Raw genomic sequence first — 53,672 nt, 5'->3', positions numbered from 1 at the left:
GTCCCGCCCGCTATGTCGACATTGCCGAAACCGGCGGCCGCTTGGGCTTCATCACGCCTCTGACCGGAAACTTCTGCGCCGGGTGCAACCGGGTTCGGGTTACCGCCACCGGCCAGCTCTACATGTGCCTCGGCGGCGAAGGGCGCGTGGACCTGCGCGCCGCGCTGCGCTCCGATGACCCCGACGGTGCACTGTCCGAATGCTTCGCCCGCGCCATGGGTGAAAAGCAGGAACGTCATTCCTTCGTGATCGACAAGCCGGGCAGCGCGCCTGCAGTGTCGCGTCACATGTCCACGACCGGCGGCTGAGCCATGGCAAAGCTGGTGTTCATGGGGCGGCTCGAAGACGTGGCCGGTGCGGCGGAGCTGCCGGTTGAGCCAGGTCCTGTCGAACAGGTCCTTGCCAGGCTTGACCCTGCACTCGCCGTCCAGTTGCTGGGCGAGAAAATCCGCATGGCGCTCAATGGTCGTCTCCTCACCGATGTCGGCGGCGTTGTCCTTGGCCAAGGTGACGAACTCGCCTTCCTCCCGCCGGTGAGCGGTGGCTGACGTTCGCCTCTCGCTGGAGGCGTTCGATCCGGCCGCCGAGATCGCGGCGTTCAATGCGCAGCACCCAAACGCGGGCGGCATTGTCACCTTTCTCGGCCAGGTCCGCGATTCGGGTGGCGTCGAGGCGCTCGAACTCCAGCACTACGAGCCGATGACTCTCCCCGGAATGGAAGAGCTGGCCCGCGTAACCGAAAGACGTTGGCCCGTCGAAGGCCTGCTGATCCTTCACCGCAGCGGCGTGATGCATCCCGGCGATGCCATCGTCCTCGTCTGTGCCGCCGCCCGTCATCGCCGCGACGCTTTCGCGGCGGCCGACTTTGCCATGGACCACCTCAAGAGCGAATCGTGGTTCTGGAAACGCGAAAAGACAGCTTCGGGCTGGCGCTGGATCGAACCCCGCCCGGAGGACCACGAAGACATTTCCCGTTGGCGCATTTGACCAGCGCCATTTGATTCCCGTCAAGGAATAGCGGTCGCGACGGGCGCATGAAGGCTCCAGCAAAAGGAGCCCAGTCCATGAGCATGCACATCGCCGCAGACCGGATCGAGCATGTCGCCGACATCGTCGCGCAGCCGCACCATACCACCGTCGATCGCAACTTCGGCCTGCCCGGCGGGATCTATGCCGTCTCGGCCGCCGGCTATCTCGCATTCATTACGATGATGGCCTCGATCTTCGGCAACGGTGAACTCGCCATCCCGATGACGATATTCGTGCTGTTCATCGGCTGTGCTTTCGGCATCCCCGCAGCTTGGACCAAACTCGGCGCGGACCGGCACCCGGACGCGCTTGGCTGGTACGATTTCCGCCGCAAAGGCATCCAGACCCTTTCGGGCAAGCTCGATGCCGGCTCGGCCATGGCGCAGGTGCTCATCCTGCCAGTGTTGATCGCGGTGTGGGGTCTGGTCATCGCCGTGATTGTCGCGACCGTCCGCTGAAACAGTGAATCCCCCCGAAGGGCGCTGCGCCTCTGCGCGGCGCCCTTTTTCTATCCGGCGAGTTGCGAAAGCAGCGAATCGATCACTGCAGTTTCGCTCGCCACCAGCGCCTCCACCTCGCCGCGCGCCTCGCGCACGGCCTTGAGGTCCGCGTCGGACCCGTCCACCGCCCGGTTGCCTGCCTCTGTCTCCAGCCGGTCAAGATCGGCAAGCGGCAGTCCCGCCCGTGCCCGCGCCGATTCCAGCTGCGCCACTGCCAGCGATGCCACCGACCAGTTCTCTGTGCCCTTCGCTGCGCCGCGTGCCGCGCTGACAGCGCGAGTGGCCGACGCCCGGCCACCCTCGAATGCGGAATGTGCGTTGCGCGCTTGCGCTGTCAGGTCCGCCAGCCGCTTGGCCATGCCTTCGGACATGATAGCCGGAGCGGGCGGAGCAGGCGGCGTAGCCTGCGCAGTGCGATAGGCGTCCTCCGCGGGTCTGCGGGCGAGCGAGGGAAACTTGTCGCGATCGGCGCATCCGCCCAGGAGCGTTGCAGCGCCAAGCGCGGCAATAACGGCAGTACGCGGGGCTGTAGTGCGGGGGGCGATCAAGGTCTTGTGGCGGGCCATGAATGTCGCCATAGCATGGACACGTGCGCTCGCCAGCCTTGCTTGGCGACCGCGCGCCAAGCGGCCGGATTTTGGGCGCGAAGCTGTCAGGCTCCATTGATTGCGGGCATTGACAGCGGGCACGTGTTTGACTATCCGCGCCACTCTTTCCGGGACCCTGCAGCAGCGGGGTATCGGTATGTTGCCCTCAGTCAGCGATTCGCAGGCGTTGGGCGCCTCATTTGGAATCGCCACGGGCAACCGGGCTTTTGGAACGGATACACAGAACGATGTTCGCAATCGTGCGCACGGGCGGCAAGCAGTATCGGGTCGCCGCCGGAGACAAGATCGCGGTCGAGAAGCTGGCAGGCGAAGCCGGCGACAAGATCACGCTGGGTGAAGTGCTTCTCGCCGGTGAAGGCGATTCGCTGGCTGACGCCGCGAAGGTCACTGTTTCGGCAGAGATCATCGCCCAGGCGAAGTCGGAGAAGGTGATCGTGTTCAAGAAGCGCCGTCGCCACAACTATCGCCGCCGCAACGGTCACCGCCAGCAGATGACCCTGCTGCGCATCGTCTCGGTCGCCTGAGCGTAAACGGAATTCGGAGTAATCTGAGATGGCACACAAGAAAGCAGGCGGCTCTTCGCGCAATGGTCGCGACTCAGCCGGTCGTCGCCTCGGCGTGAAGAAGTTCGGCGGCCAGGAAGTGGTCGGCGGCAACATCATCATCCGCCAGCGCGGTACCCGCGTGTACCCGGGCGCCAACGTCGGCATGGGCAAGGATCACACCCTGTTCGCGCTCGGCGAAGGCCGCGTACGCTTCCACGCTGGCAAGCTTGGTCGCAAGTACGTGTCGGTCGACATTATGGCCGAAGCGGCTGAATAACCGGATGGTCATTCAAAGGGCCATCCCGATGGGGTGGCCCCGCCAGCACTTCGCAGCTGGCCGATAGAGGGAGAGGGCCCCGCCCATCTCCCTCTTTTCATGTCTCCCTCGGACGCAAACCGTTCCCTCGCAATCGGACGCATTGGAGCTCCGATCCGGCGCAGGGCGCAATACCTTTGTCACGTCAGCGTTTTAGCTGCGCGTCGGCAGAGGGGCCGATGAAGGAGACTTGAAATGTTCATTCGCAGCGAACGGCTGTTCCTGCGGCCTGCCTGGCCGGAGGACTGGGCCGAACTCCATGCCCTGATCGATGACGAGGCCGTCGTCCGCAACCTCTCGCGCGCGCCATGGCCCTATGGCCCCGACGACGCCAAGCGTTTCGTTGCGGCTCCGCAGGGCGGCAATCACCCGCACTTCCTTGCAACGCTGCCCGGCGCACACGGTTCGCGCCTGATCGGTTGCGTCGGCCTGATCGAGGAATCGGGCGAGACCGAGCTCGGATACTGGGTTGCGCAGGCACACTGGGGTCGGGGCTTTGCCACCGAAGCGGTGCGCAGCGTCCTCTCCCTCGCGCGCACGCTCGGCCATCACCGCGTCAACGCCCGCCACTTTGCCGACAACCCGGCGTCGGCAAGAGTGCTGGAGAAGGCAGGCTTCCGGCCGACTGGCGAGATTCGCCTGGGGCATAGCCCGGCGCGGACCCAGCCTGCGCCCACGGTTCACCACGTCATCGATCTGGTCGCCCCGGTCGATTGCGATGGCCCGGAGGACGGTGGCTTCGAGCCGATGCGACGCGCCGCCTGACCCGGAACGAAAAAGGGCTCCCCACGGGGAGCCCTTCGATCTTCAGCGCGGCATCACCGCATCCGGAAACTCGCTGTCCGCCTTGCCGATCAGCGCGCGGTCGTCGTGCTGCCACGGGTGGAAGCCCGGCAGGAAGTAGCTCAGCCAAGCCGGGAAAATGCGGCGAATCACGCCGGGCTTCCACAACAGGTAGGCAGCCAGCTTCCACTTCCACTTCGCGCCGGTCAGACCGTCCTGCGCCAGCAGATCCAGCGTGTCCTCGACGCGGTGGGTGATGAAGTTCTTGGTCACCACCACCATCATCAGGCTCTTGACCTTCCAGCGCTTCCAACGGCTCCAGCTTCGCGTCGCATGAAGCCAGGTGTCATAGGCGACGCCCTTGTGCTCTATCTCCTCGATCGCGTGCCAGCGCCACATGTCCGCCGCTTCCTTATCCGCGCCGGCAAAGTGTGCCGGGTTGGCCAGGAACTCGTGCGCCATCATGGCGGTGTAATGCTCCAGCGCCATAGTCGCCGCCAGATTGAGGATGACCGGGCGGTCCTTGGTCAGCGCCAGCAGCTCCTCCACGCGCTTGTCGATCCGCGCCATGTCGTAACCGGCGTTCTCGGCTTGGCGGTTGAACGCGATATGCTCGCGCGTGTGATTGATTTCCTGCTTTACGAAAGCCCGGATCTCGGCCTCGAGCTTCGGCGGAACGCCATCACGATGCGCCTTTACCGCCTCGATGAAGAAGGCCTCGCCACGGGGGAACGTGCCCGACAGCGCATTGTGCCAAGCTGTCGCCACGGGATCGCCAGCCAGCCACCACCGGCCCGCAGGCTCATTGCGGCCAAAGCGACGGTCGCGTATCGTGATCGTCAGGTCCGGAGGGGTGGGCGCAGCCTTGCCGTTCGCAGTAGTGCGCTCTAGGGCGATCGTGGGGGTCATGGCAGTCATGAGCCGTAATCTAGGCGTGCTTACACCAATGTCAATAAGGAAGCGTCTTCCGCCCGAAGAAAGCCGCATGGCCGCGCTTGAAGCTGCGCGTGCGTTGCTGGTGGAGGCGGGGCCACAGGCTGTCACGCTCAAGGCTGTCGCCGGGCGAATCGGTCGCACGCACGCCAACCTGCTGCATCACTTCGGCTCCGCATCCGGCCTTCAGAAGGCCTTGGCCAAGCACCTTGCCGAGACGATCTGCGCGACTATCCGCGAAGCGGTGATCGCCAGCCGATCGGGCATCGGCAAGCCGCGCGACGTCGTGGACCTCACCTTCGATGCCTTTGACCGTGAAGGCGCCGGAGCGCTGGCCTCGTGGATGCTGCTCTCCGGCAACGAAGACGCGCTCGACCCCATCGTGGAAACCATTCACGATCTCGTCGTCGATCTTGAGGAATACAGCTCGGACGCGCAGCGCAGCACCACACTGGCGCTGACGCTCATGGCTCTGGGCGATGCCCTGATGGGCGGCCCGCTGGCCAAGGGTCTGGAACTGCCGCGCACCGCCGCCCGCGATCGCGCCGAACAGATGTTGATCGAGGGAATCGCGGCGCAGCAGGCTACTCAGGCGGATTAAGGTCCATCCAGCCGGGCGTCAGATCGGCTGGAATGTCCTCCACCCGCCGATGATCCACGGCAAGGCCCAGTTCCGGATAGGCCGCGCGCTGCCGCCCAAGGTCTGACTGCTTCAGCGGCACAACCACCAGACGGCGGTTGACCTTCTGTCGCCAGTTCATCCGCGCGGTGTTCTCCTGGCCCACGTAACAACCCTTGGTGAAGCTCACGCCGTTGAGGTCCACCGCGTTGCACTCCAGCCAAAGCACTTCGCCGCTGCCCAGCTCGGCCTGCCCCTCGGCCACGCCCAGCTTGAGCCGGTGCGCGCGCCACGCGTCGTCTGCCGCTTCGTCAGCCTCGGACACCGGCCCGATCCACCGCTGACCCAGCGCGCGCAGACGGGGGTCATCCGCGCCACCATCGCCGGGATGATCTTCCCAGAACACGCCGAGCGAATCGGCCCGCTCGATCCCGATCTTGCGCCGCAGCCGGTACAGCGTCAGCCGCTTGGCCAGCGCATCGGCACTGGCCGCCTCGCAATCGATCAGCAGGCCGTCCACGCCATCGGCCCAGACGATAAAGTCGAACAGCACCTTGCCTTGCGGGCTCAGCAGCGCGGTCCACACCGGCAGCGCGCCCTTCACGTCATTGGTGACAAGCCCCTGCAGGAATCCCGCAACATCCTCGCCGGGCTCAAGCGGAGAAAGGCGGATGAGAGCACGATCAAACAAGCGGGTCATGACTGGTAGATAGGATGCGCCCCGGCTAAGGGGAACCCCATGGCTACGACAACACCGATGACGACTCTGACAATCCGCCGCCCCGACGATTGGCACACCCACCTGCGTGACAGGGACGTGCTCGTCGGCGTCGCACCCTATACCGCGCGTCAGTTCGCCCGCGCCATCGTCATGCCGAACCTTTCCCCGCCGATGACCGATGTGGCCGGCGTCGCCGCCTATCGCGACCGTATCCTCGCCGCGCTCCCGGCGGGCAGCGATTTCACCCCGCTGATGACGCTGTACCTCACCGATTCGACCGACACCGCTGAAGTCGAACGCGGCTTTGCCGAGGGCGTGTTCGTCGCCGCCAAGCTTTACCCCGCGCACGCCACCACCGGATCGGCCCATGGCGTAACCGACATTCGCAATATCTACCCGGTGCTGGAAGTCATGCAGCGTATCGGCATGCCGCTGCTGATTCACGGCGAAGTCACCGACAGCCACGTCGACATATTCGATCGCGAAGCCGTGTTCATCGAACGCACGCTGACGCGCCTTGTCGCCGACATGCCCAATCTGCGGATCGTGTTCGAACACATCACCACCGAAGAGGCTGCGCAGTTCGTCGAAGGGGCAGGGCCGAATGTCGCCGCCACGATCACGCCGCAGCACCTTCATATCAACCGCAACGCCATGCTCGTTGGCGGCATCCGCCCCCACGCGTTCTGCCTGCCGGTTGCCAAGCGCGAGAAGCACCGTCTCGCCCTGCGCAAATTGGCCACGTCCAGTTGTGACCGCGTGTTCCTTGGCACTGACACTGCGCCCCACGCCAAGCACCTCAAGGAAACCGCCTGCGGCTGTGCCGGCATCTTCAATGCGCCTTACGCGCTCGAAAGCTACGTCACTGTTTTCGACGAGGAAGGCGCGCTCGACCGTTTCGAGGCCTTCGCCTCGCTCAACGGTCCGGCGTTCTATCGCATGCCCGCCAACGAAAGCACGATCACGCTTGAAAAGGCGCGGGTTGAAGTCCCCGAAGTGCTCGATTGCAACGGTACGCTGATCGTGCCGTTCCATGCGGGCGAAACCCTGGGATGGCGGCTGGCCTGACTTCAGGGCTGACGGGCCCGCTTCAGCATGTCCCAACTGTAGAGCCCGATCGCCGACCAGATCAGCGCGAAGCAGGCGAGCCTTGTGGTGTCGAGCGATTCGCCGAATACCGTCAGCCCGAGGATGAAGCTGAGCGTCGGTGACAGGAACTGGACGAAGCCCAGCGTCGAGAGCGGCAGGCTGCGCGCTGCCACGGCGAAGAGCAGCAACGGAATCGCCGTTGCCACGCCCGAGGCGATCAAGAGCGGCGTCTCCTGCCCGCCCATCAGCAGCGCTGAACCGGCTGGCGAGATGGCGCCCAACCAGACGATGACCAAAGCCGGCAGCACCAGCAGCATCGTTTCGATGGTGAGCCCCGGCACGGCGCCGACCGGCGCCTTCTTTCGCACGAAGCCGTAGAACGCAAACGTGAATGCCAGCGACAGCGCAACCGCCAGCGTATCCAGCGCACCGCCGAGCAGCAGGGCAATTCCCGCACCCGCCAGCGCCACTGCCGCCCACTGCACCCGCGACAGTCGCTCGCCGAGGAAGACCGTGCCAAGCACCACGTTGATCAGCGGATTTATGTAATAGCCAAGGCTCGTCGCCAGAACGTGTCCGTTGTTGATGGCGATCACGAAGATCAGCCAGTTCGACCCGATCAGCAGCGCGCTCAGCACCAGCAGGCCCAGAACATGGCCGCTGGTCAGCGCCGCCCTGACAGCAGGCCACTGCTTGCGAAAGCTGATGATCACGAAGCACACCGGCACCGTGAACAACACGCGCCACCCCACCAGTTCCAACGGCGGCACCGCGTGAAGCGCTCGAAAATAGAGCGGGAGCAAGCCCCACATCACATAAGCGGCCAGCGCGGCTGTGAGTCCCCGGCGCAAGGTGCTGGATTCGTTCATGCAGCGTCCCTGCCAGCAATGTTGGACTGGGCCAACCCCGGCTTGGCCGTCGTTTCATCGGCAACCGCAATCGCTTCACCGCAAAATTCAAATCTGACGCTCTGGTTGCTTTCCGTTCAGGTTGGCGGGCGTAAACCTTAACCAACGAAGCAACAGGACCAGACTCCAAACGGTGCGGGTCCTCAACGAAGTGAGGAGAACGATCATGTTCAACCTGAAGAATACCGCCCTGGCTCTGGTTGCCGCTTCAACCGTCGCTGCTGCCGTTCCGGCAAGCGCCGCAGTTCTTCCGCAGGCTCAGGCGAACACCGCTGTTGCCGCCCAGTGGAATGAAGGCTGGAATGGCGAGAGCTGGGAACATGGCCGTCGCGACCGTGACTGGCGCGGCGATCGCTACTATGGTCGTGGTTACGACCGCGACTACTACCGCGGCAACGACCGTCGCTATTACGGTGACCCTGTCTATCGCAACACTCGCGTCTGGCGCGGCAACGACGGCCGCTACTACTGCCGCCGTTCGAACGGCACGACCGGTCTCCTGATCGGTGGTGCAGCCGGCGCCCTGCTCGGCCGTGAAGTTGCCGGTGACTATGGTGACCGCACTCTCGGCGCGATCCTCGGTGCCGCCGGCGGCGCCCTGCTCGGCCGCGAGGTTGACCGTGGTGGCTCGCGCTGCCGTTAAGTCAGGCCTTCTGAGGAATTGACCGTCCTTCGGGTCGCACTGAAAGGTCGGCAAGGGAGCGCTCCGCAGATGTCGGGCGCTCCCTTTTTCTTAACCAGGCCGCGCTAATTCAACGCCATGCGCAGCCTTGGCCTCGTTCTGACACTCATTCTCGCGGCCTGCAGTTCTGCGCCGGTCGAGCAGGACAAGACGCCGCTCGACCCTGTGATGACCGAGGCGCTCGAAGGGCAACTGATGGTCGATCCCGACCTCAGCCAGCAGAACATGCGCAATCTCGCAATCGTGCCCGGTGGCCCGATCGACCCGGCCCTGCCGCTCCCCGATCCGCAAAGCTGAAATCTACTCGCTGCGCAGACCCACGCCGATGCTCGCGCGTGGCTGGTCCATCTCGCTCGAGGCGACCGGATAGGCGCAATAGTCCGCCGCGTAATAGGCGCTCGGCCGGTGATTGCCCGAAAGTCCGACGCCGCCGAACGGCGCGGCAGACGACGCCCCGTTGGTCGGCCGGTTCCAGTTGACCACGCCCGCCCGGATATTGGCCCAGAAGCGGTTGTAATCCTGCGGACTGCCGCCGATCAGCGAGGCCGAGAGACCAAACCGTGTGTTGTTCGCCTCGGCAATCGCCTCGTCGAAATCGTCGACCTTCACCACCTGCAGCAGCGGGCCGAACAGTTCCACGTCAGGCCGCTCCGCCATACCTGTCACGTCGATGATCGCCGGGCTCAGAAAAGGCAGACCCTCTTGCAGCCGGACCAAGTGCTTGATCGGCCGACCGCCGGACGACAGCAGGTAGACGAAGCTCTCGGTCAGCCCGTCCGCCGTGCGGTTGTCGATCACCGGGCCCATGAATGGCGCCGGCTCGTCAAACGGCGCGCCGACGATGATCCGGTCGGCCAGATGCTTCACCTGGCTCACCACCTCGTCGTACATCGAGGACTTGACGATCAGGCGCCGCCCGGCCGTGCAGCGCTGCCCGGCGCTGGTGAATGCCGATTGCACGATCAGCGTCGCGGTATCTTCGATCTTGGGCGTATCCCACACCACGATCGGGTTGTTGCCGCCCATCTCCAGCGCCACGATCTTGCCGGGGTTGGAGGCCAGCTTGCGGTTGATCGCGATGCCGGCGTGGGCAGAGCCGGTGAACAGCACGCCGTCGATCCCGTCATGGGCGACCAGCGCCTGCCCCTCGGCCGGACCGCCGATCAGCACCTGCACCACTGCCGCCGATATACCGGCCCGGTGGAAGCACTGCGCCAGCAGTTCACCCGTCGCCGGGGTCTTCTCCGAAGGCTTGAACACCACGGCATTGCCCGCAATCAGCGCCGGCACGATGTGGCCGTTGGGCAGGTGTGCTGGGAAGTTGTAGGGGCCCAGCACCGCCAACACGCCATGCGGCTTATGCCGCAGCGCCGCGGTGCCCTGCAGCGCGCTGTCCAGCTTGCGCTGCGACGTGCGGTCGGCATAGGCACGGATCGAGATCTCGACCTTGTTGACGACGCTCTCGACCTCGGTGCGCGCTTCCCACAAGGGCTTGCCCGTCTCGCGCGAGATCATCGTCGCCAGCTTGTCGGCGTCCTTGCGCACTTCGTTGGCGAAGCGGCGCACCAGCTCGATGCGCGTGGCCAGCGGCTGCGCTGCCCATGCCGGCCACGCCCTGCGTGCGCGCGCGACGACTTCTTCGACATCGCCGATCTTGCCGCGCCACACTTCGGCGCCGGTTGCTGGTTCAAATGAGACGATTTCGGCAGCTGCCACGGATTTGCCTGCTCTTCTTTTCGGTTCTTGCGCGAACGATGGGTCCTGATCCCGGACGTACCGTAACGCGGCGTTGGTTACCGATTAAACAAAATTCAGGGGCGGGACCACCCCCGCGTTTCGGAATTCACCCGGTCGAATGGCCCGCAGGTTCCGGCCTTGCGCCCATTGCCTCGCCCATGCGCCGCACGGCATCCACTTTGGCGAACAGGCTGGTCCAGTCGTCCTGCCCGGCAATCGGAGCCCAGATCGCCTCGACTTCATCGATCAGCATGGACTGCGGCGCTGCATCGGACCAGTACGGATGGCTACTGGCGGTTGCGACATAAGGCGCCAGAGCCGCCTTCAGCGCCTGCTCCTCGTCGCTCGCTCCGAATGGTCCGCGCCCGCCGCGATGGGCGAAGAAGAAGGCGTCCGGCCCAAGTCCCTGAACTGCCATCACCTTCTCGCAGGCCCCGATCAGCGCCGTATCTTCCTCCAGCCCGCGCTGTTCCACGCCGAGCCGCCACAGCCACCGCCGGGTCATGGCCTGCTGGTAAAGCTCGGGATAGCGGTTGAGCGCTTCGATCAGCGGCGGCGCTTCCACCAATGTCCGCAAAGCTATCGCCAACTGCCCGCAATTCCAGTGAATTGCCTCGGGCTGGCGGCCATAGGCATAGAGCCCCTGATGATCGAAGTAGGCCGCGGTAAAGCCCGGCTCCCATTTCGGCAACCAGCGCCACGGCCCATAGTCAAAGCTCTCGCCGGTCACGTTCATGTTGTCGGAATTGAGCACGCCATGGACGAAGCCCGCCACCATGTAGCTTGCCGCCATGTCCGCCATGCGCTCAATGACCTGGTTGAAGAAGCGTACCGCCGGATGGGGCGCATCCCCGTGCCAGCCTGGAAAGTTCGCCAGACAATAGGTCACAAGTTGCGCCATCTCGTCTTCGAGCTCCAGCGCCGCCAGCCGCTGGAACGTGCCGATGCGGATGTGCCCATGGCTCAGCCGCACCAGCACTGCCGACCGCGTGGGCGAGGGCTCGTCTCCGCGATAAAGCGATTCGCCGGTCTCGATCACCGAAAGCGTGCGGCTGGTGTTCACGCCCAGCGCCTCGAGCATTTCGGTCGCCAGAATCTCGCGCACTGCGCCCTTCAGCGTCAGCCGTCCATCGCCCGCACGGCTCCACGGCGTCTGCCCTGACCCCTTGGTGCCAAGGTCCATCTGCCGCCCATCGCCATCGAGCATCTGCGCAAAGGTAAAGCCGCGCCCGTCGCCAAGGTCGGGGTTGTAAACGCGGAACTGGTGCCCGTGATAGCGCAGCGCCAGCGGTCCCGGCATGTTGCCATCCAGCGGCGTGAACCGCCCGAAATGCTCCACCCATTCCTCGTCGCTCAGCCCGGCCAGCCCGATCTCGGCCGCCGCCCTGTCATTGCGCCAGCGCAGGCGGGTTTCGGGAAAGTCCGCCGCCTTCACCGGATCGCCGATCCAGTCGGCCAAAGCCATGATGCGGGGTGAGGGGCGATAGATCGCGTCTTGCGGGAGCGCCTGCATCCGGCAATAGTGGGCATGACCAGGCCTGCCCGCAAGCAGGCACCCCCGATTTCACGCGGAATACCAGACGAAATGGCCGAATACGAAGATCGCTTCTGGACCAGCAGCGACGGATTGCGCCTGCATTTTCGCTACTTTGACGGCGATTCCGCCAAGCCCCCGGTGATCTGCCTGCCGGGCCTGACCCGCAACGCCCGCGATTTCGAAGACCTTGCCGCTCGCCTTGCCGGCACCTGGCGCGTCCTCTGCCCGGAAATGCGCGGCCGGGGTGACAGCGATTATGCCAAGGACCCGATGACCTACACGCCCATGCACTATCTGCAGGACGTCGAGGCGCTGCTGGCGCAGGAAGGGATTGAGCGTTTCGTTTCCATCGGCACCTCGCTTGGTGGCTTGCTCACCATGCTGCTGGCCGTGTCCAACCCGCAGCGCATCGCCGCCGCCGTGCTCAACGACGTCGGCCCCGAGGTTTCCGAGAAAGGTCTCGAACGCATTCGCGGCTATGTCGGGCAGGGGCGCAATTTCGAAACCTGGATGCACGCCGCCCGCGCGCTTCAGGAAAGCAGCGGCGATGTCTACCCCGATTGGGACATCACCCAATGGCTGCGCTACGCCAAGCGCATCATGGTCCTTGGCACCGGCGGGCGCATCGCCTTTGATTATGACATGAAGATTGCCGAGCCGTTCGAGGCCCCGGCAGGCGCAACCCCGCAAGTTGATATGTGGCCGCTGTTCGACGCACTCGCCACCCGCCCGCTCCTGATCTTGCGCGGTGAAAATTCCGACATTCTCGAACCCGCGACTGCGCAAAAGATGGCGAGCCGCCCCGGCGTCGAACTCATCACGCTGCCGCGCATCGGCCACGCTCCCACGCTGGACGAACCGGAAAGCGTCGCCGCAATCGGGCGCCTTCTGGCCCGGGCATGAGCCGCCCACCGGTCAAAGGCCCCCTGAAACTGCTCCACCTGCATTCGACGTTCGATGCCGGCGGCAAGGAACGGCGTGCCGTCGCGCTTATGAACCGCTGGGGGAAGGGGCGGAAGGACCGGGCGATCGAGCATCACATCGTCTCGGCCCAGCCCGGCGCCATGGGTGCCAGGGCCCTGATCGACGCGAAGGTGTCGGCATTCTTCCCGTTCGGCTTTCCGCCGCTCGCCGGCAAGCTCGGCGTTGGCCGCTTGCGCCAGCTTGCCCGGGCGATGCAGGGCTTTGACCTGATCCTGACCTACAACTGGGGCGCGATGGACGCCTGCATGGCCCACGCCGTGTTCGCCCCCACCATGGACCTTCCTCCCCTGATCCATCACGAGGATGGCTTCAATGCCGATGAGGCCGATGGCCTAAAGACCAGCCGCAACTGGTATCGTCGCGTCGCGCTTGCCCGTGCCAGCGCGCTGATGGTCCCTTCGCGCCAGCTTGAGGACATTGCGCTCACCGTCTGGCACCAGCCGCGCAGCCGCGTTCGGCGCATCGCCAATGGCATCGACACCGGTCTCTACGCGCGCAAGCCCAAGCCCGACCTGCTGCCCCGCGTGGTCAAGCGCCCCGGCGAGAAGTGGCTTGGCACGCTCGCTGGCCTGCGCGCGGTCAAGAACCTGCCGCGCATGGTCCGCGCGATGAAGGACCTGCCGCCCGAATGGCACCTCGTCATCCTCGGCGAAGGCCCGGAACGCGAAGCGATCACTGCCGAGGCGATCCGCCTTGAGCTTGGTCATCGCGTCCATCTGCCCGGCCACGTCGCTGACCCTTCGCTCGCCGTCGGCCTGTTCGATCTCTTTGCGCTTTCGTCCGACAGCGAGCAGGCGCCGCTGTCGGTGATCGAGGCGATGGCCGCCGGGCTTGCCGTTGCCAGCCCGGCCGTGGGCGATGTTGCCGAGATGGTGTCGGAACCCAACCGGCCCTACATCGCCTCTGCGGGCGACGAGGAAGCCTTCGCCCAGGCCATCATCGCACTCGCCGCCGATGAATCCCTCCGCCGCGCCATCGGCAAGGCCAATCGCGATCGCGCTCGGGCCGAATTCGACGAGGCGGTCATGGCCGGCCACCATGCGCAAGTCTACGCGCAGACCCTCGGCCTTGATGTCTTCCCGTGAACCGCACCTTGGCACTCGCCTTCATGCAGGGTTCACGCGCGTCGCGGCAGGTGGGCGGGAACAATCAATTCCGTTGAAAAGGCGGACCCATCCGCTAAACACCGCGCCAGACACACGCTAGCAAACGTCAACCAATTCCCGAAAGCGCTGCCTTGGCTCTCCGTCCTGATAGTCCGCAATCCCATTCCAACCAGCTCGCCGAACGCTCGGCCGGGCAGGGCGATGCCTTCCTGCGCGAAGTGGACGATGCCCTGCGCGAAGATCAGGTCTACACCGCGATCCAGAAGTACGGAAAGCCGGTCGGCGCGCTGATCGTGGCCGGCCTGCTCGGTCTGGGCGGTTATCTCTGGTATGAAAACCACAGCAACGCCAAGGCTGCCGAACAGGGCGAAGTGCTGACCAAGGCGCTCGACAGTCTGGAAGTGCGCAACCTCAAGGCCGCGACCGATGCGGTAGCCCCCCTCGCTGCCGAAGGGACCGATGGTTATCGCGCCACGGCAAAGATGCTGGCGGCTGGCGTCCTGTCCGAACAGGGCAAGAATGCCGAGGCGGCCAAGGCTTTCGCTGCCATCGCCGCTGATGCCGAGATTCCGCAAGCCTATCGTGATCTCGCCACGATCCGCGAAATCTCGCTGACCTTCGACCAGCTCGGCCCGGACAAGGTGGTTGAGCGTCTGAAGCCCCTTGCCGTTCCCGGCAACGCCTGGTTCGGCAGCGCGGGCGAACTCGTCGGCATGGCCTACGTCAAGCAGGGCAAGAATGACCTTGCCGGCGCCATGTTCGCGCAGATCGCCAAGGACAAGACCGTGCCTGATACTTTGCGCCGCCGCACGCGCCAGATGGCCGGGTTGCTCGGGGTGGATGCCGTGGAAGATCCCGGCACCGCCACGATCGTGCAGAGCGCGCAATAAGTTTTGAGGATGCATCCGATGACGCCGAAACCCACTTTCCGCCGCGCTTCGCTGACCAGCGTGGTGGTTCTTGCGCTCGCTCTTGGCGGCTGCGGCGTCTTCAAGAAGGGCGTGAAGACCACGCCGACGGTCGGCTCGCGCCAGCCGATCCTCTCGAAGATCGATGCCGGCACCAAGGTCGATGATTCGATCTCGCTGATGACGGTCGTCCTTCCCGCTGCGGAAGTGAACACCGAATTCGCGCAAGGTGGCGGCAACGCCTCGAAGTCCTATGGCCACGCTGCCCTCGCGGAATCGCCCTCGCGCGCCTTCAGCGTCTCGATCAAGGGCTCGAACGCCCGCCAGCGCCTTGCTGCGTCTCCGGTCGTCGGCGGCGGCAAGCTCTTCGCGATGGACACGGACGGCACCGTCCACGCCTTTGACGCAAGCACCGGCGCCCGCGTTTGGGACACCTCGGTCCGCGCCGAAAAGCAGAATGCCGGGTCGACCTTCGGCGGCGGCGCATCCTACGACGATGGCAAGGTCTATGTCACCAACGGCGTTGGTGAAGTCGCCTCGCTCGATGCAGGCTCCGGCGAGATCAAGTGGCGCGTGAAGCCCGCTGGACCGCTGCGCGGCTCGCCCACCGTCGCCTTCGGGCAGGTCATGGTGATGAGCCAGGACAACCAGCTCTTTGCCCTCAATGAAGCCGATGGCGCGGTGCTGTGGAGCGAAAGCGCCTCGGTCGGCCAGACCAACGTCTTCGGCGTTGCTTCGCCGGCTGCAGGGCAGGGCACCATCGTCGCCGGTTTCTCCTCCGGCGAACTCGTCGCCTATCGCTATGAGAACGGTCGCCAGCTCTGGGCCGACGCTTTGGCGCGGACTTCGATCGCCACGTCCGTCTCGACCCTGACCGACATCGACGCCGATCCGATCATCGAACGCGGCCGCGTCTATGCGCTCGGGCAGGGCGGACGCATGGCCGCCTATGAACTCGTCACCGGCCAGCGCATCTGGGAACTCAACCTCGCCGGCATCTCTACCCCCGCCATCGCCGGGGACTGGATCTTCGCGCTGACCGACGAGGCCAAGCTGCTGTGCATCGCCAAGTCGAGCGGCAAGGTGCGCTGGATGACGCAGCTTCAGCGCTACAAGAACGAGAAGAAGAAGAAGAACCAGATCCTCTGGACCGGCCCGATCCTCGCCGGCAACAACCTGTGGATCGCCAACTCGCGCGGCGAAGTCCTGCGCGCTTCGGTAACCGACGGCACGGTGAGCGAATTCACCAAGGTCGGCTCCAGCGTCACGCTCGCCCCGATCGTGGCGAACCAGACGCTCTACATCCTCGACGATGGCGGCAAGATCACCGCTTTCCGCTGATCCTGCTCCCCTCCCACAGGCGGGAGGGGTTGGGGGTGGGCCTGTTCAAGGCATCAGGCGCGCCATCACAACCATATCCTAACCCTTTGATGCGAATGACGGGTGCATGAGCGCTCGTCCGGCCCCGCCTCCGTCAGACGTCTCCGCAGGCACCGGCCTTGCCGGGGTCATCGGCCTTGCGCTGTGGGTGCTCACCTGCCGCTTCTGGCCGCAAATCGTCACCACCCTCGGCCTTTCCGCCCCCGCCGAAGTCATGGACGGCCCTTCCGCAGCGCTCGCCGCCCTGCTGTTCTCGGGCAGCGCCATGGTCGGCTACGCGCTGCTGGTGGAGAAGGTCCACCTGCGCCCGTCGACCGGCATAGACTGGTCCTCGCCCCGTCCCTTGCGCGAAGTGATCGACATCTCGATCACCAAGATCGCAGGACTCTGGATCACATGGGCCGTCATCGCCTTCGCCTACTGCAACGCCCGCTGGTACTGGCGCGGACAATACGTCTTCGCGATGGAAGTGCTGGAAACAGCCGCGCCCTTCCTGTTCCTCGGCGCCATCCCTTATGTCCTCTGGCTCGACCGGGTTCTCGTCAACCCGCGCGATGCATCGTGGCACTTCGGCGCCATGCTCATCGGACGTGAGCCGTGGGAGCCTGCCGAGGTGAAGCGCCACGCTCTCGCATGGCTGGTCAAGGGCTTCTTCTGCGCCTTCATGATCTCGATCGTCCCCGGCGGTTTTGCCGCGGTCATCCATTTCGACTGGGCTTCCGTCCTCCACGATCCCGTCGCGCTCGGCACGCTGCTGATCGAGACGATGTTCATGATCGACGTGCAGATCGCGATGGTCGGCTACCTCGTCACGATGAAACCGCTCGACGCGCAGATCCGCACCGCCAACCCGCACCTTTCGGCCTGGGTCGCGGCGCTGATCTGCTACCCGCCGTTCATCCTCATGGGCGATGGCGACGTGCTGGATTATCGCCACAACGGCGCGGAGTGGGCCTACTGGCTCCAAGGCCAGACCGGCCTGCTCTGGCTTTGGGCGGGAGCGCTGGTGTTCCTCACCGCCGTCTATGCCTGGGCTACCGTCGCCTTCGGCCTGCGCTTCTCGAACCTCACCTATCGCGGCGTGCTGACCAACGGCCCCTACCGCTATACCCGCCACCCGGCCTACCTGTCCAAGAACGCCTACTGGTGGCTCGCCTCGCTGCCGTTCCTCACCACCAGCGGCTCGATGGTCGATGCGATCCGCAACACCGTTATCCTCGCGCTGGTCAGCGCGGTCTACTATTGGCGCGCCCGTACCGAGGAAAAGCATCTTCTCGCCGAAGACGCCAAGTATCGCGAATACCACGCATGGATGGCCGAATACGGCCTGATCACCGCGGCCATGCGCAGGCTCACCCGCGCCGTCACCCCGCGCCGACCGGTCGCCCAGCCGGCCGAATAGCCCTCAGACTTCCGCGCCTTCGTCGGTCTCGAACACGCGGATCTTGCGGTCGAACAACCCCAGCGTCGCACGCTCCTGCGCCCAAACCTTCATGTGCTCGGCTTGAAAGTGCGCCTTCAGCGCCGCCATGTCGCGCCACTTCTCGGCAATGTGGATCAGCTCGGGATCGAGCACGTCCTGCCCATAGGCATACTGGATGCAGCCATCTTCCTTGAGCGTCGCCGCGATGACCTTGGCCATCATCGGCTTGATCGGCTCGATGTTCTCCACCGGAACGCGGACAGTGCCCATAACGATGATCATCAGAAGCTCTTCTCGCCATAGATGCGCGAAAGGTCGCCGCCCCATTCGCCGTGGTACAGGTCCAGCAGGCGCTCAGCCGGAGTCTTGCCCGAAGACACGATCTCGTCGAGCGGCTGGAGATAGCCGGTCTCGTTGTCGCCCGCCTCGTTCAGCTGCGCCCGTGCAGCCAGGCCCGAGCGCGAGATCGCCAGCACTTCGGCCGCCACATCGCGCAATTTGCCTCCACCCGGCAGCGTCGCATCCAGCCCGAGCTTCGGCACTTCGGCACGCAGGCGCTCGCGCTCGTCCATGTCCCAGCCCTTGACCAGGTCCCACGCCGCATCCAGCGCACCCTGATCGTAGAGCAGGCCGACCCATAGCGCCGGCAGCGCACAGATCCGGCTCCACGGCCCGCCATCGGCCCCGCGCATCTCAAGGAACGACTTGAGCCGTACTTCGGGGAAGGCGGTGGAAAGGTGGTCGTTCCAGTCCGACAGCGTCGGCTTCTCGCCGGGCAGCACCGAAAGCTTGCCTTCCAGGAAATCGCGGAACGACAAGCCTGCTGCGTCGATATACTTGCCATCGCGGAACACGAAATACATCGGCACGTCGAGCATGTACTCGACATAGCGCTCGTACCCGAAGCCCTCCTCGAACACGAACGAAAGCATCCCGGTGCGCGCAGGGTCCGTATCGGTCCAGATATGGCTGCGATAGGACAGGAACCCGTTGGGCTTGCCCTCAAGGAACGGCGAATTGGCGAACAGCGCTGTCGCCAGAGGCTGCAGCGCAAGGCTGACGCGGAACTTCTGCACCATGTCCGCCTCGCTTGAATAATCGAGGTTGGTCTGGATGGTGCACGTCCGCAGCATCATGTCGAGGCCCATCGTCCCCACGCGCGGCATATGCCGCAGCATGATGTCGTAGCGGCCCTTGGGCATGATCGGCAGCTCTTCGCGAGTCTTGTCCGGCCACAGCCCCATGCCAAGGTAGGCCAGGCCCAGCTTGTCACCGATCGTCTTGACCTGCGCAAGATGCCGCCCGGTTTCCGCACAGGTCTGGTGCAGGTTCACCAGCGGCGCGCCCGAAAGCTCCAGCTGTCCGGCAGGCTCCAGGCTCACCGCTCCGTCCGGCCCGGACATGGCGATGACGTTGCCGCCCTCGATGATCGGCTCCCAACCGTACTCGGTCAGCGCGTTCAGCAGGTCGCGAATGCCGCCTTGCTCATCGTACGATGGCGCCGCGCGGTCGGCTGTGCGGTAGACGAACTTCTCGTGCTCAGTGCCGATCCGCCAGTTTTCCTTGGGCTTTTCGCCCTTCTGCATCGGCACCACGAGCATGTCGCGGCTTTCGATGACGGGATCGTTGCTATTTGAAACTTGCCGCGTGCTCATGCCCGCATCCGTTAATGGCCGGGACAGGTTTTAGCCAGCCAAATTGTAGCACGTCACCTGCAAGGCAATGTTGCTGTTAGCGAAGGAATGGGCCTAGCCGAACCAATCGCCCTGCATCCCCATCCACAGCGCTGTCCCGGCAATCGCCGCCGTCTCCGCCCGCAGGATGCGCGGTCCCAGCGAAAGCGCCACCGCCGCCGGATGCGCCCGCACCAGCGCCCGCTCAGTCTCGTCGAACCCGCCCTCCGGTCCGATCAGCAGCGCTGCCGGCCCACTGTGGATCGAAAACGCCACCGCTGCCGGCATCCCGCCGTTCTCGTCAGCAAAGAACAGCGTGCGTTCCTCCGGCCACTCGCGCAGCAGATGCTCGAGCTTCATCGTCTCGCCAAGGTCGGGCAAGGCCGTGCGGGCGCACTGCTCGGCCGCCTCGGTCATGATCGTCAGCGCGCGGTCCGGATTCAGCTTGTCTGCCACGCAGCGCCTGGTCACCACCGGCACGATCTTCGCCGCGCCGAGTTCGGTTGCCTTTTCCAGCACCAGATCGAAGTTCGGCTTCTTCAGCAAGGCGGCGCAGAGCCAGAAATCGGGCACCTCCTCGCGCTCGCGCAGGCGCTTCTCGATCTCGACAACAACCTCGCGTTTGCCCGCATCGGTCACGCGCGCCACCCACTCACCGGTGCGATTGTCGCAAACGATCACGGCATCGCCAGCGCCCACGCGCATCACCTTGCCCAGATAATGCGCCTGTTGCCCCTCGATCGGCAGTCGCAATCCCTCGCTCAACGTCGTATCGACGAACAGCCGCGGCGCGGATTTTGGTGGCCAGGCAGGAGTCGCGATCATCCCAACCGCCTAGCGCGGATATTGCCTTTCGTTAAGAGTCTGTAATGTGACTTCCACCGCTTCCGAAACAATCGTCCCCGATAGCGAGCACAAGGGCTTGGTCGCCAGCTTGCCGCAGCCGTGGCGCAACCTTGCCTTGCTGGCGAGGTTCGACCGGCCGATCGGCTGGTGGCTGCTGTTCTGGCCCTGCGCCTGGGGCCTGTTCCTTGGCGGCGGCACAGCGCGCTGGGGCATCCTCGCGTGGATGCTGCTTGGCGCCATCGCCATGCGTGGGGCAGGGTGCGTCTACAACGATATCGTCGATGCCGATCTCGATGCCCGCGTTGCGCGCACCGCCGCCCGGCCCATCGCCAGCGGCGCAACCAGCAAACGCACGGCATGGATATGGCTGCTTACGCTTTGCGCTGTCGGCCTCCTCGTCCTGTTGCAACTGCGCTGGGAAGCGCAAGTCGTGGCACTTGGCAGCCTGGCGCTCGTCGCGGCCTATCCCTTCATGAAGCGCATCACCGGCTGGCCACAGGCGTGGCTCGGCCTCGTCTTTACGTGGGGCGCACCAGTCGGCTGGGTCGAGGCCACCGGCTTTGAACGCCTTGCCCCTCTGGCTGCGCTCTACGCCGGGTGCTGGGCGTGGTGCATGGCCTATGACACGATTTACGCCCTGCAGGATCGCGAGGACGATGCCATGGTCGGCATCGGGTCCTCCGCGCTGTCGTTCGGGCGCCACGTTCGTGCAGGCGTCGGGGCGCTCTATGCGCTGGCCTTGCTGTGCTGGGCTGCTGCCATCTGGCAGGTTCGCGCCGATCCGCTGGCACTGCTTGCGCTGGCGCCGGTTGCCCTTCACCTCCTGTGGCAGGTCGCCACCCTCAAGGAAGACGGTGCGGACCCGCTGGTCAAGTTCCGTTCGAATCGCTTTGCCGGCTTGCTGATGGCTGCGGCGGCCTACGTCGTCGGTGCGGCCTGAGGGCCGAACAACCGCTCGTGTCGCGCCTCGATCGCGGGCCACAGGTCAGCCGCTTCGGGCACGTCGATCAGGAAAAGCTCGCGCAAAGTGCTGACCAGTTCCCCGGCGGAACCCAGTTCACGCCGCTCTTCGCCATGCGCCCCCACAACCGTCAGCACCTTGCCCCTGAGCATCAGGTAATTGCCTGCAAGCCGCCTCTGCACGGTCAGGTTCTGCACGAACACGGATGCAGGATCAGTGGCCTGCCAATGGCATAGGGCCGAAAGCTGATCCTCATCCGCAGGTTGGGCGACGAAATCATACGACATCGCCGCCGTGCCAAGGCTGACGGAGACCCGCCACATCGCGTCATCGGTGCGGCCGAGCGACACTGGCAGCGGATCATGCAGCCACTGTCCCTGTTCAAGCGGCACGGGCGCGCCAAGCCAGCTTCCGAACCCGGCATCGACCAGCTTCGGTCCATCGCACTGCACCAGCAGGCACAGGTGCGAACCAATTGATTCGTCCCCCCGCAGCTGCCGCATTACACCCGCGCTCATCCGCATCACGTCGAAGCCGATCGCCGCCAATGCCGCGCCCAGCACGCCGTTGTGCTCGTAGCACCAGCCCCCGCGCCGCCCTTCGACCAGCTTGGCAAAGGCCGCATCCGGATCGGTCGTCAGCCTGCGGCCAAGCTGCACGTCGATGTTCTCGAACGGAATCGCCTGAACGTGCGCCCGAACGAGCGCGTCGAGTGTCGCCAGGTCGGCCGCCACCGGCGCCGACAAGCCGATCCGCGCCAGGTAGGCCGCAAGCTGCGCAGGAGAGAGCGGTTCAACCGCCATAGCTGACCACTTCGAACTCGATCCCGTCCCAGTCGTAGAAATAGAACCGCCGGCCCGGCTCATAGTCCGCATGATTGAACGGTTCGAGCCCTGCTGCAATCACGATCTGCTCGGCTGCGGCAAGGTCATCCACTTCAATGCCCACGTGCTGCAGCGGCATGCCTTTGGAGAATCGCGTCGAGACTCCACCGGGCGGGGTGTAGAACACGATGTACTGGTCCTCGGTGCCCAAATGGATCGAGAAGCCATCGTCGATTGCCGGGCCGCGCCAGCGTTCGTGCCACCCGCAAAGCTTGGTGAAGAAGGCGGCCGAGCGCTCGGCATCGCTGACGGAGATGTTGACGTGTTCAAGGCGGGCAAAGGGCATCGTCGGGGTCCTTTCGGGAGCTTTCGTCGAATCGATGCTTGTGAATCTGCAACCTCAAGCTAACTTGAGGTCAAGCGGAAAGCGTGGAGTCGCAGAACCTTGGCCATTACCCGCAACGATCTGATCCCGATCGGCACGCTCGCGCGCCGCACGGGCCTCGCGGTCAGCGCGATCCGCTACTACGAGGATCGCGGGCTGGTCACCTCGATCCGCACGGGCGGAAACCAGCGCCGTTTCCTGCGCTCCGATATCCGCCGGTTGAGCTTCGTGCAGATTGCCCAGAAGCTGGGCTTGGGGCTCGCCGAAATCGAGCGCGAGCTTGCCGCTCTGCCGCAGGGACGCACCCCCAACGTGCTTGATTGGCAACGCATAAGCCGTTCGCTGCGCAAGGAAATCGACAGCCGTATCCAGCTGCTCACCCGCACCCGCAACAAGCTCGACGAATGCATCGGCTGCGGCTGCCTCAGCCTCGAACGCTGCCAACTCTACAACAAGGACGATCGCGCTGCGGCTGGCGGTTCCGGCCCGCGGTACGTGCTGGATTAGCTTGCGTTTTCAAGCAGTTCCACGGCCCCGCCCAGGTCCACGCTGACAAGGCGCGAGACGCCGCGTTCCACCATCGTCACGCCGAACAGGCGATGCATGCGGCTCATCGTCACGGCATTGTGGGTGACGATCAGGTAGCGGGTCCGCGTTTCCTGCACCATTGCATCAAGCAGGTCGCAGAACCGCTCGATGTTGGCATCGTCCAATGGCGCGTCCACTTCGTCGAGCACGCAGATCGGGGCGGGGTTCGTGAGAAACAGCGCGAAGATGAGGGCGACCGCCGTCAGCGCTTGTTCGCCGCCGGACAGAAGAGTCAACGATTGCAGGCGTTTGCCGGGTGGCTGGGCGAAGATTTCGAGGCCGGCTTCAAGCGGATCGTCGCTGTCCACCAGTGCCAGATGCGCCTCGCCACCGCCGAACAAGCGGCTGAAAAGGCGGCGGAAATGGCCGTCGACCGCCTCGAAAGCCGCCCGCAGGCGCTCGCGCCCTTCGCGGTTGAGGCTGCCGATAGAGCCTCTAAGTCTATGAACTGCCTCGGTTAACTCCGCCTGCTCAGCCACCGAGGTGCCATGCTTGTCCTCGGCGTCCTTCAACTCGTCCGCCGCCACCAGATTCACCGGCCCGATCCGCTCCCGCTCCGCCGCCAGACGGTCCATCGCCGCCGACTCCTCGGTCGCAGCGGCAACCTCTGCTGATGCGAATGCGAACCGCTCGGGCAGAAGGGGGGGAGGGCACTGGAAGCGCTCGCCAGAAATGGCCGCCATCTCCTGTCGACGGGCATCTTCGTTCTCGGCGCGAGCGGACGCTCCGGCACGAGCCTCGCGGGCAGTGGCGAGTGTCTCGTTTGCGGCCGCGAGTGTGGCCTCTGTCTGCGAGAGTTGGCCTTCTGCCTCGGAGAGTTGCCGCTCTGCCTCGGAGAGTTGGAGAGTCAGCCGCGTGCGGATTCCCTCGCCCTGTTCGATCTCGGAAATCAGCCCCGCCGGCTTGGCGGCTGAGATCGCGCGCTCGGTCTCCAGCTCCTCGCGCCGCCCGGTCATCTCGGCCAAGCGCTTGGCAGCATCGCCCGCGCGGGCCTGCCAGGCGCGGATATCGCCCTTGAGACCCGCCAGCCGCTCCTTGCCCGCCGCGATCTGCTGTTCAAGCGCAGCCGATGCGGCGGTGGCGGATTGCAGGGTGACGCGCGCCGCATCGTTGCGCGCCCGCGCCGCCTCCAGCGCCGCCCGGCCTGCCGCCGGATCGGGCAGGGTGCTGCGCTTGTCCTCGGCCGCCGTGACTTCCGCTTGAGCTGCAAAGCGTTGATCCGAAAGCTCTTCCTGCGCCCGCGCCAGTTCCGCCTTGCGCTGTTCGAGCCGCGCCCGCGCCGCTTCTGCGGCATCCAAGGCCCGCAGCGCCATGCGCTCGGCATCGGCGGCGGCAGAGAGCGCGCGCTCCACTTGCGAAAGTTCGCCCTGCACTTCGGAAAGCGCGGCGCGAACCTCCTCCTGCGCGGCTTCGGCAGTCGAGACTGCTTGACGTCGCTCGGGCAGAAGCGCCTGCAGTTCAGCAAGCCGGTTCTCGGCCTCAAGCGCAGCGGCTTCGGCGGCACCTTCGCCCCGCGCGATGAAACCGTCCCAGCGGCGCAAGTGCCCGGCCTTTGTCACCAGCCATTGGCCGGGGGCAAGCGCCTGTCCCTCGTCGGCGTCGACCACGCGAACCAGGGCGAGGCGCGCTGACAGTTCAGGCGGGCACTGCGGGACATGATGGGCCAGCGAATCCACAAGCAGTTCAGGCACTTGCGCGCCGGTCCAGAAACGACCCTCCGCGGTTGGCGGGGCGGCGCCTACCGGAGCCGAGGCATCCCGCCCGAGCACTGCGGCCAAAGCGCGCTCATAGCCCGGCGCCGCGCGGGTTCCGGCGATGGCGGACTGTCCCAAGCCCTTGGCAGAGCGTGCTTTTTCCCGTGCGGCCTTGTCGCGTGTGAGTGCGTCTGCCTCCCGCTCGATTCCAGCAAGATCGGCGCGGGTTTGCGCCAGGGCATTGCTGGCAGCGTCACGACGGGCGGACAAGTCCTCGCGCTGGGCGGTAAGGTCTGCGCGGCGTTCTTCCGCAGTGGCGATGGCCTCGGCGGCAGCGGCGCGCTTTGCTTCCGCCTCGGCGATTTGCGCGGCGGGATCGGCCTCGCGGGCAAGGGCATCGGCCTGCTGGGTCAGCCGCGCAGCATCGGCATCAAGGCGTCCAAGTCTTTGTCGTGCCGCAGAAACTGCCGCTTCGGCCACGCGCCATTCGGCATCAATACCGGCTTGTTCAGCCACACGCTGGGCGAGGGCGACTTCGGCGGCGCGGGCAGCGCGATCGGCATCGTCGACCGCTGCGGCAAGCGTCGGGCGGCGTTCGCTATCTGCCGCAAGCGAACCCTCGGCTGCGGCAAGATCCTGCTCCAGCTTCGCCATCGCGGTGGCGGCATCCTCGGTCAGCCGATCGGCGCTGGCGCGGTCCTCCTCGATGCGGGTCAGCTGGCGTTCGATGTCCTTGACCCGCTGCTCGGCGGCTTCGAGCTGGGCGGTGAGCGAAGCCATGCGCTGGCCGTGGGCCGCGGCGTCCTGTCGCCGGTCGAACAGTTCGTCGCGCGCCTCGGCCAAGGCGGCGGCGGCCTTGTGCTGGGCTTTCTGCGCAGCTTGCGCGAGATCGGTAGCCTGCTTCACCGCGTCCTCGGCAGCGATGGCTTGCTTGCGCGCGGCATCGGCGGCAGCGGCGGCATCGCGCCAGCGGGCGAAGACGAGCCGGGCCTCGGCAAGGCGGATCTTCTCGCTGACGGCGCGATAACGCTCGGCCGCGCGGGCCTGCCGTCGGAGCGTACCGATCTGGCTTTCGAGGCCCGCCAGCATGTCTTCAAGCCGCGCCAGATTAGCCTCGGTCGCGCGCAATTTCTGCTCTGCATCGCGGCGACGGACGTGAAGCCCGGCGATGCCCGCCGCTTCTTCAAGCATCATGCGGCGTTCGGCGGGTTTGGCCGCGATCACCGCAGCGATGCGGCCCTGGCTGACCAGCGCCGGGCTGTGGGCTCCTGTGGCGGCGTCAGCAAAGACCAGCGCGACGTCCTTGGCGCGGACGTCCTTGCCGTTGACGCGATAGGCACTGCCGGCGCCGCGCTCGATCCGGCGGATGACTTCGAGTTCTGCGCCGAACGGGCCATCAGGATCGGTCTCGGCGGTAAGCAGGACTTCGGCAAAGGCGCGGGCCGGGCGCGTGGCTGTCCCGGCAAAGATCACGTCTTCCATGCCGCCGCCGCGCATGGACTTGGGCGAGCTTTCGCCCATCACCCAGCGGATGGCTTCGAGAAGGTTCGATTTGCCGCAGCCGTTGGGGCCGACAACGCCAGTTAGGCCGGGTTCGATGCGCAGTTCGGCAGGTTCGACGAAGCTCTTGAAACCGGAGAGTTTCAAGCGCTTGAATTGCACCGATCAGGCCCCCCGACCCGTCCTGGCCCCTTAGCGGGCGCCAGCCTTCTGCAGCAGGGGTTCGAGTTCCTGCCAGCTGGCAACGCCGGTCTTGCTGCCGTTGAGGAAGAAGGTCGGCGTGCCGGTGATGTCGAACTCCTTGCTCCACTGTTCATTGGTGGTGGCAAGCTTGGTGGCCCTGGCGCTGTCAGCCAGGCATGAAGAGCCCTGCGCAGCGGCAATGCCGCGCGAGGCGAAGAATTCGCTCATGCCGCCGAGTTGGGCAATGCCTGCAAAGCGCTTGTCGGCGGGAAGGTTCTGGATCTGCTGGAAGGCGGCTTCGTCCTTCTGCAGGTTGGTGAACATGTTCGGCTGCCAGGCCCAGAACTGTTCGGAAAGCGGAATGACCGCTTCGGGCGCGCCGCAGGTTGCCAGCAGCACGGCCGGCATGTCGAGCGCGTTCAGCAGGAACAGGCGCAGTTCATAGGAGACGCGGCCCGACGCGATGTAGTCGTCACGCAGCTTGGGGAAGCCCTTTTCCGAGAACTCCGCGCAGTGCGAGCACGACAGCGCGCCGAATTCGACGAGCTTGATCGGCGCGTCGGGATTGCCCATCAGGTAACCACCCTCAGGCGTGACGGAGAAGGTTTCGGTCCACGACTGGCCTGCAGGAGCCGGCACCTTGGCAATCGGCTCTGCGCTGGCAACTTCGCCCCCGGCAGCGGCGTCCTTCTTGTCACAGGCGGCAAGGCCGAGCGTCAGGGGAAGGGTGGCAAGCAGAAGCGCGCGGGCGAGTTTCATCGTGTGGATATTCCCGTTTTCTGGCGGTTTGGAAGGACGCTAGCGGATTGTTGCCGGGGTTTGAAGGGGCGTGGTTCCGGGATTGTGGATCAGTTCAGCCGCGCGAGGATCTGAGGGCGAAGTGAGTCCCAGTCGTGCGTGCCGGCAAGCAGGATGCCGTCGATCATGAAGCTGGGCGTGCCGGTGACGCCGAGCTTCTCGGCAGCATCGTTGGTGCGCTGGGCAAGCTTGTTGGCCAGTGCCTCGTTCGATAGGCAGCGGTCCATGGCCTGCCGGTCCATGCCACGGGCCGCCATGAAGTCATACAACTTGAAGTCGCTGGCGATGGCGCGGGTGCGGCTGGCGAAAGTGCCGGTGGTCCAGCGCTGGCGCTGGGCCTCAGTCGAGTTGGCAAGCGGGCCGATCCACTGCGGTTGCAGGCGCATGAACGCGGTGTGCAGCTGGAAGAAGCGGTTGGCGGGCACGCAATTGGTGATCAGCGCCACGGTCATGTCCACTGGATCGCGCACGAAATTGCGCACTTCGACTGCGCCCTTGCCCGGAGCGATCATGCCGATCTTGAGCTGGCCTTCGGACTCGGTCTCGAAATGCGAGCAGTGCGGGCAGGTGTAGCTGACGAACTCGATCAGGCGCAGCTTGGCGGCTGGGTTGCCGAGGACGTGATGGCCCTCGGGCGTGACGGAGCCGGTGACGGCCCAGTTGAGGCCGCCTGCGGGCCGCGGTGCAGGCTTCCTGGCTGCCTGGCCCGATGCCCCCGTTGCGACGAGTGCGGTGGCGGCGAGTGCCGTTGCGATGAACTTCTTGATCATCCGATCTTCTTCCCCCCGGTTGCACTATCCAGACTGCGCGCCAGCGACTCCAGCACCGTACGCAGTTCGGGATCGCCGATATCGCGCAGCGAATCCCCCAGTTCCATCGGTATCGGCTTCAGCGAGGGAGGCGCTGCGCGCGGCGCTTCCTTGGGCTTTGGCGCCTGAACGGCGCCTTGCCGTATCTTCACCTTCGCCACGGCATTGTAGCCAAAAAAGCGGTTCACGCGGTCAATGATCTCGGGCGTGACGTGCTGGATCAGCGGAGCGTGCGCCGGGCTGACGACCAGTTGCAGGATGCCTTCGGACTTCTCGCCCGGGGGAAAGCGGATCGATTCGGGCATGCAGTGGCGGGCGTGACGCTCGCCCACGATCTCGGGCCAGCGGGTGACCACGCTCGATTGCACGAAGCCGAAGCGGCGGAAGGCGGTGCGGCCGATGGCGGGCATGAGATCGGCGATCTGGCGCGCTTCGCCGCCGCGCGGACGCTCATAGAGCTTGCCCGCCTCGGTCTTCGTCGACCGGGTGCTCTTGCGTTTCGGCGCGTCCGAAGGGGTGCTTTCCATATCGCTTCGCGCCATGCCATAGGTGTGCGATGCAAGCCAGAGAGGAAGCCGCAAAGTCATTCGATCCGGAGGCAATCGCCCCGTTGCTGCTTGCGTGGTACGATGCCAACGCGCGCCGCCTGCCGTGGCGACGTTTGCCGGGTGAGGAGCGGCAGGACCCCTACAAGGTGTGGCTGTCCGAGGTCATGCTGCAGCAGACTACGGTGGCGGCGGTGGGGCCGTACTTTTCGAAGTTCACCCAAATGTGGCCGACGGTGGCCGATCTTGCGGCAGCAGTTGACGGCGACGTGATGGCGGCTTGGGCAGGGCTGGGCTACTATGCCCGCGCGCGCAATCTCCTGGCCTGTGCACGGGCCGTGGCGGCTCGGGGCGGGCGTTTTCCCGATACGGAAGTTGGTTTGCGCGAATTGCCTGGGCTGGGCGAATACACAGCGGCTGCCGTGGCCGCGATTGCGTTCGGGCGGCGCGCGGTGGTGGTCGATGCCAATGTCGAGCGGGTGGTGGCGCGGCTGTTCGCGATCGACGAGCCGCTGCCTGCGGGCAAGGCGGCGATCCGTTTTGCCGCCGGGCAGGTGACGCCCGAGGAGCGCGCCGGAGATTTCGCGCAAGGGATGATGGATCTGGGCGCAACGATCTGCACGGCCAGGTCTCCGCGCTGCATGCTGTGTCCATTGCGCGAGGGATGCCGTGGTTACGCGCAAGGTTCGCCCGAGCGGCTGCCGGTGAAGGCTGCGAAGAAGGCCAAGCCGCTGCGAACCGGTAGGGCCTATTGGGTGGAGCGCGAGGGCAAGGTCCTGCTGGTGCGTCGGCCCGGGCGCGGGATGCTGGGCGGGATGCGGGCGCTTCCGGACGATGGCTGGTCAGCCAAGGGCGACGGTCCGGACGGCCTGGAGGGAGAGTGGCGCCCGGGCGGGGTGGTCCGCCATGGCTTCACGCATTTCGATCTCGAATTGCAATTGATGCTTCCGGTTCAGCCGCAAGCGGTTAGTCTGCCGGAGGGAGAATGGTGGCCGGTCGAGACAATCGAGGCTGCCGGATTGCCGACCGTGTTCGCCAAGGCAGCGCGGCTGGCCGTCGCTGGAAGGACAGACTGAGCAATGCAGCAGGTTTCGGTTTCGCGGCGCGGGTTCATCGGGTCGCTCGGTTTGGTCGCCGCAAGCATGGCTCTGCCGCGGATGGCATGGGCGAGCGTCGCGGCGGAGGCGCGCTTTCCCACTGTGACGGGAATGCTCGATGGCTATGTCTCTTCAGGCAAGCTGCCGGGCATGATCGCGGCGCTCGGCTGGGGGTCGAGCGAGGCGCCGATGGATATCGCCCGTGGCACTCTGGCCAAGGGGATGGCGCCAGTGGTGAACATGGACAGCCTGTTCCGCATCTATTCGATGACCAAGCCGATCACCGGCATGGCGGCGATGATGCTGGTGGACGAAGGCAAGCTCCGGCTCGACCAGCCGATTGCCGACCTGCTGCCGGCATTCGGCAAGATGCAGGTGCAGGTCACGCCCGACGGTTCGATGACCGATCTGCGTCCGGCCAAGACGCAGATCACGGTGCGGCACTTGCTGACGCATACTGCAGGGCTTGGCTATTCGATCATCCAGAAGGGCCCGATCAAGGACGCCTACGTCAACGCGGGGCTGGTGCCGGGGCAGGCCAGTCGGATGCGCCTGCCGGGCATGGATTCACCCAAGCCGCTGGGCAGTCTGGCCGAGTTCGCCGACGTTCTGGCAACGATGCCGCTGGTTTATGAGCCGGGTTCGGTGTGGAGTTACTCGGTTGCGCTCGACCTGATGGGGCGGGTCATCGAAGTGGCTTCGGGCAAGCCCTTCGACGTGTTTCTGGCCGAGCGGCTGTTTGCCCCTTGCGGCATGACTTCGACGTGGTTCCGCGTGCCCGAGAGCGAGGTCGGGCGGCTGACCACGAACTACGCTGCGGTAGGCGGTGCCTTGCTGCCGATCGATCCGGGCAAGGCTTCGGTCTATCTAGATCAGCCGCCCTATCCGTTCGGCGGGGCAGGGCTGGTTTCAAGTCCTCGCGACTACGACCGTTTTCTGCGGATGCTGCTGGGCTTCGGCCGGATCGATGGCAGGCAGGTGATGAGCGAAGCTGCAGTGCGGCTCGGCACCAGCAACCTCCTGCCGGCGGGCACTGACCTGTCGCAAGCCTTCATCAAGGGCAACGGCTTTGGCGCAGGCGGTTCGGTGGGCTTGGGCGAGGATGCCGGAACCTATGGCTGGGCCGGTGCAGCAGGCACGGTAGGCTTCGTCAATTACCGGGTCGGGCTGCGTGCAGGAGTCTATACCCAGTACATGCCGTCAGAAGCCTATCCGGTGCACAGGGAATTCGCGAAGGCCGTGCTGGCTGACGTAACGGGGAAGAAGGCCGCAGCCTGATGGATACGACGATTGCTTTTGCCGGCGGCGGGCTCGACCGCGCTGACCATATCCGGGGCGATGCCGACAAGCTTGGCAGCCTGATGAACTGGCGGGCGCGGCTGCTGCGGCTGGAAGGGATCGACCCGGTGATCTCGCCCGACGGCGGGCTTGACTGGGGCACGCTGGCCGATGCCGATCCGGAAGCCGAACTGGTGTTCCTCGGCCTCAGCGAGGAAGGGCGCGGGTGCTTTGCCCAAGTGACGCCCGCGATCGTGGGCAGCGTCGCGCCGCCAAACCCAAGACTGTGGGGGGCGATGGGGGCGCTCTCCCCGGGGGACTTGTCGATCTACGGCGGTGCGCGCAGCCTGGTTGACTGGCACGCGCGGCATCGTTTCTGCGCCCGCTGCGGGTCTGCAACGAAACTCGCGAAGGGCGGCTGGCAACGCACTTGCACGAACGAGGCGTGCAAGGGCGAGCACTTCCCGCGCGTCGATCCGGTCACGATCATGACCGTGGAGTGCGAGGGCGAATTGCTGCTCGGCCGCCAGCCGCGTTTCCCGCCTCGGCGCTATTCGGCGCTTGCGGGCTTTGTGGAGCCGGGCGAGGGCCTCGAAGACGCCGTTCGGCGCGAGGTGCTGGAAGAGGCGGGCGTGAAGGTGGACGAGGTGCGCTATGTCGCCAGCCAGCCTTGGCCGTTCCCGTCCTCGCTGATGATCGCCTGCCACGCCTTTACCACGCAGCGTGAAATCACCATCGACGTGACCGAACTCGACGACGCACGCTGGTTCACCCGCGAAGAAGTCCGTTATGCGATGACTGGTGCCGAGGACGGTGCGTTCATCGCACCGCCGCCATTCGCGGTTGCGCATCACCTGCTCAAATGGTGGCTCTCGCAATGAGCGCGCCCGCCAAGGTCACGCTCGACATCTGGTCGGACGTGATGTGCCCGTGGTGCGTGATCGGGCTGGGTCAGCTCGACAAGGCGCTGGCCAGCATGGACGGCGAAGTGGATGCCACGGTGCGCTTCCATCCGTTCGAACTGAACCCTGACATGTCCGAGGAAGGCGAGGAGCAGGCCGCGCATATCCAGCGCAAGTATGGCCGTACGGCCGAACAATCGGCGGGCGTACGGGAAACCTTGCGACAGGCTGCCGAGCGCGCGGGATATTCGTTCGACTATACCGGCGATGGCGAAGCGCCACCGGCGATGATGTGGAACACGCGCATGGCGCACCGGTTGCTGACCTGGGCCCTGCGCGATTTCGGGCCGGACCTGCAAGTGGCGCTGAAACGCGCGCTGTTTGACGCCCACTTCCAGGGGCGGCGCAACGTGTCGGATCCCGAAGTACTGGCGGAAGTGGCAGAAAGCGTCGGCCTGCCCCGGCTCAATGCGCTACAGGCGATGATTGACCCGCAGATCGATGCGATCGTTACCGCCGAGGAGCGGCAGGCTTGGGACTGGAACGTCACTGGGGTGCCGGCGGTGGTGATCAACGGCAAGCTGATCGTCCCCGGCGCGCAGGAGCCGGACGTCTATGCCGACTTGATCCGCAAGGTGCTGGCGCGGGAGGCTGGGGGCAAGGCTTAGGCGGCGTGGACAAATTCCACGCTGTGGAATCTGTCCACGCCGCCTTAGACCAGCCCAAGCTTTGCCAGTTCCGAGGCAATCTGTGCTGGCAGCACTTCTCCCGCCTCGCCATCACCAAGGTCTGCAGGCGCGTCGGCTGGCTCGAGATAGCGCCAGCCCTGATGTGCGCGGCGGGGCTTGGGGTGGACGTCGATCAGCTTGGTGCTGACGACGATGTTGGTGCGACCGCCCTCGGCCTCCTCAAACCCGACGATTTCCGAGCGGGCGACGAGCTGGTGCTTGTGGATCCAGTAGAGCGAACCGCCGATCATTTCCTCGGCGCGCTTGGGGCGGTTGCGGGTGGTGAGGTAGGCGACTTTCGCCCCTCCGCGCCGACCGGTGTCCGAGAACCATTCATGGATCTCGGCCAGCGATTGGGCACCGTAGGCCACCTTGGTCATGTGCAGGGGCATGAACTTCTTCCGGATCAGGCAAGGCCGCTGAGCACGGCGAGGCCGAGGAACGAGAAGAAGCCCATGACATCGGTAGCCATGGTCACGAATACGGCCGAAGAGACAGCCGGATCCACTTTGAGGCGATCAAGCGTGACCGGGACCATGATTCCGGCGAGCCCGGCAACCAGATTGTTGATCACCATGGCCGAGCCGATGACCGCGCCGAGCAGGGGATTGGCGAAGAGCAGGCCCGTGCCGAGACCGATCAGGATGCCCAGCGCAGCACCGTTCGTGGCGGCAATCCGCAACTCGCGCAGGATCATGCGGATCGTGTTGGAACTGGTCAGCTGATTGGTGGCAATGGCGCGCACGACCACGGCCAGCGTCTGCGTTCCGGCATTGCCACCCATCCCCGACACGATCGGCATCAGCACCGCGAGCAGGGCAAAACGCGCGATCGCCCCCTGGAACATGCCGACGACAGAGGCGGCGACCAGCGCCGTACCGAGGTTGACCACCAGCCACGTCAGGCGCGTGCGAACGGTGAGCAGGATCGGCTCGTTGATGTCGCCATCGCCGGCACCGGACAGGCGCAGGATGTCCTCGCTCGCCTCTTCCTGAATGATGTGGACGATATCGTCGACGGTGATCTGGCCGACGAGGCGGCCGCTTTCGTCCACAACCGCCGCCGAAATCAGCGCGTACTTCTGGAAGCGCAGCGCAACCTCTTCCTGATCCATCGAGACCGGGATCAGCGTCTGGTCGCGCTTCATCACGTCGGCCAGCGGCACGCTGCGCGGCGCGCGCAGTATCCAGCTGAGGCTGCAGGTGCCGACCGGGTGGTGCTTGTGATCGACGATGAACACTTCCCAGAATTCGGTGGGCAGTTCGTCGTCGCGGCGCAGGTAGTCGATCAAATCGCCCACCGTCATCGCCTCGGGCACCGCGATCAGATCGCGGCTCATCAGGCGGCCGGCGGTTTCTTCCGGATAGGACAGCGCGGATTCGATCGCGGCGCGATCTTCCGGCTCCATCTCGGCAAGGACGGCCTGCTGGTCTTCCTCGTCAAGGTCCTCGATCAGGGCGACGGCGTCGTCCGTCTCCATCTGCTCGGCAAGGTCGGCGACTTCTTCGGGCTCAAGCTCTTCGACGAGGTATTCGCGGACGTAGTCGTTAAGCTCGGCGATGACCTCGCCGCCGAGCAAGTCATTGATCGCGCGCGCAAGCTTGACGCGGTCGTCCTGGTCGATCAGCTCGAAAAGGTCGGCGATGTCTGCCGGGTGGAGCGGTTCGACGAGGTTGTAGACGGTCTCGTCGTCACCGGCCTCGAGCGCTTCGGCGACGCGGCGGACGAAGCCGGGGCGGAGAGTGTTGTCTTCCTCGTCGAGGCTTTCAGAATTGCGCGAGGGTTCGGCCGGCGCGGGCGCTTCGTCCACGTCGGGGAGCAGGCTGTCGATAATGTCGTCGTCGCGCTCCATAGGCGCGGGTTACCGGCTGAGCCGTCAATTGCAACCGCCTAGCAGACCTATGCGTGACTTTCTTTTCGCAAGCCTTATATCGGCGCGCAAACAAGCAAGGATTGCGACTAATGGCTGACGAAAAACTGGTCCTCACGCTCGATTCCGGCGACGTTGTGATCAAGCTGCGCCCCGATCTGGCTCCCGGCCATGTCGAGCGCATCAAGGAATTGGCGAACGAAGGCTTCTACGACGGCGTGAAGTTCCACCGCGTGATCCCCGGCTTCATGGCGCAGGGCGGCTGCCCGCAGGGCACCGGCATGGGCGGTTCGAGCAAGCCTGACCTCAAGGCTGAATTCAACGACGAACCGCACGTGCGCGGCGTGTGCTCGATGGCGCGCACCAGCTATCCGCACTCGGCCAACAGCCAGTTCTTCATCTGCTTCGACGATGCACGCTTCCTCGACAAGCAGTACACCGTGTGGGGCCAGGTCGAGAGCGGCATGGACCTGATCGACGCGCTGCCCAAGGGCGAGCCGCCGGCAAACCCGGGCGTGATCCGCAAGGCCAGCGTCGTCGCTGCCTGATCGGACTGCTGATCAGGAAAAGAGGGGCGGGGCCGAAGGGCTGCCGCCCCTTTTCCATGTCAGGCCGAGAGCCGCCGCACCGCTTCATCCTGCGCGATGAGTGGCAGGAGCGCGGCCATTTCGGGGCCGTGGTCGTGGCCGGTAAGGGCCTGGCGCAGCGGCAGGAACAGTGCCTTGCCCTTGCGGCCGGTCCTGTCCTTGAGGGCAGCGGTCAGGGCGCGCCACGATTCAGCAGACCAGTCGAGCGTCGTGGCAACCTTCGCTGCTTCGGACAGATAGGCGCGGGTTTCCTCGTCGAAGGCTGGCGCTGCGACCGGGCCGGTCACGACTTGCCACCAGTCCTTCGCCTCGTCGATATGGGCGAGGTTGGGGCGGATGGCATCCCATGCGGTTTCGCCCATGCCTTCGGGCAGAAGGTGGGCGACGCGGGCATAGGGTAGCCGGTGGACGATCTGGGCGTTGACGCGGTGGAGGTCGGCCTCGTCGAAGCGGGCGGGCGCGCGGCCGAAGCGGGACAGGTCGAAGCTTTCCGCCAGTGCATTGGCATCGAGTGACGGATCGACCGGGTCGGACGTGCCAAGGCGGGCGAGCAGGGCGACGATCGTCTCAGGCTCGATACCCTGTTCGCGGAAATCGGCCATGCCCAAGGCGCCGAGGCGCTTGGACAGTTTGCCTTCGCTGCCGGTCAGCAGCGCTTCATGGGCAAAGCGGGGAGGCTGGGCGCCGAGCGCGGTGAACATCTGGATCTGCGTGGCGGTGTTTGAGACGTGATCCTCGCCGCGCAGCACGTCGGTTATGCCCATGGCAATGTCGTCGATCGCCGAGGGCAGCATGTAGAGCCACGAACCGTCGGCGCGGCGGATCACCGGGTCCGACATCTGGCGCGGGTCGAAGTTCTGAGGGCCGCGAATGCCGTCCTCCCACGCAATCGGCTGGTCGTGATCGAGCAGGAAGCGCCAATGCGGCGTCTCGCCTGCAGCGACTCTCGCCTCGTGGTCAGCTTCGGTCAGCTTGAGCGCTGCGCGGTCGTAGATCGGCGGCAGGCCTCGGCCGAGCAGGATCTTGCGCTTGAGGTCCAGTTCCTGCGCAGTCTCGTAAGCGCGGTAGATGCGACCGGCCTCGACCAGACGCTGGAACTCGCGTTCGTAGAGTTCGGTGCGCAGCGATTGGCGCTCCTCGCCGTCGTAGGTCAGGCCAAGCCAGGCAAGGTCGGCACGGATGGATTCGACGTGCTCTTCGCGGCTGCGCTCGGCATCGGTATCGTCGATGCGCAGCATGAACTTGCCGCCGGTCTTCTTCGCCAGGAGCCAGTTGTGGAGTGCAGTGCGAACGTTGCCGACGTGAAGCTTGCCGGTGGGCGAGGGGGCGAAGCGGGTTACCGTTGTCATGCGCGCTGCCCTAGCGCGCCGCTGCTGCAAGGGGAAGGCTGGCGGTTACGGTATCAGGGCAACGGCGTGGATCGTCGCGTTGTAGAGCGCTTCGTGGCGGTCGGCGCGGACGAAGCCGGTGATCGCGTCCGAAAAGGCTTGGCGCTTGCCGGAAACGGCGGCGCGGGCGAGGGCGGCCAGCGTCGTCTCGTCCGGGGTCATGGCAAGGCAGCAGGGGCGGTTGACCATGAACGGTTCGGGCCAGACCTGCTTGATCGTCTGCACCAGTCCATGGACGGCGCAGGCCGCTTCGATGGAGCGGTAGCGCTGGGCAAGGTCGGGTACGGGATCGCGGCCAGACGCTTCGAACAGTGCGCACAGGCGCATCGCCATGGTCACGTGCAAACCCTTCAGTGAAAGGCCGCGCACGTCCTGCGGGCGGGCCAGACTATCGATCAGGACGGAGAAGCGGGTGGAGGACTGGCCTGCGGGCATTGCGCATCCTTTCTTGCGAACGATTCGCAAGTTAGCATGGGGATGCCTCAGGTCAATGCGAATCGTTCGCAATTACTCTTTCGACGCGGCTACGCGGTGGGATCGCCAGCGAAGGGCCATCCCGACGATCGACAGCAGCATCCCGGTCAGCATGAAAGCGAGCATCAAAGGCTCATCCTTGGCAGACTTGAGCGCTGGCACTCCGAGCAGCACGACGCTCATACTCGACACGAGATAGCCGCTACCCTTCAGGCGGGAGCTTTTCCGCATTCGTGAATATTCCCAGATAGTTGAATGACAAAACAACTACGGGACGGAGCATGTCAGGTTCCGGTTCGGAAGCCGTGGGTTATCGGATAGCGTCTGTCGCGGCCATAGTTGCGCGCGCCCAGCTTCACGCCGGGAGGGGCCTGGCGGCGCTTGTATTCGGCGATGTTGAGCAGCCGTTCGATGCGGCTGACCGTCGCGCGGTCGAAACCTTCGGCCACGATCTGGTCCACGCTCTTCTCGTTTTCCACCAGCCCCTGCAGGATCGCGTCGAGCACGTCGTAAGGGGGCAGGGAGTCCGAATCCTTCTGGTCCGGGCGCAACTCTGCGCTTGGCGGTTTGGTGATGATCCGCTGCGGCATCACCGGACCGTCAGGACCGAGGCCGATCTTGGGGCGATGCGCGTTGCGCCATTCGGAGACTGCAAAGACGGTCGTCTTGTAGGCGTCTTTCAGCGGGTTGTAGCCGCCGTTCATGTCGCCATAGATCGTGGCATAACCGACGCTCATCTCGCTCTTGTTACCGGTGGTGACCAGCATCGGGCCGAACTTGTTCGACAGGGCCATCAACGTCACGCCGCGAATGCGCGACTGGATGTTTTCTTCGGTCAGGTCGGGCTGCTTGCCGGCAAAGACCGGGGCGAGCATGGCGTCGAAGGCATCGACAGCCGGGGCGATCGGCACGGTGTCGAGCCGGACGCCCAGCATGTTGGCGCAGCCTTCGGCATCCTCGAGGCTCTCCTGCGAGGTGTAACGGCTCGGCATCATCACGCACCAAACGCGGTCCGCGCCAAGCGCATCCACCGCAATGGCAGCGCAGATCGCCGAATCGATGCCGCCGGACAGGCCGAGCACGACGCCGGGGAAGCGATTCTTGTTCACATAGTCGCGCAGGGCCATGACCATTGCGCAGTAGATGTCTTCGGGGTGCTCGGCGAGTTCGTGGTCAACGCCGGGCTCGCAGCGCCAGCGCGAGCCGGAGCCAACTGCGGTCTGCGTCCAGACGGTGGTAACGATCGATTCTTCCCAGTCCGGCATCTGCACCCAAAGCGCACCTTCGGGGCCGACGACGAAGCTGGCGCCATCGAACACGATCTCGTCCTGCCCGCCGACGCGGTTGAGGTAGGCGAGGGGAATGCCGGTATCGATCGCGCGGCGCTTGGCAACGCCGTCGATGCGCAGGACGTCCTTGTCGATCTCGTAAGGGCTGCCGTTGATGCAGATGAAGATTTCCGCGCCAAGGTCGGCCAGGTGGCGGCAGACGTCGGGGTGCCAGATATCCTCGCAGATCGGCAGCCCGAGCATTGCGCCCTTGAACAGCACCGGCTCGGGCAAGGGGCCTGGCATGAAATAGCGCTTTTCGTCGAAGGTGCCGTAATTGGGCAGCTCGTACTTGAAGCGGGTGGCTGCGATGCGCCCGCCTTCGAGCAGGGCGACGCCATTGTGCAGATCGCCATCGCGCACGAAGACCGATCCGACGAGCATCGCGGGGCCACCGTCTGCCGTCACCTTGGCGAGCCTTTCAAGTTCGGCGGCAGCCCGCTCGATCAGGGCCGGCTTCATGATCAGGTCTTCCGGCGGATATCCGATCAGCATCAGTTCCGGATAGACGATCAGGTCGGAATCCGGATTGCTCTCGCGCACGGCAAGCATGGCCGCGACGTTTGCGGCAAGGTCGCCAACCGACTGGTTGAGCTGGGCGAGAGTGATGCGAAGCGTATCGGCCATGGCCGGACTCCTAAGGTACTGTTCGCTGGGCGGCAACGCCCATGGCTGCCAAGAGTTGCAAAGCTGTCATCATGGGCTAAGGGCGCGTTGGGGATCGAAACCGAGGGAATCGCACGCAATGAAGATCATGGCCGGCAACTCCAACCTGCCGCTCGCCCGCGCCATTTCGGCCTATCTCGAAATGCCGCTGACCGACGCCAGCGTGCGCCGCTTCGCTGACGAGGAGGTTTTCGTGGAAATCCACGAGAACGTCCGAGGCGAGGACGTCTTCGTCGTCCAGTCAACCGCCTACCCTGCGAACGACAACCTGATGGAACTGCTGATCTGCATCGACGCGCTGCGTCGTGCTTCGGCAAAGCGCATCACGGCGGTCGTTCCCTACTTCGGCTATGCCCGCCAGGACCGCAAGCCCGGGCCGCGTACACCGATCTCGGCCAAGCTCGTGGCCAACCTGATCACGCAGGCCGGCGCCGATCGCGTGCTGGCGGTGGATCTCCACGCTGGCCAGATCCAAGGCTTCTTCGACATCCCGACCGACAACCTGTTTGCAGCGCCGGTCATGGCTGCCGACATCCAGACCCGCTACGGCACGCAGGAACTTATGGTCGTTTCGCCAGACGTCGGCGGCGTGGTTCGCGCGCGTTCGCTGGCCAAGCGCCTCAACAATGCCCCTCTTGCCATCGTCGACAAGCGTCGTGACCGCCCCGGCCAGTCCGAAGTCATGAACATCATCGGCGACGTGAAGGGCCGCATGTGCATCCTGATCGATGACATCATCGATTCAGGCGGCACCCTGTGCAACGCGGCGCAGGCGCTGATGGATGCGGGCGCTGCAGGCGTTTCGGCCTATATCACCCACGGCGTGCTTTCGGGCGGCGCGGTTGCGCGCGTCAGCAACTCGGCGCTCAAGGAACTGGTCATCACCGACACGATCATGCCGACGGAAGCGACCGCCGCTTCCGATCGCATCCGCGTGCTGACGATCGCTCCGCTGATCGGCGAGGCAGTGCGTCGCATTGCCGATGAAAGCTCGGTCTCCAGCCTGTTCGACTAATCCTGCCGCTTTAAGCGTTCCAGCCATGCGCGAGCCTGCTTCGGCTCGCCCACGGCGTTGGCCGGAGGCTTGCCGCGTGATGCCATGAACTCGTCATGGAGCGCGAACGGCTCCATGAACAAGGCCTCCCGTGCTTGTGCGATCTCGTCGGCAAGCTCGATGAGGTTGTCGATAATCGGCGCGGTCGCGGCGCGCATGATCTTGTCAGCGTTGTGATCGAACAGGCCCCATTTGCCCGCTGCAGTCACTTCAAGCGCTTCGATCAGCGCAGCGCGATAGTCCGCTTCCATTTCGGAGCGGCGTTTGTCGAGACGTTCGAGACGGTCAGCCCTGGCCATGCCTCTGGCCTAGGCGGTGGAGCGAAGCCACGCAATGCCGCTTACTCCCAGGGCTTGACCTCGCCCGGTTCCAGCCTGCGAATTTCCTCAAGCCTGCGCGCCTGTCGTGTTTCCAGGCCCAGCGTCATCAGCGGTTGGGGACGCTCCACGAACTGGCGCGGACTCATTCCGAACAGCGCGGTGAACTCGCGGATAAGGTGGCTCTGATCGTAATAGCGTAGGGCAATCGATTCGGCTTCGTCATGGTCGGCAACGCCGCGAAGGTGGCTGGCCATGTCGAGCGCGCGCGCACGCCTGAGAACCTGTTTGGGTGGCATGCCGAAATCGCGGCGGGCGATGCGTTCCAGCCGACGCTGTGTCACCCCAAGATTTTCCGCCAGTCGTGCAATGCTGACCGTAGGATCGGCAAATGCAGCGGCTTCGAAGCGGGCGGAAATCGGATCAGGCTCGCGCACGGCGCGATCCGCAATCAGACTGCGCATCTCGCATTCCATCGCCTGAACCCAGTCTTCCGGGGAACCATCGGGATCGAACATGTCGAGCCAGCGCTGCTCCGGCATTTCCAGTTCGGCAAACGTCGCCAGCCTGTCGGTCAGCGTTGCGATCTCGGGTCCGCGCAGCGCATGGCACACGCCCGGCCGCAGGAAGATGCCGATGCTGACAAAACTGCCGGTGACACTGATCGGCATCCGACGGGAATGCGGGCCAAACAGCATTGCGGCACGCTGAGACGTACGCACGCCATCGGCCGTGGTGGCTTCCCACTTGCCCCGCAACTGGATGCGGATGCACGCGAAATCGCTCAACAGTCCGCAGTCGAGGCGGTGTTCGGGCGGGGTCCCGACGATCGTTACATAGAGCCTTCCGATCCAGCGATCGAGGTCCGCGGCTGGTGCCCGGCTGTAGGAAATCGGCTGGCCATCGCGCGTGGCGATCGGCGAGACTATCGCGCGATCAACGCCTGGCCTGTTGCTGCGACTCATCTAGCGTGCCCCCAAGACAATCGGTGCACGCAGATTTAGCGCCCCTAGAATCTTCCATGCGTGCGGTTTGTCACGGCTTCCTTAAAATTGCGCAGGTGCATTTGTCCAATGACGATTCATGTTCTGCGGGTTGACCGTATTGGCCCAAAGCAGGCAGAGCCAAGGCATGAAGCTTGAAAACGATATCGCCCTTGCCATGCGCCTTGCCGATGCTGCGGCGGAGGCCATTCGCCCGCACTTCCGCACCGTAGCAGCCGAGCGGAAGGGCGATTCGACGCCGGTAACCCTGGCTGACCGTGCAGCCGAAGAGGCGATGCGGCGTATTCTGACAGCTGAGGTGCCGCGGGACACCATCATTGGCGAGGAATTCGGTTCGACCGCCGGTTCCTCGGGACGAAGCTGGGTGCTCGATCCGATCGATGGAACAGCGGGTTTTCTGGCCGGACGCCCGATCTTCGGCACGCTGATCGCGCTGGTGGTCGAAGGTTTTCCGGTGCTCGGCGTGCTGGATCAGCCCATCACCGGGGAGCGCTGGGTCGGCGCCATGGGCAAACGGACTACGCTAAACGGAAAGCCCGTACAGACGCGGGTATGCCGCGAACTGTCGGAAGCGACGCTGGCGACGACCGGGCCGCACTATTTCGACGACCATGATGGCGGCCATTTCATGGGCCTTGCTGCGAAAACTGATCACAAGCGCATGGTGATGGGCGGCGATTGCTACAATTACGCCATGCTTGCGACGGGCCAGCTCGACGTGGTCTGCGAGGCGAACCTCAAGCTTCACGACTGGGCCGCGCTGGTGCCGATCGTCGAAGGCGCGGGCGGCACCATGGCCGACTGGAATGGCGATCCCTTGCACGCGGGTTCGGACGGCCACGTCATCGCACTGGGAGATCCGGCGCGGCTGGAAGACGTGGTCGAGGCGTTGGCCTGCGCGCACTAGGCGGCGTCTCCCGTTGTCCCGCCTTGGGCGAGTGAAGCTGCTTCAGCTGGCGTTGCCGGGTGAGCGCGTGAGTTCCATCAACTCGTAGCGCTCTCCAATCGAGGGCAGGACCGCCAGCAGGGGCAGGCAATCGGATGGCTCGATCCAGTAGTCCGTCAGATGCGGCACCTGATCGCTCCAGCGGATCGTGTAGCGCAAGGCATCAAATGTGCCTGCGCCCACGGTAATCTGCTCGGCTCCCATATAGGCCACGACGGGTTTGACCAGCATGACCGATAGATCCTGATCACCGAGATGCGCCATTGAATTGGCAGCGCAAAGCAGGGGTTTCTCAACGCCGCGCTCATCTGTCCCGCGCACCATCGCGGTAATGGCGTCGCCCGCCAGCGGGTGCATGCCGAGAAAGTCAATGGCGCGCGGCGCTTCGATGCGTTTCGAGACGCGGCCTTCCTCGGCAGTAAAGCCTTCGCATTCCACCATGCGGTCTGTGACGGAATACCAGCACGCCCCGATCATGCTGCCATCGCGCGTGTTGCGGACGTAGCCTTCCCGGGGCCGCCAATCCTCTGTCACAGACCAGCTCGCTTCACGCAGGAGCCGCGCATCGTCCATTTCGCAGACCGCCCGCAATGAGCGGCCCCGAGAATGGACCGAGCCCGAGAAATGCTCTCGACCCCACTCTTGCCCGGAGGCATTGAGATAGGACACTTTCCCGGCATAGTGACGATAGGGCGAAGTCATTGGCAAAGCGCTCCCCAGTTACAGCACAAGGGTAAAGCGCACCCAGGAGTCTGCATGGGCGATACGCTCATGCTCCAGCTATCGGATACCAGACCAAGCTGTTCGTCAGCGCTCCAGTAGCTGTACCTCGGACAGCTCGATAACCGGGGTCTCCCAAGGGTGAGCAGCCATGAGCGCTTCGAGTGCAGGCGCGAGGTCCGCGTCTGCATCGGCGTAGGTCGTGATGATCGCTGTCGGGGAGAGGGCGCGCTCTCCCGCACTCCCCATTGTCGGCTCGGCATCGGGTCCGGGCTGGAAGCTTTCCCATCCCGGCGATATCTCGCAAACACCCTTGTAGAGCTTGAAGTCGCCCAAGGGATTGTCGGCGCGGATCACGGCCAGCATGGCAGCTGCGGCAGGATCGTGTTCGACCGCGTCGCCATCGCCATTGAGCAACGCATCGAGTGTCAGGGCCGAAACCGGGCAATGGATCTTGACCGCAACCGCGCGGCGGCGGCTGACGGTCAAAGCCCGGCCTTCAGCATCCAGTCGTGGAACAGGCGCACCGGGCGCGATTGCAGCGCACGCGGGCGGCAAACGAACCAGTAGGAATAGGGGCTGTCGACGTCGATGTCGTAAAGCCGGGCGAGGCGGGAATCATGGCTGCGATGATAGTGGTCATCATGCATGATTGCGATGCCAAGGCCCTGGGCCGCTGCCTCGAGTATCAGCTGCCCGGAGTCGAAATGATCGATCGCGGCAGGTTCCAGCTTCTCGAGGTGCAGTGCGCGCTTCCACGCCTCGAAGCTTGCCGGAAGGTCGTTGTGTACCAGAAATGTCTGTTTCGAGAGCTTGGCGATATCAGGCCGCTCGCCCAGTTCGGCCGCCAGTTCGCGCGAGGTAATCGCGTGGACGCGGTTGTGATCCAGCCGCACCGAATGGAGCGATGCGTCCGGCCCTTCGGAAAGGACGATGGCGGCATCGATGGTGTCGCCAAGCTTGGTTTCTGCCGCGTGGCCCGAATCGATATCGATGTGCAACTGCGGGTGCAGCTTGCGCAGTTCGCCCAGGCGCGGAAACAGGCGCTGGCTACCGAACAGCGGAAGTACGCCGAGCCGCAGGCGCATGACCTTGCCGGTATCGATCAGGCGATCGACCCGGTCCGCCATCTCGTCAATCAACGGGGCGACGGCATCATAAAGCTGCTGGCCTTCCTCGGTCAGCTTGAGCGCCTGATGCTTGCGTTCGAACAGCGGCTTGCCGACGAAATCCTCCAGCGCACCGAGACGACGGGACAGAGCCGAAGGACTGAGGGCAAGTTCTGCGGCCGCCGTCTTGGCCGAGCCTGCGCGCACGACGCGAATGAACGCCTCGAGCGAACGCAGTGGGGGCAGGCGGCGGATCATCTCTTCGTCCTATTCTTCTTCGGCCAGCACTGCCTGTGGCGCATGCAGCCTGAGGCGGGTGAGGCGCCGTTCATCGCCCCCGGTTACTTCAAGCCGCCAACCACTGGCATGTTCAAGCACGCGACCGACCGGCGGCACTTCGCCGGCCAATACCACGGCCAGACCGCCGAGCGTATCCACGTCTTCCTCCACTTCCGCAAGCCTTGGATCGACGGTGTCTGCGACGTCATCCAGTTCGGCCCGCGCATCGGCGTCCCAGGTATCCGGATCAATCCGCCGGAGCAATTCTTCGGGCGCATCGTCGTGCTCGTCCTCGATCTCGCCGATGATTTCTTCGACCAGGTCTTCGATGGTGATGATGCCATCTGTGCCCGAATACTCGTCGATCACCACTGCAAGGTGCGTACGGCGGCTGCGCATGTCGGCCAATACGTCAAGTGCGCCCCGGGCTTGGGGCACGAACAGAGGCTGGCGCATTAGGCTCGTCCAGTCCTTCGGCGGCTGCTTGTTCGACAGCATCATGCCGGCGATGATGCCGAATACGTCCTTCACGTGGATCATGCCGACGATCTCGTCGAGCGATTCGCCGTAGACGGGCAGGCGACTGTGGCCGTGCTCGGCAAACGCTGCGACCATCTCCTCGAACGTGGCCGAGGCGGGCACGGCGATGATCTCGCCGCGCGGGATGGCTACGTCATCGGCGTCGTGTTCGCTGAAGTGGAGCAGGTTGCGCAGCATCTGGCGTTCGAGTGGGACAAGATCGCCGTTGCCGTTGCTGCCGCTGTCCTGATGGACCTCGCCCTCGTGCTCGTCGATCGCTTCCTCGATCTGCGCGCGCAGTGATTGATCGTGGTCGGGCCCGCGAAAGAAGGCCCTGATCGCGCGCCACAAGGTGCGACTACTGCTACTGTCTCCGTCTCCCGACCGGCTTTCGCCAGTGGAGCCATTGCCCTCGGGCACTGTCGTATTCCCTCACTTGGTCAGTCTTCGACCGCATATGGGTCGGCAATGCCCATCAGCGCAAGCGCCTTCCGCTCCAGATTCTCCATTTCCTCGGCCTCGGCCTCGCCCAGTTCGTGGTCGTAGCCCGCAAGATGGAGCAGGCCATGCACCACCAGATGGGTAGCATGGACCTCGACCGACACGCCTTTCTCTGCCGCCTCACGCGTGCAGACGCCGTGGGCGAGGATCAAGTCACCTAGCATTCCTGGCGCGTCGGTATCGCGCGCGGCGTGAAGCACTTCCTCGCGGCTGAGCATCGGGAAGGAGAGGACATTGGTCGGCTTGTCCTTGGCCCGCCACTGCTTGTTGAGCGCGTGGACTTCCTCGTCATCGGCCATTACGAGGCTGACGAGGAGGTTCTCGTGCGCCAGTTCGCCTGCGATCTGCGCCGTCGCTTCGGCGGCGCGATTGGCGAGGTCTTCCCAATCGGTTTCCTCGCCCCAGACCGGATCGATGTCGATTTCCAGGATTGGCGCGCTCAAGCGTCCTTCCCTTCGTATGCCTCGACGATGCGTCCGACGATCGGATGGCGCACCACGTCGGCGGTATTGAAGCGCACTGTTGCGATGCCATCGACGCCTTCCAGGCGCTGCACCGCATCGTTGAGGCCGCTGGCGCCGACACCGCCGGGCAAGTCAACCTGCTTTGGGTCACCGCAAATCACCATGCGGCTGTTCTGGCCGAAGCGGGTGAGGAACATCTTCATCTGCGCAGGGGTGGTATTCTGCGCCTCGTCGAGAATGACGAAGGCATCGGCCAGTGTGCGCCCGCGCATGAAGGCGATGGGCGCGATCTCGATTTCGCCCGAGGCAATGCGGCGCTCGACCTGTTCGGGCGGCATGCAGTCGTAGAGCGCATCGTAGAGCGGGCGAAGGTAGGGGTCGACCTTCTCCTTCATGTCGCCGGGCAGGAAGCCGAGGCGTTCGCCAGCTTCCACCGCCGGGCGCGACAGGATCAGGCGCTGTACCGAGCCAGAGATCAGCTGCGCCACGGCCTGCGCCACGGCGAGATAGGTCTTGCCGGTGCCCGCCGGACCCAGCGCGAAAATCACGTCATGGCTGATCAACGCCTTCATGTAGTCGATCTGGGTCGGGCTGCGCGGGATGATCGTCTTTTTGCGGGTGCGGATCATGATTGGCGGCGCACCACCCGGAGCTCCGGTGATGATGCCTTCAAGCGTCGGCTCAACGCTCATCGCGATAAGTGATTCGACCGCGCCGGAATCAAGTTCCTGCCCCGATAACAACCGTTGGTGCATGCCCTTCAGCACGTCGCGCGCACGGGCGACGGCGTCGTCTGGTCCTTCGATCAGCACGCGGTTGCCGCGCGCCGAAATGTAAACTCCCAGCCGATTCTCGATCTGCACGAGATTGGTGTCGAACTGGCCGAACAGGGCGCCAAGCACGGTCTGCTCGTCGAACTCGACTTCGACCCGGGCACGGCGATGCTGTGATTCCGGGCGATGATGCGCCTCGTCGGCGCGGTGGGGTTTACGGGCCATGAGCTCCTTTCAGGTTTGGGCCTGAGTCAGAGCATAGGAACGGAAGTTGCGCACACAAGACGCGCGCGCAGACTTTGCACAGGGCAATTAGATGAGCTGACCTGCCAGCGAGTTCGGACCTGCTTCGACAAGCTTTACCGTAACCATCTGGCCGATTTCGGATTCGCCCACAAAGTGGACCGATTGCAACCAGGGCGACTTGCCGAGCCACTGTCCGGGATGCTTGCCGCGGCGTTCGACGAGGACCTGGCAGGTCTTGCCAAGGCTGGCCTGGTTGAAAGCCAATTGATCGCGGTTGAGCGCCGCTTGCAGCCGCTGAAGGCGCTCGTCCATCACTGGTGCCGGAACATGGTCGGGCATCGTTGCGGCAGGGGTGCCAGGGCGGGGGGAATACTTGAAGCTGAACGCCTGCGCATAGCCGACAGCGTCGACCAGCCGCAGCGTTGCTTCGAATTCTGCATCCGTTTCCCCCGGGAAACCGACGATAAAATCGCCCGATAGTGCGATGTCCGGGCGGGCGGCGCGGATGCGGTCGAGCAGCTTGAGGTAGCTGTCGGCGGTGTGGCTGCGGTTCATCGCTTTCAGCACGCGGTCGCTACCTGCTTGCACCGGCAGGTGGAGGAAGGGCATCAGCTTCTCAAGCTCGCCATGCGCGGCGATCAGGCCATCAGTCATGTCGTTGGGATGGCTGGTGGTGTAACGGATGCGCTTGAGGTCCGGGTCGGCAGCAAGGGTGCGCGCCAGTCCATCAAGACCGATGCTGCGGCCCTTGTCGTCCTCGCCTTGCCACGCATTCACGTTCTGCCCGAGCAGCGTGATCTCGCGCGCGCCGCCGGCAACGAGCAGCTTTGCTTCCTCGACCAGGTCGGCAAATGGGCGGCTGATCTCCGCACCGCGCGTATACGGCACGACGCAGTATGTGCAGAACTTGTCGCAGCCTTCCTGCACCGTGAGGAAGGCGGTAGGGGCCGACTTGCGGCGCTTTGGCAAGGCTGCGAACTTGGCCTCGGCCGGCATGTCCGTTTCGGTGGCACGCTTTCCGGAGGCGGCCTCGGCAACCATTTCCGGGAGGCGATGGTAGGACTGCGGGCCGACCACGACCTTCACGCTTGGCGCGCGCGTCATGATCTCCTCGCCTTCAGCCTGGGCGACGCAACCCGCGACGGCAATCAGCGGTGCTGAGCCATCTTTGCGGCGCAAGCGCCCGATGTCGGAGTAGACCTTTTCGGTTGCCTTCTCGCGGATGTGGCAGGTGTTGAGCACGACGAGGTCCGCATCGTCTCCTTCGCCAGCGGCAGACATGCCTTCTGCCGCCAGCAGCTCGGCCATGCGCTCGCCGTCATAGACGTTCATCTGACAGCCGAAGCTCTTGACGCGGAAGGTCTTGGGAGAAGTATTAACGGTTGAAGACATGGGCCGCGCCGATAGTGGATTTGGCAGGGTTTGTCTAACGCGTGCGGCTCATGACCGCGAGGATGCGTTCGCGTGCTGCCGTAGCCATGAGCTTGCGGTTGGCCGTCTCGTCAGGCCCGAGTGGCGCGAGGAAATGAACGGTCACCGGAATCGCCCTGCGCCGGGCAAGGATCTTGAGGAAATTGTCCAGCCCGTGCTCTTCACCGACCCACGCCATCCCGGCAACGTCAGGCCCATAGTCGAGCCACACCGGCTGTATCGCAATTCCCGGCGGCGGCGGATCAAGCGCGGACAGCAACGATGACTTGAACGGCAGCAGGCTGGCCCCGTCGCTGGTGGTGCCTTCCGGAAACACAGTGAGGGCGCCCGTATCCGTCAACGCCGCGCGCACCTGCTCGACCTGAGCATGGACCGAGCGTCGTTCATGCCGGGCGACGAAGACCGTGTCGTTCATCTCGCACAGCCATTTGAGCAGGCCGACATCGGCCAGCCCGGAGTGGGCAACGAAGGCGCTGCCGCTTGCGCCCGAGATGACCGGGATGTCCAGCCAACTGACATGATTGGAGAGGAGGAACGCGCCCTTGCGCGATGGTGCGCCGGTTATCGTGACCCGCGCACCGGCTATGCGGGCGATGCCGCCAAGGAACACCCGCGGCCATGGATTGTGCAGCCTCAGGATCCGCCAGACATAGTAGAGCGGTACACATAAGAGAAGCAGAAGCAGCATGGCTGCGAGCCGCACGGCTATGCGCAGGCGTCCGACAAGCGAAATGGCCGGACGAGCGATGGCGTCAGCCGTCGCGTTCAAGCTTCACGCCGTAAAGCTCCATGCGATGATCGACGAGGCGGTAGCCAAGCTTTTCCGCAATCTGGCGCTGGAGCTGTTCAAGTTCGGGATCGACGAATTCGATGACCTTCCCGGTCTCTACATCGATCAGGTGATCGTGATGCGCTTCGGGCGTCGCTTCGTAACGGGCGCGGCCGTCACCGAAATCGTGCCGGTCGAGAATGCCGGCCTCTTCGAACAAACGCACCGTGCGGTAAACCGTCGCGATCGAAATGCGCGAGTCGATGGCCGAGGCGCGCTCATGCAGCTTTTCGACGTCGGGATGGTCGTCGCTCTCCGAAAGGACGCGCGCGATCGTCCTGCGCTGGTCGGTAATGCGCAGGCCGCGTTCGGCACAGAGAGCTTCGATGTCGATCGGCTGATGCACTGGGTACTCGTCAAGAAAGGATCGGCCCGCCGATCTATAGACCGGCGGGCCAAATCTTCAACTGCGCGCAATCGTATTGCGCACAGTCATCGCCAGGAATCTGCGCGCTGATCAGGCTGCGGTCTTGCGCCCGCGCTTGGGCGCAGGCTTGCGGCCGAGGCCGATCTTCTTGGCAAGTTCACGGCGCTTCTCGGCATAGGCCGGAGCGACCATCGGATAGTCAGCAGGAAGATTCCAGCGCGCGCGATACTGTTCAGGGGTCATGTTGTAACGCGTGGCGAGGTGGCGCTTGAGCATCTTGAGCTTCTTGCCATCTTCCAGGCAAACGATGTGATCGTTCTTGACCGAAGCGCGGATCGAAACGGCAGGCTCGGGAGCAGGTTCTTCCGTGACGACTGGCGTTTCCAGACCGGAAAGCGCGGAATAAACGTTTGAAATCAGGACGGGAAGGTCGTTTACCGACACGCTGTTATTGCTCACGTGGGCGGCAACGATGTCCGAGGTGAGGGTGATCAAGGTCTCCCGCATGTCGTTCTGAATTTCAGTCATGGCAAATCCGACTTTCTATGTTTTTCCTGCGCGCCGATTTTTGGACTCGCGACTTGGTTTGGTGATCCAGATCACATTTATAGTCCTATCCTGACAGGACACAACCGATTTCACGACAGAACGCTTGTCCTGTCAATCACCTTGGGATACATCCTAAGTATCGTATCAATTGTGAAAAGTCAGTTCCTGGCTGATCGCATCAATCCGGGCACCATTTGAAGTGCGATAATAACCGGGTCTTAATCCAATTTGGCGGAATCCATGAGCAGCATAAAGGACGCCTGCTGGATTATCACGGCGCATCTCTAGAAAAACCCGGCTCATCCCGCCATCTTGGGCAGACTGTATGAAGCGCTTGAGCAAGACGTGGCCAAGGCCCATCCGCCGGTACTGTGGTGCAATAGCAAAAAGAAGAAGTTCTTCCTCGTCCAGTACCGCTCGGCTCATGAAGAATCCGGCAGTTTCACCCGAGGTGAGCAAGTCTTCGGTGCCATCGGGCGCGATCAGACCGTAGCGGCAATTGCCCAAGCACAAGGCATCGCTGACTTGCCTGCGGTTCCACGCCTCGCCGAACTCGGGTGGGAATGCCTGCTCCATCACCGTCATGATTCGGTCAATGTCGTCAGGCGGCGCGATCATGAGTGGTGTGCCTTGCGGTCAGGCGGCGGACGGCAGCCGTGCGTCCGGCGCGCGACCATAGCTCGGGCGGGGGTCGGCACAAAAGGCACGGTCGTCCAGCAAGTCAGCTTGGCGCGCATCTGGCCGGATATCGAGCGCCACAGCACCGGGACAACGCGACGCGAGCGCGATAGCCTGGCTTCCGGCGATCAATCCTGCAATCGTGCGACTTGCCGCCACGTCGGGGGCGAGGGAGGTCAAAGGGGCCAGCGGCGATCCATCTGCCGAAAACGGCTGGAAGAACCACTCCCCATGGCCGCCGGTCATGCAGACATCGACGGGGCGTCCCGGTTGCTTGGCCAAAGCCATGGCAGCGACCAGGGAAAGGCTCTCGAAGCCCGTTACCCTCGCGCTCCAGGCAAGTCCGAGCGCACGCGCTGCGGCAAGTCCGACGCGGATACCGGTGAAACTGCCAGGACCGATGTCGACGGCGATTTCGTCGGCACGGCCCTTTTCGGGCAGCGCGGAGATCATCGGCACCAGCCGCTCGGCATGGCCGCGGCCAAGCAGTGCGAATTCGCCCGCGATCAGCTCGCCATCGTCGATCAGTGCGACCGAGCAGGCTTCCGTCGCGCAATCGATGACGAGCTTGCGCATGCCGGGCGGATCAGGCCGCGCGTACTTCGCTGACTTCGGGGACGTAGTGCTTCAGCAGGCTTTCGATCCCGTTCTTCAGCGTGGCCGTCGACGACGGGCAGCCGGAGCAGGCACCCTGCATCTGAAGGTAGACCACGCCTTCGCGGAAGCCCTTGTAGATGATATCGCCGCCGTCATTGGCCACAGCAGGCCGCACCCGCGTCTCGATCAGATCCTTGATCTGGTCGATGATGTCGGCGTCGGCCGGGTCATCGGCGAAGTTTTCGTCAGCTTCGGCAGGAACGGCGATGCCGGATGCGGTGCCGCCAATGAACAGCGGGGCCTGGCTTACGAAGTGATCGAGCAGGATCGACAGGACCTGCGGCTTGAGTCCGGCCCATTCTACGCCTGGGGCGGCGGTGACCGAAACGAATTCGCGTCCGAACAGCACCCCGGTCACGTCGCCGAGATCAAACAGGGCCTGCGCCAGGGGCGATGCCTCGGCAGCTTCAGGCGAGGTGAACTCGCGCGTTCCGCTCGCCATGACCTGCTCGCCAGGCAGGAACTTGAGCGTTGCGGGGTTCGGCGTGGTTTCGGTCTCGATGAACATGATTCGCATGTAGGCCGGTCCTTCCCGTGGTCAAGGGCAAGAAAGGCCGGGTTTTGCGCAGTTTCAGCGCAAGGTCTCATGGCGGAACCTTCCAAGGCACGCTAATGCAGCGAGATGATCAAGCTCTCCCATGCGCTCGTCCGCCTCGCCCCCGCTGTTCTTGCATGCGCCTTCGGCGCTTCGGCCCTGAATGCCGCCGCGCCTGCGGCCAAGCCAGTCGCGCCATCGGCGGTCGCCATTCCCATGCCGCTGAATCCGGTAGTCTCGCCTGCACAGCGCCTATGCTCTGCGAAGACTGTCAGCGGACTTGGCACGATGCTGCTCAAGCCGGCCGAAGGCGCAAAGCCGACGAAGAGCGATTTCGTGTTGGTCAATTATGTCGGCTATCTGGCGGCCAATGGCGAGGTGTTCGACCAAGGCATGCAGGCGGCATTTCCCGTCGATGGCGTCATTCCGGGCTTTTCTGAAGGCCTGCAGCTCTTGTCGAAGGGCAGCCTGATGCGCCTGTGCGTGCCCTCGGCGCTTGGTTACGGTGCGGAAGGTTCAGGCCCGATCGGTGCAAATGCGGATCTCGTGTTCCAGGTGGAACTGGTCGACTTCAAGACCGCTGCGGAAGTCGAAGCTATGCGTGCGGCGCAATCGGCAGCCCAACCTGCTCAGCCGGGCACGACAACTCCCTCGCAGTAACGGGTCTATTCACTGGTCCTTCATAAGAAGGCTTCCTATAGTCGGGTGATGCGATCCCGTAACACGCGCCCCCGGCGCTTCGGCCTGTTTCTATCCCTCCTGCTGGTTTCGGCGGCCCCCGTGGTCGCCGAGGTCCCCGCCAAGGCTCCGGCCATGGCGACGAAGTCCAACGTGCCGTGGCTCTACAAGGGTTCGGATGTTCCGCAGGACAAGGCCTGGACCTTCGGCATTCTGCCGAATGGTATCCGTTACGCAGTCCGTCACAGTGGTGTTCCGCCCGAGCAGGTATCGATCCGCGTTTTGGTGGACGCGGGCTCGATGTACGAAACCGAGCCGCAGCGCGGTTATGCCCACCTGATCGAACATCTGACCTTCCGCGAATCGAAGTATCTCAAGGAAGGTGAGACGATTCCCACGTGGCAGCGGTTGGGCGCCACCTTCGGCAGCGATACCAACGCCGAGACCAGCCCGACGCAGACGGTTTACAAGCTGGACATTCCCAATGCTACGGCACCTAAGCTGGATGAAACATTCAAGCTGCTGTCGGGCATGATCACTGCGCCGATCTTTACCGATCGCGGCGTCAAGACCGAGGTTCCGATCGTCCTTGCCGAAATGCGCGAACGCACGAGCGCGCAGTCGCGGGTGCTGGACGCAACGCGGGGGCTGTTCTTCAAGGGCCAGCTTCTGGCCGCGCGCAGCCCGATCGGCACTGTAGAGACTCTCGAAGCAGCCGATGCGGCAGGGGTAAAGGCCTTTCATGACAAGTGGTACCGCCCCGACAATACCGTGATCGTTGTGGCGGGAGACGCTGATCCGGCAGCACTGGTCGCGCGGATCGAGCAGTGGTTCGGCGGGTGGCAGGTCTCTGGTAAGAAGCCGTTGCAGCCCGATTTCGGCAAGCCGATCGCGCCGACCGGAATTGATCCAAAGAACCCGGTTGGCGAGGCGAAGGTACTGGTCGAGCCGGACCTTCCACGACTTGTGAACTGGGCGATCCTGCGTCCGTGGACCAAGGTCAACGACACCATCGCCTACAACCAGGGTCTGATGATTGATCGCCTTGCGCTGGCTTTGATCAATCGCCGGCTCGAGGCACGGG

At 64.5% G+C, this 53,672-nt stretch carries 63 protein-coding genes (2 of these 63 only partly in view); 27 read left to right on the top strand and 36 right to left on the bottom strand.

Annotation, left to right across the window (positions count from 1 at the left end; genetic code table 11):
• From moaA to HGI46_RS01370, 4 genes are all read left to right on the top strand, one after another.
• Positions 1–308: the 3' end of a GTP 3',8-cyclase MoaA gene (gene moaA / locus HGI46_RS01385; RefSeq protein ID WP_118072239.1), read on the top strand. 697 nt of this gene lie to the left of the window's left edge; 308 of the gene's 1,005 nt are visible here — the last part of the coding sequence; its start codon lies beyond the left edge, outside the window; the stop codon is at positions 306–308.
• A gap of 3 nt (positions 309–311) precedes the next feature.
• The gene (locus HGI46_RS01380) at positions 312–548 is read left to right on the top strand and encodes a MoaD/ThiS family protein (protein ID WP_118072238.1); all 237 of its coding nucleotides are present in this window, start codon (positions 312–314) and stop codon (positions 546–548) included.
• Positions 541–987 (top strand): molybdenum cofactor biosynthesis protein MoaE, encoded by a 447-nt coding sequence (locus HGI46_RS01375; protein WP_118072237.1) that lies wholly within the window; start codon positions 541–543, stop codon positions 985–987. Before HGI46_RS01380 ends, HGI46_RS01375 begins: the two co-directional genes overlap by 8 nt.
• Before the next feature lie 77 nt (positions 988–1,064).
• Positions 1,065–1,487 carry a hypothetical protein gene (locus HGI46_RS01370; protein ID WP_168902802.1) on the top strand — a complete coding sequence of 141 codons (423 nt, stop codon included), beginning with the start codon at positions 1,065–1,067 and terminating at the stop codon, positions 1,485–1,487.
• A 50-nt stretch (positions 1,488–1,537) separates the two neighbouring features.
• Here the strand turns inward: HGI46_RS01370 and HGI46_RS01365 are convergent, their stop codons facing one another.
• The gene (locus HGI46_RS01365) at positions 1,538–2,107 is read right to left on the bottom strand and encodes a hypothetical protein (protein WP_206065468.1); all 570 of its coding nucleotides are present in this window, start codon (positions 2,105–2,107) and stop codon (positions 1,538–1,540) included.
• Between the two features lie 257 nt (positions 2,108–2,364).
• Here HGI46_RS01365 and rplU point away from each other — a divergent pair, with 257 nt between their 5' ends.
• From rplU to HGI46_RS01350, 3 genes are all read left to right on the top strand, one after another.
• Complete coding sequence (gene rplU, locus HGI46_RS01360; protein ID WP_011444588.1) at positions 2,365–2,661, top strand: 50S ribosomal protein L21; 297 nt, start codon at positions 2,365–2,367, stop codon at positions 2,659–2,661.
• Positions 2,662–2,689: 28 nt separating this feature from the next.
• Positions 2,690–2,959, top strand: coding sequence for a 50S ribosomal protein L27 (gene rpmA, locus HGI46_RS01355; RefSeq protein ID WP_084279130.1), 270 nt, complete (start codon positions 2,690–2,692; stop codon positions 2,957–2,959).
• A 234-nt stretch (positions 2,960–3,193) separates the two neighbouring features.
• A complete protein-coding gene (locus tag HGI46_RS01350; protein WP_168902800.1) occupies positions 3,194–3,763 on the top strand; it encodes a GNAT family N-acetyltransferase in 570 nt (189 codons plus the stop codon).
• 42 nt (positions 3,764–3,805) lie between these two features.
• On the opposite strand, the gene HGI46_RS01345 is transcribed toward HGI46_RS01350, so the two are convergent.
• Positions 3,806–4,690 (bottom strand): metal-dependent hydrolase, encoded by an 885-nt coding sequence (locus HGI46_RS01345; RefSeq protein WP_168903100.1) that lies wholly within the window; start codon positions 4,688–4,690, stop codon positions 3,806–3,808.
• Between the two features lie 37 nt (positions 4,691–4,727).
• Here HGI46_RS01345 and HGI46_RS01340 point away from each other — a divergent pair, with 37 nt between their 5' ends.
• Positions 4,728–5,315 (top strand): TetR family transcriptional regulator, encoded by a 588-nt coding sequence (locus HGI46_RS01340; RefSeq protein ID WP_118072234.1) that lies wholly within the window; start codon positions 4,728–4,730, stop codon positions 5,313–5,315.
• Here the strand turns inward: HGI46_RS01340 and HGI46_RS01335 are convergent.
• Entirely contained in the window at positions 5,299–6,033 is a 735-nt protein-coding gene (locus HGI46_RS01335; protein WP_168902799.1) for a folate-binding protein YgfZ, read from the bottom strand. The genes HGI46_RS01340 and HGI46_RS01335 overlap by 17 nt on opposite strands.
• 57 nt (positions 6,034–6,090) lie before the next feature.
• Between HGI46_RS01335 and pyrC the strand changes: the two genes are divergently transcribed.
• Complete coding sequence (pyrC, locus tag HGI46_RS01330; RefSeq protein ID WP_168903099.1) at positions 6,091–7,122, top strand: dihydroorotase; 1,032 nt, start codon at positions 6,091–6,093, stop codon at positions 7,120–7,122.
• Positions 7,123–7,124: 2 nt separating this feature from the next.
• Here pyrC and rarD read toward each other — a convergent pair whose 3' ends face one another.
• Entirely contained in the window at positions 7,125–8,012 is an 888-nt protein-coding gene (rarD, locus tag HGI46_RS01325) for an EamA family transporter RarD (protein ID WP_168902798.1), read from the bottom strand.
• 205 nt (positions 8,013–8,217) lie between these two features.
• Between rarD and HGI46_RS01320 the strand changes: the two genes are divergently transcribed.
• Complete coding sequence (locus tag HGI46_RS01320; RefSeq protein ID WP_168902797.1) at positions 8,218–8,694, top strand: glycine zipper 2TM domain-containing protein; 477 nt, start codon at positions 8,218–8,220, stop codon at positions 8,692–8,694.
• A 117-nt stretch (positions 8,695–8,811) separates the two neighbouring features.
• Positions 8,812–9,030: a hypothetical protein gene (locus tag HGI46_RS01315; protein WP_118072231.1), complete on the top strand. Its 219-nt coding sequence runs from the start codon at positions 8,812–8,814 to the stop codon at positions 9,028–9,030.
• Positions 9,031–9,033: 3 nt separating this feature from the next.
• Here the strand turns inward: HGI46_RS01315 and astD are convergent, their stop codons facing one another.
• Both astD and HGI46_RS01305 read right to left on the bottom strand, forming a co-directional pair.
• Positions 9,034–10,449 (bottom strand): succinylglutamate-semialdehyde dehydrogenase, encoded by a 1,416-nt coding sequence (astD, locus tag HGI46_RS01310; protein ID WP_168902796.1) that lies wholly within the window; start codon positions 10,447–10,449, stop codon positions 9,034–9,036.
• A gap of 127 nt (positions 10,450–10,576) precedes the next feature.
• A complete protein-coding gene (locus HGI46_RS01305; RefSeq protein ID WP_168902795.1) occupies positions 10,577–11,983 on the bottom strand; it encodes a protein adenylyltransferase SelO in 1,407 nt (468 codons plus the stop codon).
• Positions 11,984–12,055: 72 nt separating this feature from the next.
• On the opposite strand from HGI46_RS01305, the gene HGI46_RS01300 reads away from it, so the two are divergent.
• The 5 genes from HGI46_RS01300 (at position 12,056) to HGI46_RS01280 (ending at position 17,787) form a co-directional block, all read left to right on the top strand.
• Positions 12,056–12,910 (top strand): alpha/beta hydrolase, encoded by an 855-nt coding sequence (locus tag HGI46_RS01300; RefSeq protein WP_168903098.1) that lies wholly within the window; start codon positions 12,056–12,058, stop codon positions 12,908–12,910.
• Positions 12,907–14,076, top strand: a complete 1,170-nt coding sequence (locus HGI46_RS01295) for a glycosyltransferase family 4 protein (RefSeq protein ID WP_240946517.1) — start codon at positions 12,907–12,909, stop codon at positions 14,074–14,076. Before HGI46_RS01300 ends, HGI46_RS01295 begins: the two co-directional genes overlap by 4 nt.
• 152 nt (positions 14,077–14,228) lie before the next feature.
• Positions 14,229–14,987, top strand: a complete 759-nt coding sequence (locus tag HGI46_RS01290; RefSeq protein ID WP_168902794.1) for a tetratricopeptide repeat protein — start codon at positions 14,229–14,231, stop codon at positions 14,985–14,987.
• 18 nt (positions 14,988–15,005) lie between these two features.
• Positions 15,006–16,346 (top strand): PQQ-binding-like beta-propeller repeat protein, encoded by a 1,341-nt coding sequence (locus HGI46_RS01285; RefSeq protein ID WP_168902793.1) that lies wholly within the window; start codon positions 15,006–15,008, stop codon positions 16,344–16,346.
• Between the two features lie 106 nt (positions 16,347–16,452).
• Positions 16,453–17,787 carry an isoprenylcysteine carboxylmethyltransferase family protein gene (locus HGI46_RS01280; RefSeq protein ID WP_168902792.1) on the top strand — a complete coding sequence of 445 codons (1,335 nt, stop codon included), beginning with the start codon at positions 16,453–16,455 and terminating at the stop codon, positions 17,785–17,787.
• Between the two features lie 3 nt (positions 17,788–17,790).
• Here HGI46_RS01280 and HGI46_RS01275 read toward each other — a convergent pair whose 3' ends face one another.
• The 3 genes from HGI46_RS01275 to HGI46_RS01265 all read right to left on the bottom strand — a co-directional run bounded on the left by HGI46_RS01275 (position 17,791) and on the right by HGI46_RS01265 (position 20,306).
• The gene (locus HGI46_RS01275) at positions 17,791–18,090 is read right to left on the bottom strand and encodes a putative quinol monooxygenase (RefSeq protein WP_168902791.1); all 300 of its coding nucleotides are present in this window, start codon (positions 18,088–18,090) and stop codon (positions 17,791–17,793) included.
• Positions 18,090–19,463: a glutamate--cysteine ligase gene (locus HGI46_RS01270; protein WP_168902790.1), complete on the bottom strand. Its 1,374-nt coding sequence runs from the start codon at positions 19,461–19,463 to the stop codon at positions 18,090–18,092. Before HGI46_RS01270 ends, HGI46_RS01275 begins: the two co-directional genes overlap by 1 nt.
• A 93-nt stretch (positions 19,464–19,556) precedes the next feature.
• Entirely contained in the window at positions 19,557–20,306 is a 750-nt protein-coding gene (locus HGI46_RS01265; protein WP_168902789.1) for a 16S rRNA (uracil(1498)-N(3))-methyltransferase, read from the bottom strand.
• A gap of 46 nt (positions 20,307–20,352) precedes the next feature.
• Here HGI46_RS01265 and ubiA point away from each other — a divergent pair, with 46 nt between their 5' ends.
• The gene (ubiA, locus tag HGI46_RS01260) at positions 20,353–21,267 is read left to right on the top strand and encodes a 4-hydroxybenzoate octaprenyltransferase (RefSeq protein ID WP_118072222.1); all 915 of its coding nucleotides are present in this window, start codon (positions 20,353–20,355) and stop codon (positions 21,265–21,267) included.
• Here the strand turns inward: ubiA and HGI46_RS01255 are convergent.
• Both HGI46_RS01255 and HGI46_RS01250 read right to left on the bottom strand, forming a co-directional pair.
• Positions 21,246–22,091: an arylamine N-acetyltransferase gene (locus tag HGI46_RS01255; protein WP_168902788.1), complete on the bottom strand. Its 846-nt coding sequence runs from the start codon at positions 22,089–22,091 to the stop codon at positions 21,246–21,248. The genes ubiA and HGI46_RS01255 overlap by 22 nt on opposite strands.
• A complete protein-coding gene (locus HGI46_RS01250; RefSeq protein ID WP_118072220.1) occupies positions 22,081–22,458 on the bottom strand; it encodes a VOC family protein in 378 nt (125 codons plus the stop codon). Before HGI46_RS01250 ends, HGI46_RS01255 begins: the two co-directional genes overlap by 11 nt.
• Before the next feature lie 105 nt (positions 22,459–22,563).
• Here HGI46_RS01250 and soxR point away from each other — a divergent pair, with 105 nt between their 5' ends.
• Positions 22,564–23,004, top strand: coding sequence for a redox-sensitive transcriptional activator SoxR (gene soxR, locus HGI46_RS01245; RefSeq protein ID WP_168903096.1), 441 nt, complete (start codon positions 22,564–22,566; stop codon positions 23,002–23,004).
• On the opposite strand, the gene smc is transcribed toward soxR, so the two are convergent.
• The 4 genes from smc to HGI46_RS01225 form a co-directional block, all read right to left on the bottom strand.
• Positions 23,001–26,441 carry a chromosome segregation protein SMC gene (gene smc / locus HGI46_RS01240; protein ID WP_168902787.1) on the bottom strand — a complete coding sequence of 1,147 codons (3,441 nt, stop codon included), beginning with the start codon at positions 26,439–26,441 and terminating at the stop codon, positions 23,001–23,003. The genes soxR and smc overlap by 4 nt on opposite strands.
• Positions 26,442–26,471: 30 nt before the next feature.
• The gene (locus tag HGI46_RS01235; RefSeq protein WP_168902786.1) at positions 26,472–27,221 is read right to left on the bottom strand and encodes a thioredoxin domain-containing protein; all 750 of its coding nucleotides are present in this window, start codon (positions 27,219–27,221) and stop codon (positions 26,472–26,474) included.
• A gap of 89 nt (positions 27,222–27,310) precedes the next feature.
• Complete coding sequence (locus tag HGI46_RS01230; protein WP_168902785.1) at positions 27,311–28,030, bottom strand: thioredoxin domain-containing protein; 720 nt, start codon at positions 28,028–28,030, stop codon at positions 27,311–27,313.
• Complete coding sequence (locus HGI46_RS01225) at positions 28,027–28,596, bottom strand: DUF721 domain-containing protein (protein ID WP_168902784.1); 570 nt, start codon at positions 28,594–28,596, stop codon at positions 28,027–28,029. Before HGI46_RS01225 ends, HGI46_RS01230 begins: the two co-directional genes overlap by 4 nt.
• Before the next feature lie 29 nt (positions 28,597–28,625).
• Between HGI46_RS01225 and HGI46_RS01220 the strand changes: the two genes are divergently transcribed.
• Genes HGI46_RS01220 through HGI46_RS01205 form a run of 4 tightly spaced genes read left to right on the top strand, consistent with a single transcriptional unit; the run spans position 28,626 to position 32,559 of the window.
• A complete protein-coding gene (locus tag HGI46_RS01220; RefSeq protein ID WP_168902783.1) occupies positions 28,626–29,690 on the top strand; it encodes an A/G-specific adenine glycosylase in 1,065 nt (354 codons plus the stop codon).
• A 3-nt stretch (positions 29,691–29,693) separates the two neighbouring features.
• Complete coding sequence (locus HGI46_RS01215) at positions 29,694–30,989, top strand: serine hydrolase domain-containing protein (RefSeq protein WP_168902782.1); 1,296 nt, start codon at positions 29,694–29,696, stop codon at positions 30,987–30,989.
• Positions 30,989–31,870: an NAD(+) diphosphatase gene (nudC, locus tag HGI46_RS01210; protein WP_206065466.1), complete on the top strand. Its 882-nt coding sequence runs from the start codon at positions 30,989–30,991 to the stop codon at positions 31,868–31,870. Before HGI46_RS01215 ends, nudC begins: the two co-directional genes overlap by 1 nt.
• On the top strand, positions 31,867–32,559 hold the full coding sequence (locus HGI46_RS01205) for a DsbA family oxidoreductase (RefSeq protein ID WP_168902781.1): 693 nt from the start codon (positions 31,867–31,869) through the stop codon (positions 32,557–32,559). The genes nudC and HGI46_RS01205 overlap by 4 nt, the downstream gene beginning before the upstream one ends.
• A 44-nt stretch (positions 32,560–32,603) precedes the next feature.
• On the opposite strand, the gene HGI46_RS01200 is transcribed toward HGI46_RS01205, so the two are convergent.
• Positions 32,604–33,011, bottom strand: coding sequence for a DUF1489 domain-containing protein (locus HGI46_RS01200; protein WP_168902780.1), 408 nt, complete (start codon positions 33,009–33,011; stop codon positions 32,604–32,606).
• Positions 33,012–33,025: 14 nt separating this feature from the next.
• Positions 33,026–34,471 carry a magnesium transporter gene (mgtE, locus tag HGI46_RS01195; RefSeq protein WP_118072213.1) on the bottom strand — a complete coding sequence of 482 codons (1,446 nt, stop codon included), beginning with the start codon at positions 34,469–34,471 and terminating at the stop codon, positions 33,026–33,028.
• Between the two features lie 110 nt (positions 34,472–34,581).
• Here mgtE and HGI46_RS01190 point away from each other — a divergent pair, with 110 nt between their 5' ends.
• Positions 34,582–35,037 (top strand): peptidylprolyl isomerase, encoded by a 456-nt coding sequence (locus HGI46_RS01190; RefSeq protein ID WP_118072212.1) that lies wholly within the window; start codon positions 34,582–34,584, stop codon positions 35,035–35,037.
• 59 nt (positions 35,038–35,096) lie between these two features.
• Here HGI46_RS01190 and gltX read toward each other — a convergent pair whose 3' ends face one another.
• The 4 genes from gltX to HGI46_RS01170 all read right to left on the bottom strand — a co-directional run bounded on the left by gltX (position 35,097) and on the right by HGI46_RS01170 (position 38,893).
• Positions 35,097–36,425 carry a glutamate--tRNA ligase gene (gene gltX, locus HGI46_RS01185; protein ID WP_168902779.1) on the bottom strand — a complete coding sequence of 443 codons (1,329 nt, stop codon included), beginning with the start codon at positions 36,423–36,425 and terminating at the stop codon, positions 35,097–35,099.
• 45 nt (positions 36,426–36,470) lie between these two features.
• Entirely contained in the window at positions 36,471–36,899 is a 429-nt protein-coding gene (locus HGI46_RS01180) for a hypothetical protein (protein ID WP_168902778.1), read from the bottom strand.
• 72 nt (positions 36,900–36,971) lie between these two features.
• Positions 36,972–37,169 carry a hypothetical protein gene (locus HGI46_RS01175; RefSeq protein ID WP_118072210.1) on the bottom strand — a complete coding sequence of 66 codons (198 nt, stop codon included), beginning with the start codon at positions 37,167–37,169 and terminating at the stop codon, positions 36,972–36,974.
• Positions 37,170–37,222: 53 nt separating this feature from the next.
• The gene (locus HGI46_RS01170; RefSeq protein WP_168902777.1) at positions 37,223–38,893 is read right to left on the bottom strand and encodes an NAD+ synthase; all 1,671 of its coding nucleotides are present in this window, start codon (positions 38,891–38,893) and stop codon (positions 37,223–37,225) included.
• A 118-nt stretch (positions 38,894–39,011) separates the two neighbouring features.
• On the opposite strand from HGI46_RS01170, the gene HGI46_RS01165 reads away from it, so the two are divergent.
• Complete coding sequence (locus HGI46_RS01165) at positions 39,012–39,947, top strand: ribose-phosphate pyrophosphokinase (RefSeq protein ID WP_168902776.1); 936 nt, start codon at positions 39,012–39,014, stop codon at positions 39,945–39,947.
• On the opposite strand, the gene HGI46_RS01160 is transcribed toward HGI46_RS01165, so the two are convergent.
• Both HGI46_RS01160 and HGI46_RS01155 read right to left on the bottom strand, forming a co-directional pair.
• Entirely contained in the window at positions 39,944–40,285 is a 342-nt protein-coding gene (locus tag HGI46_RS01160) for a hypothetical protein (RefSeq protein ID WP_118072208.1), read from the bottom strand. The genes HGI46_RS01165 and HGI46_RS01160 overlap by 4 nt on opposite strands.
• 41 nt (positions 40,286–40,326) lie before the next feature.
• Positions 40,327–41,268 carry a helix-turn-helix domain-containing protein gene (locus HGI46_RS01155; RefSeq protein ID WP_118072207.1) on the bottom strand — a complete coding sequence of 314 codons (942 nt, stop codon included), beginning with the start codon at positions 41,266–41,268 and terminating at the stop codon, positions 40,327–40,329.
• Between the two features lie 166 nt (positions 41,269–41,434).
• Here HGI46_RS01155 and HGI46_RS01150 point away from each other — a divergent pair, with 166 nt between their 5' ends.
• Positions 41,435–42,214 carry an inositol monophosphatase family protein gene (locus HGI46_RS01150; RefSeq protein ID WP_168902775.1) on the top strand — a complete coding sequence of 260 codons (780 nt, stop codon included), beginning with the start codon at positions 41,435–41,437 and terminating at the stop codon, positions 42,212–42,214.
• A 42-nt stretch (positions 42,215–42,256) separates the two neighbouring features.
• Here the strand turns inward: HGI46_RS01150 and HGI46_RS01145 are convergent, their stop codons facing one another.
• The 13 genes from HGI46_RS01145 to HGI46_RS01085 all read right to left on the bottom strand — a co-directional run bounded on the left by HGI46_RS01145 (position 42,257) and on the right by HGI46_RS01085 (position 51,883).
• Positions 42,257–42,955 (bottom strand): hypothetical protein, encoded by a 699-nt coding sequence (locus HGI46_RS01145; protein WP_168902774.1) that lies wholly within the window; start codon positions 42,953–42,955, stop codon positions 42,257–42,259.
• A gap of 105 nt (positions 42,956–43,060) precedes the next feature.
• The gene (locus tag HGI46_RS01140) at positions 43,061–43,462 is read right to left on the bottom strand and encodes a hypothetical protein (RefSeq protein ID WP_168902773.1); all 402 of its coding nucleotides are present in this window, start codon (positions 43,460–43,462) and stop codon (positions 43,061–43,063) included.
• Positions 43,459–44,340, bottom strand: a complete 882-nt coding sequence (locus HGI46_RS01135) for a LysR substrate-binding domain-containing protein (protein WP_118072203.1) — start codon at positions 44,338–44,340, stop codon at positions 43,459–43,461. The genes HGI46_RS01140 and HGI46_RS01135 overlap by 4 nt, the downstream gene beginning before the upstream one ends.
• 9 nt (positions 44,341–44,349) lie before the next feature.
• The gene (locus HGI46_RS01130) at positions 44,350–45,300 is read right to left on the bottom strand and encodes a hemolysin family protein (protein WP_118072202.1); all 951 of its coding nucleotides are present in this window, start codon (positions 45,298–45,300) and stop codon (positions 44,350–44,352) included.
• A 20-nt stretch (positions 45,301–45,320) separates the two neighbouring features.
• Entirely contained in the window at positions 45,321–45,824 is a 504-nt protein-coding gene (ybeY, locus tag HGI46_RS01125) for an rRNA maturation RNase YbeY (protein WP_039332751.1), read from the bottom strand.
• A complete protein-coding gene (locus HGI46_RS01120) occupies positions 45,821–46,843 on the bottom strand; it encodes a PhoH family protein (RefSeq protein WP_168902772.1) in 1,023 nt (340 codons plus the stop codon). Before HGI46_RS01120 ends, ybeY begins: the two co-directional genes overlap by 4 nt.
• An 87-nt stretch (positions 46,844–46,930) precedes the next feature.
• On the bottom strand, positions 46,931–48,256 hold the full coding sequence (gene miaB, locus HGI46_RS01115) for a tRNA (N6-isopentenyl adenosine(37)-C2)-methylthiotransferase MiaB (protein WP_168902771.1): 1,326 nt from the start codon (positions 48,254–48,256) through the stop codon (positions 46,931–46,933).
• A 34-nt stretch (positions 48,257–48,290) separates the two neighbouring features.
• Positions 48,291–49,064: a lysophospholipid acyltransferase family protein gene (locus tag HGI46_RS01110; RefSeq protein ID WP_206065465.1), complete on the bottom strand. Its 774-nt coding sequence runs from the start codon at positions 49,062–49,064 to the stop codon at positions 48,291–48,293.
• Complete coding sequence (locus HGI46_RS01105; RefSeq protein WP_039332758.1) at positions 49,048–49,470, bottom strand: Fur family transcriptional regulator; 423 nt, start codon at positions 49,468–49,470, stop codon at positions 49,048–49,050. The genes HGI46_RS01110 and HGI46_RS01105 overlap by 17 nt, the downstream gene beginning before the upstream one ends.
• Before the next feature lie 111 nt (positions 49,471–49,581).
• Complete coding sequence (locus tag HGI46_RS01100; protein WP_168902770.1) at positions 49,582–50,019, bottom strand: MucR family transcriptional regulator; 438 nt, start codon at positions 50,017–50,019, stop codon at positions 49,582–49,584.
• Positions 50,020–50,184: 165 nt separating this feature from the next.
• Complete coding sequence (locus HGI46_RS01095) at positions 50,185–50,658, bottom strand: GNAT family N-acetyltransferase (RefSeq protein ID WP_168902769.1); 474 nt, start codon at positions 50,656–50,658, stop codon at positions 50,185–50,187.
• An 18-nt stretch (positions 50,659–50,676) separates the two neighbouring features.
• Positions 50,677–51,294, bottom strand: coding sequence for a tRNA (adenosine(37)-N6)-threonylcarbamoyltransferase complex dimerization subunit type 1 TsaB (gene tsaB, locus HGI46_RS01090; protein WP_168902768.1), 618 nt, complete (start codon positions 51,292–51,294; stop codon positions 50,677–50,679).
• 10 nt (positions 51,295–51,304) lie between these two features.
• The gene (locus HGI46_RS01085) at positions 51,305–51,883 is read right to left on the bottom strand and encodes a NifU family protein (protein WP_168903093.1); all 579 of its coding nucleotides are present in this window, start codon (positions 51,881–51,883) and stop codon (positions 51,305–51,307) included.
• 114 nt (positions 51,884–51,997) lie between these two features.
• Between HGI46_RS01085 and HGI46_RS01080 the strand changes: the two genes are divergently transcribed.
• Together HGI46_RS01080 and HGI46_RS01075 are read left to right on the top strand one after the other, a co-directional pair.
• Positions 51,998–52,570, top strand: a complete 573-nt coding sequence (locus HGI46_RS01080) for an FKBP-type peptidyl-prolyl cis-trans isomerase (RefSeq protein ID WP_118072198.1) — start codon at positions 51,998–52,000, stop codon at positions 52,568–52,570.
• A gap of 48 nt (positions 52,571–52,618) precedes the next feature.
• Positions 52,619–53,672: the 5' portion of a M16 family metallopeptidase gene (locus tag HGI46_RS01075; protein WP_168903092.1), read on the top strand. 1,838 nt of this gene lie beyond the right edge of the window; 1,054 of the gene's 2,892 nt are visible here — the first part of the coding sequence; it begins with the start codon at positions 52,619–52,621; its stop codon lies off the right edge, out of view.

This window comes from Novosphingobium sp. ERW19, from assembly GCF_012641315.1.
In the GTDB taxonomy this organism is placed as follows: domain Bacteria; phylum Pseudomonadota; class Alphaproteobacteria; order Sphingomonadales; family Sphingomonadaceae; genus Novosphingobium.
Note: the sequence above shows the minus strand (reverse complement) of the source record. Positions and strands in the feature narration are given on the sequence as shown.

Coding starts and splice junctions, on each gene's coding strand:
- HGI46_RS01315 (WP_118072231.1), top strand. CDS start 8,812: ATGCGCAGCCTTGGCCTCGTTCTGACACTCATTCTCGCGGCCTGCAGT.
- HGI46_RS01345 (WP_168903100.1), bottom strand. CDS start 4,690: ATGACCCCCACGATCGCCCTAGAGCGCACTACTGCGAACGGCAAGGCT.
- HGI46_RS01085 (WP_168903093.1), bottom strand. CDS start 51,883: ATGTTCATCGAGACCGAAACCACGCCGAACCCCGCAACGCTCAAGTTC.
- HGI46_RS01165 (WP_168902776.1), top strand. CDS start 39,012: ATGAAGATCATGGCCGGCAACTCCAACCTGCCGCTCGCCCGCGCCATT.
- miaB (WP_168902771.1), bottom strand. CDS start 48,256: ATGTCTTCAACCGTTAATACTTCTCCCAAGACCTTCCGCGTCAAGAGC.
- HGI46_RS01280 (WP_168902792.1), top strand. CDS start 16,453: ATGAGCGCTCGTCCGGCCCCGCCTCCGTCAGACGTCTCCGCAGGCACC.
- HGI46_RS01170 (WP_168902777.1), bottom strand. CDS start 38,893: ATGGCCGATACGCTTCGCATCACTCTCGCCCAGCTCAACCAGTCGGTT.
- pyrC (WP_168903099.1), top strand. CDS start 6,091: ATGACGACTCTGACAATCCGCCGCCCCGACGATTGGCACACCCACCTG.
- gltX (WP_168902779.1), bottom strand. CDS start 36,425: ATGACAACGGTAACCCGCTTCGCCCCCTCGCCCACCGGCAAGCTTCAC.
- HGI46_RS01160 (WP_118072208.1), bottom strand. CDS start 40,285: ATGGCCAGGGCTGACCGTCTCGAACGTCTCGACAAACGCCGCTCCGAA.
- HGI46_RS01270 (WP_168902790.1), bottom strand. CDS start 19,463: ATGAGCACGCGGCAAGTTTCAAATAGCAACGATCCCGTCATCGAAAGC.
- HGI46_RS01255 (WP_168902788.1), bottom strand. CDS start 22,091: ATGGCGGTTGAACCGCTCTCTCCTGCGCAGCTTGCGGCCTACCTGGCG.
- rpmA (WP_084279130.1), top strand. CDS start 2,690: ATGGCACACAAGAAAGCAGGCGGCTCTTCGCGCAATGGTCGCGACTCA.
- HGI46_RS01340 (WP_118072234.1), top strand. CDS start 4,728: ATGTCAATAAGGAAGCGTCTTCCGCCCGAAGAAAGCCGCATGGCCGCG.
- HGI46_RS01135 (WP_118072203.1), bottom strand. CDS start 44,340: ATGATCCGCCGCCTGCCCCCACTGCGTTCGCTCGAGGCGTTCATTCGC.
- HGI46_RS01215 (WP_168902782.1), top strand. CDS start 29,694: ATGCAGCAGGTTTCGGTTTCGCGGCGCGGGTTCATCGGGTCGCTCGGT.
- HGI46_RS01335 (WP_168902799.1), bottom strand. CDS start 6,033: ATGACCCGCTTGTTTGATCGTGCTCTCATCCGCCTTTCTCCGCTTGAG.
- HGI46_RS01380 (WP_118072238.1), top strand. CDS start 312: ATGGCAAAGCTGGTGTTCATGGGGCGGCTCGAAGACGTGGCCGGTGCG.
- HGI46_RS01190 (WP_118072212.1), top strand. CDS start 34,582: ATGGCTGACGAAAAACTGGTCCTCACGCTCGATTCCGGCGACGTTGTG.
- HGI46_RS01155 (WP_118072207.1), bottom strand. CDS start 41,268: ATGAGTCGCAGCAACAGGCCAGGCGTTGATCGCGCGATAGTCTCGCCG.
- HGI46_RS01080 (WP_118072198.1), top strand. CDS start 51,998: ATGATCAAGCTCTCCCATGCGCTCGTCCGCCTCGCCCCCGCTGTTCTT.
- HGI46_RS01265 (WP_168902789.1), bottom strand. CDS start 20,306: ATGATCGCGACTCCTGCCTGGCCACCAAAATCCGCGCCGCGGCTGTTC.
- HGI46_RS01095 (WP_168902769.1), bottom strand. CDS start 50,658: ATGATCGCGCCGCCTGACGACATTGACCGAATCATGACGGTGATGGAG.
- HGI46_RS01225 (WP_168902784.1), bottom strand. CDS start 28,596: ATGGAAAGCACCCCTTCGGACGCGCCGAAACGCAAGAGCACCCGGTCG.
- HGI46_RS01100 (WP_168902770.1), bottom strand. CDS start 50,019: ATGACTGAAATTCAGAACGACATGCGGGAGACCTTGATCACCCTCACC.
- HGI46_RS01175 (WP_118072210.1), bottom strand. CDS start 37,169: ATGCGGAAAAGCTCCCGCCTGAAGGGTAGCGGCTATCTCGTGTCGAGT.
- HGI46_RS01230 (WP_168902785.1), bottom strand. CDS start 28,030: ATGATCAAGAAGTTCATCGCAACGGCACTCGCCGCCACCGCACTCGTC.
- HGI46_RS01295 (WP_240946517.1), top strand. CDS start 12,907: ATGAGCCGCCCACCGGTCAAAGGCCCCCTGAAACTGCTCCACCTGCAT.
- HGI46_RS01285 (WP_168902793.1), top strand. CDS start 15,006: ATGACGCCGAAACCCACTTTCCGCCGCGCTTCGCTGACCAGCGTGGTG.
- HGI46_RS01370 (WP_168902802.1), top strand. CDS start 1,065: ATGAGCATGCACATCGCCGCAGACCGGATCGAGCATGTCGCCGACATC.
- HGI46_RS01145 (WP_168902774.1), bottom strand. CDS start 42,955: ATGACTTCGCCCTATCGTCACTATGCCGGGAAAGTGTCCTATCTCAAT.
- tsaB (WP_168902768.1), bottom strand. CDS start 51,294: ATGCGCAAGCTCGTCATCGATTGCGCGACGGAAGCCTGCTCGGTCGCA.
- HGI46_RS01235 (WP_168902786.1), bottom strand. CDS start 27,221: ATGAAACTCGCCCGCGCGCTTCTGCTTGCCACCCTTCCCCTGACGCTC.
- HGI46_RS01300 (WP_168903098.1), top strand. CDS start 12,056: ATGGCCGAATACGAAGATCGCTTCTGGACCAGCAGCGACGGATTGCGC.
- HGI46_RS01275 (WP_168902791.1), bottom strand. CDS start 18,090: ATGATCATCGTTATGGGCACTGTCCGCGTTCCGGTGGAGAACATCGAG.
- HGI46_RS01180 (WP_168902778.1), bottom strand. CDS start 36,899: ATGCCCGCAGGCCAGTCCTCCACCCGCTTCTCCGTCCTGATCGATAGT.
- nudC (WP_206065466.1), top strand. CDS start 30,989: ATGGATACGACGATTGCTTTTGCCGGCGGCGGGCTCGACCGCGCTGAC.
- HGI46_RS01150 (WP_168902775.1), top strand. CDS start 41,435: ATGAAGCTTGAAAACGATATCGCCCTTGCCATGCGCCTTGCCGATGCT.
- HGI46_RS01205 (WP_168902781.1), top strand. CDS start 31,867: ATGAGCGCGCCCGCCAAGGTCACGCTCGACATCTGGTCGGACGTGATG.
- HGI46_RS01350 (WP_168902800.1), top strand. CDS start 3,194: ATGTTCATTCGCAGCGAACGGCTGTTCCTGCGGCCTGCCTGGCCGGAG.
- HGI46_RS01305 (WP_168902795.1), bottom strand. CDS start 11,983: ATGCAGGCGCTCCCGCAAGACGCGATCTATCGCCCCTCACCCCGCATC.
- HGI46_RS01320 (WP_168902797.1), top strand. CDS start 8,218: ATGTTCAACCTGAAGAATACCGCCCTGGCTCTGGTTGCCGCTTCAACC.
- HGI46_RS01120 (WP_168902772.1), bottom strand. CDS start 46,843: ATGGCCCGTAAACCCCACCGCGCCGACGAGGCGCATCATCGCCCGGAA.
- HGI46_RS01220 (WP_168902783.1), top strand. CDS start 28,626: ATGCAAGCCAGAGAGGAAGCCGCAAAGTCATTCGATCCGGAGGCAATC.
- mgtE (WP_118072213.1), bottom strand. CDS start 34,471: ATGGAGCGCGACGACGACATTATCGACAGCCTGCTCCCCGACGTGGAC.
- HGI46_RS01250 (WP_118072220.1), bottom strand. CDS start 22,458: ATGCCCTTTGCCCGCCTTGAACACGTCAACATCTCCGTCAGCGATGCC.
- HGI46_RS01365 (WP_206065468.1), bottom strand. CDS start 2,107: ATGGCGACATTCATGGCCCGCCACAAGACCTTGATCGCCCCCCGCACT.
- rplU (WP_011444588.1), top strand. CDS start 2,365: ATGTTCGCAATCGTGCGCACGGGCGGCAAGCAGTATCGGGTCGCCGCC.
- rarD (WP_168902798.1), bottom strand. CDS start 8,012: ATGAACGAATCCAGCACCTTGCGCCGGGGACTCACAGCCGCGCTGGCC.
- HGI46_RS01200 (WP_168902780.1), bottom strand. CDS start 33,011: ATGCCCCTGCACATGACCAAGGTGGCCTACGGTGCCCAATCGCTGGCC.